Consider the following 57121-nt stretch of genomic DNA (forward strand, 5'->3'; position numbering starts at 1 on the left):
ACCCGCGGGCCGCGGCGTACCCTCCGCAGAAGTAGAACGTGTTTCAATCCCTGCTGCCGGAGGTGTCTCATGGTTCTCTCGATCAAGTCGAGGCGGGACGAGGTCGGCCTGACCGCCGGCGAGCTGCTCATCGGCGATGCGTGGCGTCCGGCCGCCGACGGTCGTACGTGGACCCATGTGCACCCGGCCACGGGGGAGCAGGTCGGCGAGTTCGCGGTGGCCGGGGCCGCCGACGTCGACGCCGCCGTGCGCAGCGCCCGCCGCGCCTTCGACGAGGGGCCGTGGCCGCGCTCGCGCGCCAAGGAGCGCATCCGGGTGCTGCGGGCGGTCGCCGGCCTGATCCGTACGCACGCCGCCGAGCTGGACACCCTGCTGGCGCTCGACAACAGCATGCCGCTCAGCTTCGGCCAGGCGTACGCGATGTCGGCGGAGTGCGTGGCCGACGTCTTCGACCACCACGCCGGGTGGATCGACAAGCTGGGCGGCGAGACGCTTCCGGCCTACCAGGGCGGCGACCACGCCGTGCTGACCCTGCGCGAACCGGTCGGCGTGGTGGCCGCCGTGGTCCCGTGGAACGCGCCGCTGCTGCTGGCCGCACAGAAGCTGGCACCGGCCCTGGCGGCCGGCTGCACGGTGGTGCTCAAGCCGTCGGAGTTCGCGACCTTCGCCCTGCTGCGGCTGACCCGGCTGATCCAGGAGGCCGGTCTGCCGCCCGGCGTGCTCAACGTCGTGACCGGACCGGGCGAGCCCACCGGCGACGCGCTGATCCACCACCCGATGGTCGACAAGATCACCTTCACCGGCAGCCGGGCCGTGGGCCGCCGGGTGATGGCCGCCGCGGCGGAGGGCATCACCCGGGTCGGCCTCGAGCTCGGCGGCAAGAGCCCGTCGATCGTCTTCCCCGACGCCGAGGTGTACGCGGCCGCGACGGTCACCATGGGCACGGTCACGCTCGGGCTCTCCGGTCAGGCGTGCGTGGCGCAGAGCCGGGCCCTGGTCCACCGCGACGTCTACGACGAGTTCCTGGCGATCGCCGAGGGGATGGCCGGCCTGGTCACCTACGGCGACCCGTTCGACCCCGGCACCACCGCGGCGCCGATGATCAGCGAGCGCCACCTGGAGCGCGTCCTCGGCTACGTCGAGCGTGGGCGGCAGGAGGGCGCCCGGCTGGTCTGCGGCGGGGACCGGCCCGACGGCGAGCTCGGCGCCGGCAACTTCGTGAACCCCGCGGTCTTCGCCGACGTCAGCAACGACGCCACCATCGCCCGGGAGGAGATCTTCGGCCCGGTGCTGGCCGTGGTGCCGTTCGCCGACGAGGAGGAGGCCGTCCGGTTGGCCAACGACACGTCCTACGGGCTGTCCGCGACGGTGTGGACCGCCGACGTCAAGCGGGCCTGGCGGATGACCCGCGCGGTCCGGGCCGGCACGGTCGGGATCAACGGATACCAGCTCGAGCCGCACGTGGCCTTCGGCGGGTTCGGCCGGTCCGGGCTCGGCCGGGAGGGCGGCCGGGGCTCCGTCGAGGCGTACACCGAGGTGAAGACCGTGCTGCTGCCCACCACCGACGAGCTCATGTGAGCAGCCGCCGGTGGTCCCAGCTGACCGTCCGGCGGGGTTCGACCAGATAGGCCACGCGTTTCCGGGCGGCCCGCTCCACGTACTCCTCGAGTGCGCCGGAGGGCGGGCCGCCGGGCATCCGTGCCGCGACCAGCCGGCCGATCTCCGTGATCCCGGCCAGGTCGCGGACGGTCCGCACCACGCCGGTCACCTGCACCCCGCGCAGCTCGAAGTAGCCGTCGCCGTCCTCGACCAGACAGCTCAGGCGGGGGTCGCGGGCCAGGTTGCGGGCCTTCTGCGAGGTGCGGTACGTCCAGAAGGCGATCCGGGCGTCGCGCAGCCCGTAGAACATGGTGACCAGGTGCGGCGTGCCGTCCGGATTGATGGTGGCCACCTGCAGCTTGTGCCCGGCGGCCAGCAGCGCCGCGACCTCGCCGGCCGGCATCCGCACCGCGGTGCGCTGGTTCACGGCTGCTCGCCGAAGGTGCCGGGCGCCAGCGGCAGCGTCTCCTCGCAGACGAACCCCGGCCGCGGCGGGTAGCCCGGGAACAGCGGCGCCAGCGCGGCGTCCAGCTCGGACGCCGTCCACTGCCCGTCGGCGGCGTGGAGCGCCGCCCGGACGGTGGGCGGCCCGAGCACCGCCACCACGTCGCTGTGCACCACGAAGACCTCGCCGGTGATCCGCGCTCCGGCCGGGCCGGCCAGCACGGTCACCAGCGGCGCGACCCGCTCCGGGGCCATCGGGTCCGGCCCCTGCGGCGCCGGGCCCATGAGCTCGCCGGTCATCGCGGTGCGGGCGCGGGGACAGATCGCGTTGGCGCGGACGCCGTACCGGGCGCAGCCGCGCGCGGTGGACACGGTCAGCGCGACGATGCCGCCCTTGGCCGCCGCGTAGTTGGGCTGACCGGCCGAGCCGAGCAGGAACGCCTCGGACGAGGTGTTGACGATCCGGGCGTACACCGGGCCGCCGGTCGCCTTGCTGCGGTCCCGCCAGTACGCCGTCGCGAAGCGGGTGGTGACGAAGTGCCCGCGCAGGTGCACCCGGACGACCGCGTCCCACTCCTGCTCGGACATCGAGAACACCATGCGGTCGCGCAGTACGCCGGCGTTGTTGACCAGGATGTCCAGGCCGCCGTACGACTCCACGGCCCGGCGCACCAGGGCCTGGCCGGTCGACCACTCCGCGACGTCGCCGGGGCAGACCACCGCCTCGCCGCCGGAGGCGCGGATCTTCTCGGCCACGGCGTCCAGGTCCGCGCCGCTCAGGTCGTTGAGCACCAGCCGGGCGCCGGCGGCGGCGAGCGCGGCGGCCTCGGCGGCACCGAGACCGTTGGCGGCGCCGGTGACCGCGGCGACGCGGCCGGACAGTGGCAGGGCGTCGGTCATGTCAGTACCCCGGTCCGCTCAGGAGGCCGCCGTCGGCGAGGAACTCGGCGCCCGTGCAGTAGGAGGACTCGTCGGAGGCGAGGAAGGCGACCAGGCGCGAGATCTCGATCGGCTCGGCGAAGCGGGCGATCGGCAGGGCCTTGAGGAATGCGCCCGGCTCCACCCCGGTCATGCTCTCGCCCGCGGCGACCGCCATCGCGGTCAGCACCCCGCCCGGATGCACCGAGTTGACCCGGATCCCGAGCGGACCCAGCTCCTGGGCGGCCGACCTGGTGATGCCGCGGACGCCGAACTTGCTGGCGCTGTAGGCCGACAGCCCGGCCGCCCCCGCGAGGCCCTCGATCGACGAGACGTTGACGATCGAGCCGCCGCCGCCCGCGGTCATCGGCCCCACGGCCTGGTGGACGCCGAGCCAGCAGCCCACCAGGTTGACCTCGATCACCCGGCGGAACTCGTCCGGCGCCATGTCGCCGATGAGCGCATGCCGGAAGATGCCGGCGTTGTTCACCAGCACGTCGAGGCGCCCGAAGGCGTCCAGGGCGGTGCCGACGGCGGTGGCCCAGTCGGCCTCGCTGGTCACGTCGTGGTGCACGAACCGGCACGCCTGTGCGCCGAGCCCGTCGGCGACGGCCCGTCCGCGGTCGTCGAGCACGTCGCCGATCACCACCCGCGCGCCCTCGGCGGCGAAGTGCCGGGCATGGGACTTGCCCATCCCTCGCGCGCCGCCGGTGATCAGTGCCACCTTGCCGTCCAGCCGCCCCATCGGGCCTCCCGGATACCGCAACCGGATACCGCAACCAAACGCTTGCTTGGGTAGGGTAACAGGACGCGCCGGGATCGGCTCCGGTCGATTCAGGGGCGGGTGGTGATCCCGTCGAAGAGCAGTCGCAGGAGGCCCTCGGCGATCTGCTCGCTGCTCCACCCCGTGCCCCGCCCCTGCCGCCAGAAGGTGGGGATCCAGAGGATGTCGCGCAGCAGCCGGTAGGTCAGCCGGGCGTCCAGGTCGGCGCGGAACTGCCCGGTCTCCTTGCCCCGTTCGAGCTGCTGCACCCAGGTCTTCTCGATCTCCTTCATCGCCTTGCGCAGGTACGCGAACCGCGGCTGGCCGCTGAAGTAGCTCCAGTCGTTCTCCAGCATGGCGAGGGCGGCCCGGTGCCGGTTCAGCGTCTCGGCGCTGGAGCGCACGATCCGCTCGATGGCGGCGCGCGGGTCCTCGGAGCCGGCCACCGCCGCGCGGTATCCGTCGAGCACGTCCTCGAGGAACGCGCTCAGGATCTCGTCGCCGATCGATTCCTTGGAGTCGAAGTGGTGGTAGAGGCTGCCGGAGAGGATGCCGGCCGCGTCGGCGATCTCGCGGACCGTGGTGGCTCGGAAGCCCTTCTCGGCGAAGAGGTCGCCGGCGAGCTGGATCAGATGGGCGCGGCGCTCCGAGGGCAGCGCGGCCTTCCTGGCGGTCGTCACCCGGCTCATTATGGCGACCGCCGGGCGCGGTTGCCCAATCGCTTGCTCGGCTGGTGTGTCGCCCGTTAGCGTAGAACGCGTTCTAGTTTCCGGGGAGGCGTGATGCGGGCGGCTGTGCTCCACGCGATCGGTGCCGAGAAGTTCGACATCCGCGACGACGTGACCGTGCTCGGGCCCGGCCCCGGCGAGGTGCGGATCCGGGTCCGCGCGGCCGGCGTGTGCCACTCCGACCTGTCGGCCCGCGGCGGGACGCTGCCCCAGCCGGTCCCGGCCGTGCTGGGTCACGAGGCGGCCGGCGAGGTGGTCGAGACCGGCCCGGGCGTCGACGACCTCGCCCCCGGCGACCGGGTGACCGTCAACTGGCTGCCCTCCTGCGGCACCTGCTCCTCCTGCAGGCGCGGCGAGCCCCACCTGTGCGTGACCCATGTGATGGCCGGCTACGCCACGCCGCGCTTCCTGGCCGGCGACACACCGGCGTTCGCGATGGCCGGCTGCGGCGCGTTCGCGAGCGAGATCGTGGTGCCCCGCTCGGGCGCCGTGCGGATCGCCCCGGACGTGCCGTACGAGGTGGCCGCCCTGGTCGGCTGCGGGGTGATGACCGGGGTGGGCGCGGTCGTCAACACCGCGGCCGTCCGGCCCGGAGACACCGTGGTGGTCATCGGCTGCGGCGGCGTGGGCATCGCCGCGATCCAGGGCGCCCGGCTCGCCGGTGCCGCACTGATCGTCGCGGCGGACACGGTCGCGGCCAAGCACGCCGTGGCGCTGCGCTTCGGCGCGACCCACGCGGTCCACCCGGACCAGCTCGGTGACCTCTCCGCCGAGCTCACCGGCGGCGAGGGCTTCGACTACGCGTTCGACGTCGTGGCCCTGCCGCAGACGCTGCGCAGCGCGTGGACCGCCGCCCGCCGCGGCGGCACGGTGGTCGTGGTCGGCGCCGGCAGCGCCGAGCACCGGGTCGAGTTCAGCCCGTTCGAGCTGCTCTTCGAGGGCAAGCGGATCATCCCTTCGCTGTACGGCTCCGCCGACCCGCCGCGCGACTTCGACCGCCTGCTCGCCCTCTGGCGCGCCGGCCGGCTGGACATCGAGGGCATGATCAGCCACCGGCTCCCGCTCGACCGGCTCGACGACGCCCTGGAGTCCCTCGGCCGCGGCGACGTGATCCGCCAGGTGATCGTCCACGACCCGGACCGCTGACCCGTGCGTCTCGGGATCCAGCTCGGATACAGCGGCGAGGGCTTCGCCGCCGCCGTCGAGGAGGTCGCCGAGCACGAGGCGGCCGGCGCGGAGATCGTCGTCGTGCCGGAGGCGTACAGTTTCGACGCGGTCAGCCAGCTCGGCTACCTCGCGGCGCGCACCCGGCGGATGACGCTCGCGTCCGGGGTCATGCAGCTCTACACCCGCACCCCGGCACTCACCGCGATGACCGCGGCGGGGCTCGACTACGTGTCCGGCGGCCGCTTCGCGTTGGGGCTGGGCGCCTCCGGCCCCCAGGTGGTCGAGGGCTTCCACGGGGTGGCCTACGACGCGCCGCTCGCCCGTACCCGGGAAGTGGTCGAGATCTGCCGGCGGGTCTGGCGCCGCGAGACGCTGGTCTTCGAGGGGGAGAAGTATCGGATCCCGCTGCCGCCGGAGCGGGGGACCGGCCTCGGCAAGCCGCTCAAGCTGATCAACCGGCCGGTCCGCGAGCGCATCCCGGTCCTGCTGGCCGCGATGGGACCGCGCAACGTCGCGCTGGCCGCCGAGATCGCCGAGGGCTGGCAGGCGCTGTTCCTGGCCCCCCGCGCCGCCTCCCGGGTCTTCGCCGGACCGCTCGCCGAGGGCCTGGCGCGGCGCAGCCCGGGCCTCGGCCCGCTGGACGTGATGGTGCCCGTCCCGTTCGCCGTGGCCGACCCCGACCCGGCGCTGCTCGCCCGTCATCGCGCGCAGCTCGCGCTCTACATCGGCGGCATGGGCGCCCGGGGCCGCAACTTCTCCAACGACCTGGTGCGCCGCTACGGCTACCCGCGCGAGGCCGAGCGCATCCAGGACCTGTTCCTCAGCGGCCGCCGCGCCGAGGCGGCCGCCGCGGTCCCCGGCGACCTGGTCCGCGACACCTCGCTGGTCGCCCCGGCGGGCGAGCTCCGCGACCGGCTGGCGGAGTTCGCCGCGGCGGGGGTGACCACGCTGCTGGTGTCCCCGCTGGCGGCCACCCGCGCCGAACGCGTCAAGGACGTCGCCGAGCTGCGCCGCCTCCTCGACGAGGCGGCGACGCCGTAGGACCTCTCTATCGGATACACGGGTTGACGAAACAGATGCGAGGATTCTAACGTCGACGGAAACCTCCGTTAGAAGCTCGCCGCGGGTCGTCGGCGCCGTTGTCCGAAGGAGCTCCAGTGACCAGCACCGCATGGATGGGTACGCGAGGGGCCGGCCCGGCCGGCGGCCCCGCGCACCTGCGCCTCCTCCCGGCCGTGGCACCCGTCGACGTCGAGGCCGCCGCCGACGCCGTCCGGGCACTGCTGGTGGCGCTCGGGCAGGACGTCACCTGCGAGCACCTGCTCGACACGCCGCGCCGCGTCGCCGCCGCCTATGCCGAGCTGTTGACCCCCGAGCCGCTCGTCCTCACGACGTTTCCCAACGACGACCGGTACGACGAGCTGGTGCTGGTCCGCGACGTGCCGTTCCGGTCGCTGTGCGAGCACCACCTGCTGCCCTTCCACGGGGTCGCGCACATCGGCTACCTGCCGGATCAGCGCATCGTCGGCCTGTCGAAGCTGGCCCGGGTCGTCGAGCACTTCGCCCGCGGTCTGCAGGTGCAGGAGCGGCTCACCCGGCAGGTCGCGAACTGCCTGCAGCACAACCTGCACGCCAAGGGCGTCGCCGTCGTGCTGGAGGCCGAGCACCTGTGCATGTCGCTGCGCGGCGTACGCGCCACCGGCACCACGACGACCACCTCCGCGCTGCTCGGGCTGCACCGCGACCACCCGGAGACCCGGGCCGAGTTCTTCGCCCTCGCCGGTCTGCGCCGCTGACCGCGCCGGCACACCTGCACGCCCGATCCGAGGAGAGCCACGAGCACCAGCCGGCCCACCTTCGCTGCCCCTGTGGAGCGGGTGCCCGGGCGAGAGGTCCGCGAACGTCCGGGACGTCGGCGAGCACCTGAAGCAACTCGTCCGGGACCGGGTGCGTGTCCCCGCCGGCCGCCTGGCCGACCCCGGCGTGCCCGTGGAGGCGCTGCTCCCGGGGTCCGGCGCCCGGCCGGGAAGCGAGCGCTTCGGGTACGGTTGCCACGCCGGCCCGCCCGCGCGATGTCCTGATTGGGCAGTGTGCCCGATCTGCCGGCCAAGCCGCTTTCCTCCCGTTTCTTGCGCCCCTCTTGAGTCGGAGCGACTCAACGCTGCCGGTGGGCGTTACACCAGAATCCGCGCCAGGCGAATGTCTGTCCGTTCGTCCGCGGACGCCGGGCGGTTCCTCCCCGCGGATCACCCGAACCACCGGTCGCCGCTCCGGCCGTGGTCTGGTCGGATCACCCCTCGGGACGCTCGCACGGGCACATAGGAGGGATCGCGCGATGGGGATGAAACTGCGGGGTAGGCTCGCCGCCGCGGCGGGGGCGGTGGTCCTGGCGGGGCTGGGCACCGCGTCGCCCGCCCTGGCCGGCACGACGGTCACCGTCAACCCCGGCAACGTGCCCACCACCGCGTCCGCGTACGGGACGCACGACTGCGACGACAACTTCGGCGGCGGCCCGCACCGGGGCGAGGACGTGTGGGTGTTCGTCCTTCCCGGCAACCACAAGAAGGTGGGCGACTTCGTCTCGGTCACGGCGACGTTCGGCGGGAACGGAACGCTGACCATCCCGGCCGACGGCGGCGCGGTCGTCACGGACAAGGGGGCGAGCAAGGCCTGGATCGCCACCCCGGCGGGCTGGACGCTGACCGGTGCGTCCGCGGTCGTCACGGGCGAGGCGGACAAGTTCAACCTCACCCACACCTGCCCGGCCGCCGGCGGCGGCGAGACGCCGAAGCCGACCCCGTCGGCCTCCGAGTCGCCGGCCCACCCCGGCCCGACCGGTGGCACGGACGGCGGCACCGACGGCGGCACGGACGGCGGCACCGACGGCGGCACGGACGGGGGTACGGACGGCGGATCCGACGGTGGTACCGCCTCCGGCTCGGGCAGTGCCATCGGTCGACCCGTCTCGGGCGGCGAGGCCACCGGCGGCGACTCCGGCAGCCTGCCCCTCACCGGCGCGGCGGTGACCGGCGTCGCGCTGACCGGCGTGGTCCTCGTGGCGGGTGGCGTCGTCCTCCTCGTCGTCCGCCGGCGCCGGGACGCGCTGGTCTTCTCCGCCGAGGCGACCGACAACAGCTGAGCCGCAGAGCGGCGGCATCGCACCCACGCCGATGCGGCGGTGGTCACGTCCGACGTGACCACCGCCGCATCGGCGCCTCGGGCGTCAGTGGAAGGAGGCCGCCAGCTTCGTCAGCCGGTCCGACATCGCGGCCAGTTCCTCGGCCGCCTGCCGGGTCGCCGCCGAGGCGCCGCGGGCCTCGCCCGCCACGCCCCGCACGGTCTCCAGCGCCGACACGATCACCTCGGCGCTCCCGGTGGCCACGCCGGCGCTGGCCGCCATCGTGGCCGTGGTCGCGGTCTGCTCCTCGACCGCCGAGGCGATGGTGTGCTGGTAGTCGGCGATCGCCTGGATCACGTCGGTGATGTCGCCGACCGCGTGCACCGCGCCGTCGGTCTCCTGCTGGATCGTCTCGATCCGGCGGGTGATCTCCTCGGTCGCCTCCGCGGTGGCCTGGGCCAGGTCCTTGACCTCGCCGGCCACGATGGCGAAGCCGCGGCCCGCCTCGCCGGCCCGGGCGGCCTCGATGGTGGCGTTGAGGGCCAGCAGGTTGGTCTGCGCCGCGATGGCCTGGACCGAGCGGATCACCTCGCCGATCTCCCGGCCTGAGTCACGCAGCCGCTCCACGTTGGCGACCGCGATGCCGGCCCGCTCGACCGCGCCGTGCGCGGCCTGGGTCACGGCCGAGGTGTTGGTGCTGATCTCGGTGATCGCCTCGCGCATCTGGCCGGTGCCGGCCGCGATCTCGGAGATGTCCTCGGTGGTCCGGCCGACCGAGCCGGCGACCGCGTCGAGCTGCTCGGCGGTGGCGTCCACGGTCGAGGTCATGGTGCCGCTGGCCCGGTTGAGCTCGGCGGCCGAGCGGTTCAGCTCCTCGGCGGTCTCCCGCATGCCGCGCACCGTCTCGGCGACCCGTTCCATCATGACGTTGTACGCGGCGGCCATCTGCGCCATCTCGTCCGCGCCCGGAACGTGGATGCGGGCGGTCAGGTCGCCCTTCTCGGCCTGGATGATGGCCTTGCTGGCCTTGCCCAGCGACATCATGATCGACTTCATGGACGCCAGGTGCACGTAGATCGCGGCCGGCAGCACGAGGACCCACACCCACCACAGGGCCGAGGCGGCCAGCTCGGCACTCTCGCGTGCCGGGGAGCCGGCCGGCAGGGCGGCGGCCGCCTCCGCCAGACCCGGACGGACCACGCCGACCAGGACGCCGTAGGCGATCAGGTACAGCGCGACACAGATGGCGCCCATCCGCTTGGCGGGCAGCTTCGACAATGGCATGGACATCAGGTACCTCCACCCGAACATCGGCCGGGGCGCCTCCGGAATTGAGCGTTGGGACGCAGCTCACCCGGTGCGATCGCACCTCCGCCGCCGCCCCGGACCCGCATCGCGCTCATGTCCGACATGCGTCATTCGTCTCGACAGCGCGCCGGCCCGGGTCCAGAGTCCCAGGCGAGGTTCGGCCCGGCCGCGGCCACCGTGACCGCTTCCCCCCGGCGCCCGGGTACGACATCGTCTGCCGAGGGGATCCGACCATGCGCACCGGAAAATCCACACCCACCGTCCTCGCCGCCATGGCGCGCGGAGCCCGCGCCGGTGCGGTCGCCAGCGTGCTGTCGGCGGTCGTTCTCGCCGGCACCGCCGGAGTGGCCCAGGCCTCCCTGTCGCAGGTCCAGGACGGCTTCGAGGTCAGTCCTCAGGGCGCCTGGGTACGGGCGACCGGAGGCCAGGCATCCGCCGGCTTCGACATCAACCAGGGAACCGCCCGCTCCGGCGCCAACAACGGATGGCTGTTCGCCACCAACGGATGGGCCTTCGAGGGGTTCTGGGCGCCGACGAACGCCGCGCCGTGGTATGCGCAGTGTGCCGCACAGATCTACGTGCAGTCGGCCGGCGCCGCCCAGGTGGGCATCGAGGTCTGGGACGGGCAGGCCCACCTGCTGGCGAGCAACTATCCCTTCGTCGGCGGCAACGGCTATCAGCCAGTCTCGACCAGGCGCTGGGCGCTCAACGGGGTCAACCCGGTGTTCGTGAAGGTGATCATCGGCAACAGCAGCGGCGCCAAGTTCGTCCGCGCCGACGACATGACGCTGCAGTGCTACTGGTGAGCCGCGCCGCCGATGGCGCGATCAGGGTGCTGCCGGAGCGAAGATCAGGGTGTGCGGAGGGGATTCACCGGAGTGACCGTCCAGTGCGGACGGGCAGAGTGCAGGCATGCGTAAACGTACTCGTATCCTCGCTGCCGCCGCCGCGACGGCGATCGTGGCCGGTGCTGCCGGCGTACCGTCGGCGGCGGTTGCCGGACCGCGGGAATGCCTTCTCGCACCCTCCGCACCCACGACGTTGCCCTTGTTGTCCGAGAGCCGGCTGGAGGCGGCGATCGGAGCCGCTTCCGCCGGGACGGGCCGCCTGCCGGATGCCGAGGCCAGCGGTGCGCTGGTGCAGATCCGCGGCAGCGCGGGCTGCTGGCAGGGCACGGCCGGCGTGGCAGACGTGCGTACCGGGGCCGGCGTGCCGCAGAACGGGCGGTTCCGGATCGGCTCGATGACCAAGGCCTTCACGGCGGTGGTCGCGCTCCAGCTCGTCGCCGAGGGCCGCCTCGACCTGGACCGTACGGTGCAGCACTACCGACCCGGGTTGCTGCCGGCCGACTATCCGCCGATCACCGTCCGGCAGGTGTTGACGTACACGAGCGGGCTCAACGGTGTGGGCGTGCCGCACAAGACCCCGCAATGGTTCTTCGCGCACCGCTACGACCACTGGGCGGACGGCAGCCAGCTCGATCTGACGCGCCCGCCCGCCTTCGATCCCGGGGAGCACCAGAGGTACGGCAATGCCGACTACTGGATGGCCGGCCTGCTGATCCAGCAGGTCACCGGGAACAGCTGGGAGAAGGAGATCCGCGACCGGATCATCCGGCCGCTGCGCCTGCACGGCACGACCACGCCGGTGGACGACCCCCGGATCACCGGCCCGCACGCCCACGGCTACGAAACCACGGACGAGGGCTGGGTGGACGTCACGGCGGCCAACCCGTCGCTGCAGTGGTCGGCCGCCGGTATCGTGTCGACCGCGGCGGACCTGGATCGTTTCATGGTGGCGCTGTTCAGCGGAAAGCTCCTGCCACCGGCACAGCTCGAGCTGATGTTCACCGTCCCGCCGGACACCACCGCCTTCGACGGCGACCAGGATCCGGACAACAACCCGCCCGCGTCGTACGGCATGGGAATCGGCAAGTTCCAGGTGGGCGCGCTGACTCTGTGGGGCAAGACGGGCGACCGGCCGGGGTACACGAGCGGCATGGGCGCCACCCGCGACCTGAGCCGCCGGCTCGTCTACTCGGTGAACACGTTGCGCATGGGCGGTGAGATGCCCGGCCGTGCCCAGCAGATCATCGGAGCCGCGTTCGGCTGAGCACGGCGGCACCGCCTTGTCCTGCGGCCGCGGCGGGTACGCAGCTCGACCTCGCCCTTGGCCGCGGCCGGCGTCGCGCCTCGGGCGTCTCAGCGGGAGAGGAGGTCGAGCAGGGCCTCGGCGACGGCGGCGGGCGCCTGCTCGGCCTGGTGGTGGCCGGAGTCGACGACGCGGTGTCGGAAGGGGCCGGCGAGCCAGGGGGCCCAGATCGCGGCCGGGTCGCCGTGGATGTCCAGGTCGTCGTCGGCGGATTCCAGGAGCAGGGCCGGGCACGTGACCTGCCGGCCGGCTCGCCGGTCGGCCTCGTCGTGGTCGCGGTCGATGCCCAGGCCGGCCCGGTAGTCCTCGCACATGCCGTGGCCGACCGCGGGGTCGCGCAGGGCCGCCCAGAGGTCGGCATGACTGCCCGGGCCCATCGCGGCGGGCCCGGGGGTGCGGTACCAGGCGTCCGGGTCGGCGCAGATCACGCGTTCCGCGGGCTTGTCGGTCTGGCCGAGGAACCACCAGTGCCACCAGGCGCGCGCGAAGGCGGCGTCGGTCCGCTCGAGGTGCTCGACGACCGGCAGGCCGTCCATGACCGCCAGGTGCGTCACCGCCTCGGGGTGATCCATCGCGGTGCGGAACGCGACCAGGGCTCCCCGGTCGTGTCCGGCCACGGCGAACCGGTCGTGGCCGAGGAGGGTGACCTCACCCACGTCCACCTGGTCGAGATGGAAGCCGGTGAACATCGGTCAGACGGTACCCGGCTCGTCGGCTCCGTCGCTTCCGGTGAGCTGCTCGGCCAGGGCGACGATGATGCCCTCGGGACCGCGGACGTAGCAGAGCCGGTAGACGTTCTCGTAGGTCACCGTCTCGCCGACGAGCTCGGCGCCGTGGCTGCCCAGCCGGGCGACCACGTCGTCGAGGTCGTCGACGGCGAACATGATGCTGCGCAGGCCGCGCAGGTTCGGCGTCGTGTTGCCCGGCTCGGGGCCGACCGCGGCCGGATGGTGGAACTTCGTCAGCTCGACCCGGCCGTGGCCGTCCGGAGTACGCATCATGGCGATCTCGACGCGGAGGCCGTCCATGCCGGCCACCCGGTCCACCCAGGTTCCCTCGATGGGCGCCCGGCCCTCGAGCTCCATGCCGAGCTCGGCGAAGAACGCCATGGCGGCCTCGAGGTCGTCGACGACGACGCTGACGTGGTCCATCCGCTGAATCGCCATGCCCCGAGCATAGGACGGCCGTGGGGGCTCAGCGGGACGACGCCGCGCCTGTCCCGGGCCGGGCCGCCGCGGCGGACAGCGCCGCGGCGAGCTGGGCCGACCAGGCGCGGACCACGCGGGCGCGGCGGCGGGAGTCGTCGGTCAGGACGTCGGCCAGGGCCAGGCCGCGGGCCAGGTCCAGGGTCGCCTGGATCAGGCCGCGCATCTCCGGGTCGGAGTCGTCCACCCGCAGCAGGCGTACGGCCCGGCGGTGCACTCCCCGGGCGAAGCGGCGCTCGAGGGGCACCACCGCCGCCCGCAGCTCGGGATCGGCGGCCGCCACCGTCCACACCTGCAGCGCGGCGCGGAAGAGCTCGCCGCCGATGGCGTCGACCAGGCCGGTCACCACGGTGTGGATGCGGTCCGGGCCGGAGTCCGGGTCGGGCAGCGCGTCGAGCAGGGCCGCCCGCTCCTCGAACATGTGCTCCAGGGCGGCGAGGATGAGGGCCTCGCGCGTACGGAAATGGTGCTGCACCGCCCCCCGGCTGATGCCGGCCTCGGCGGCGACGAACCCGACGGTCGAGAGCTCCCAGCCGTGCTCGGCCAGGCACCGGATGGTCGTCTCCAGCAGGCGCTGCCGGGTCGCCCGGGAGCGCTCCTGCTTGGGATCAGTCATCCGGGCCCGCCACCACGGCGAGGGTGGTGCCCTGGCCGACCTGCTGGCCGACGGTGACCGGCAGGTCCGTCACCGTGCCGTCCGCCGGGGCCCGCACCACGTGTTCCATCTTCATCGCCTCCAGCCAGAGCAGCGGCTGGTCAGCCACGACCGTGTCGCCCGCCTTCACCTCCACCCGGACCACGGTGCCGGGCATGGGTGCGGTCAGCGTACCCGCCGGAAGCTGTGCCGACGGGTCGGTGAAGCGGGGGAGGCGGCGCAGCTCGGCCGTGCCCTGCGGGCCGTCCACCACCACCCGGTCGTCGAAGCGGCCCACCGTCCAGGTCCGGCGGACGCCGTCGACGTCCAGGACGACCGTTGCGGCGCCGGCCTCGACCAGGGTGAGCCCGCTCATGCCGGCGACCTCCAGGCCGTCGCGGCCGAAGCGGTAGCGCACCTCGATCTCCCGGTCGCCGGCGGCGTACGTGCGGCTGCGGTAGCCGACCGGGATGTTGCGGAAGCCGCTGGTGACGCCGCGCAGCAGCGGGCCGCGCCCGGCGGCGGCGTCGGACAGGGCCGCGACCACGGCGCCGAGGGCCGGGTCGAGCCCGGTTCCGGCGGTGAGCGACGCCGGCGGGTGGGTGGCGTAGAAGCTCGTGTCGGCGGTGCCCGCCAGGAACGCCGGGTGCAGCAGGCTGGCGACCAGCAGGTCGCGGTTGGTGGTGACGCCGTGGACCCGGGTACGGCGCAGCGCGGCGGCGAGCCGGCGGGCGGCGGCCTCCCGGGTCGGCGCGTACGCGACCACCTTCGCGAGCATCGCGTCGTAGTGGGTGCCGACGACGCTGCCGTCCTCGACGCCGGAGTCGAGGCGGATGCCGTCCTCGGCGGGCCCGAAGCGCGCCGTGACGCCGGGGACGTCGAAGGTGACCACGGTGCCCGTCTGCGGGCGCCAGTCGTCCGCGGGACTCTCCGCGTACAGGCGGGCCTCGACGGCGTGCCCGGTCATCGCCGGCTCCGGACCGCGCAGCGCGACCCCCGCGGCGACGTCGAGCTGGAGGGCGACCAGGTCGGTGCCGGTGACGCACTCGGTGACCGGGTGTTCCACCTGCAGGCGGGTGTTCATCTCGAGGAACCAGAAGCCGCCGCGGGAGTCGGCGAGGAACTCGACGGTGCCGGCGCCGCGGTAGCCGACGGCGCCCGCGGCGTCACGGCCGGCGGCGAGCAGGCGCTCGCGCAGGTCGCCGCCGATGCGGTCGACGAGTGGGGAGGGCGCCTCCTCGATGACCTTCTGGTGGCGGCGTTGCAGGGAACACTCGCGTTCGCCGAGCGCCCAGACCGTGCCGTGCGCATCGGCCATGATCTGCACCTCGACGTGGTGGCCGGCCTCGAGGTACCGCTCGCAGAAGACGGTGGGGTCGCCGAACGCGGCGCCGGCCTCCCGGGCGGCGGAGGCCACGGCGCCGGGCAGGTCGGCGAGCGTACGCACGATCCGCATGCCCCGCCCGCCGCCGCCGGCCGATGCCTTGACGAGCACCGGCAGGTCCGCCTCGGTGATGGCGTCCGGGTCGAGCAGGCCGAGTACCGGCACGCCGGCCGCGGCCATGCGCTCCTTGGCGGCGACCTTCGAGCCCATCACCTCGATCGTCTCCGGGTCGGGGCCGATCCAGGTCAGGCCGGCCTCGATGACCGCCCGGGCGAACCCGGCGTTCTCGGCGAGGAAGCCGTATCCGGGGTGCACGGCGTCGGCGCCGGCGCGCCGGGCCGCCTCGACGAGCAGGTCGCCGCGCAGGTACGTCTCGGCCGGCGTGACCCCCGGCAGACGGACCGCGCTGTCGGCCTCCCGCACGTGCGGACTGCCGGCGTCGGCGTCGGAGAAGACGGCCACGGTGGCCAGGCCGCGCCGGCGGCAGGTGGCGAAGACCCGGCGGGCGATCTCGCCGCGGTTGGCGACCAGCACGCTCGTGATCGTCGTCGCGGGCCTCAGATCCGTCATCGTGGCCTCACATCCGGAAGACGCCGAAGGTGCCGGTGCCCTCGACCGGCGCGGTGTGGATCGCGGAGAGGGCGACGCCGAGGACGTCGCGGGTGTCCCGCGGGTCGATGATGCCGTCGTCGTAGACGAGGCCGGACAGCACGGCGGGCATCGCCTCCGCCGAGATCTGCTGCTCGATCATGTGGCGGACCACCTGCGCACCCTCCTCGTCGAAGGGCTTGCCCTGGGCCAGCGCGGACGCCCGGGACACCATGTAGGTGACGTCGGCGAGCTGCTGGGCGCCCATCACCGCGGAGCGGGCGCTCGGCCAGGCGAAGACGAACCGGGGGTCGTACGCGCGGCCGCACATGCCGTAGTGGCCGGCGCCGTACGAGTTGCCGATGAGCAGGGAGATGTGCGGGACGGCCGAGTTCGACACCGCGTTGATCATCATGGCGCCGTGCTTGATGATGCCGCCCTGCTCGTACTCCTTGCCGACCATGTAGCCGGTCGTGTTGTGCAGGAACAGCAGGGGAGTGCGCGACTGGTTGGCGAGCTGGATGAACTGGGCCGCCTTCTGTGCCTCGGCGCTGAACAGCACGCCGCGCGCGTTGGCCAGGATGCCGATCGGGAAGCCGTGCAGCTGCGCCCAGCCGGTCACCAGCGAGTCGCCGTAGCGGGGCTTGACCTCGTCGAAGTCGCTGTCGTCGACGATGCGGGCGATGACCTCGCGCGGGTCGAACGGGGACTTGGGGTCGGGCGGCACGATGGACAGCAGTTCCTCGGCGGCGTACCGGGGTGCTCTCGGCGTTGCGGTCGCCGGGCCGGAGGCCTTGCGCCAGTTCAGGCGGGCGACGATGCGCCGGCCGATCCGGATGGCGTCCTGCTCGTCGAGGGCGTAGTGGTCGGCGAGCCCGGACACCCGGGCGTGCATGTCGGCGCCGCCCAGCGACTCGTCGTCGGACTCCTCGCCGGTGGCGGCCTTGACCAGCGGCGGGCCGGCGAGGAACACCTTGGACCGCTTCTCGATCATGACCACGTGGTCGCTCATGCCGGGCAGGTAGGCACCGCCGGCCGTCGAGTTGCCGAAGACCAGCGAGATGGTCGGGATGCCCTGGGCGGAGAGGCGGGTGAGGTTGCGGAAGACCGCGCCGCCGGGGATGAAGACCTCCTTCTGGGTGGGCAGGTCCGCGCCCCCGGACTCCACCAGCGCGATGACCGGCAACCGGTTCTGCTCCGCGATCTCGTGCATCCGCAGCGTCTTGCGCAGCGACCACGGGTTGCTGGCGCCGCCCTTGACCGTGGGGTCGTTGGCGATCAGCAGGCACTCCACGCCGCTGACCACCCCGATGCCGGCCACGACGCTGCCGCCCACGGTGAACGGCGACCCGTAACCCGCCAGCGCGGCCAGTTCCAGGAACGGCGCGTCCTCGTCGAGCAGCAGCTCGATGCGCTCGCGGGCGGTGAGCTTGCCCCGGGCGTGGTGCCGGGCGACCGCCTTCTCGCCGCCGCCCGCCACCGCCTTGGCGGTCTCGGCGCCGATCTCCTCGAGCGAGGCGAGCATGGCCTTGCGGGCGGCCCGGGCCTCCTCGGTGCCGGTGTCCAGGGTGGAGCGCAGCACGGTCACCGGGCCTCCTCACCTTCGCGGAGCAGCGATTCGGGAATGTCCACGTACCGCGAGCGCAGCCATTCGCCGAGGCCCTTGGCCTGCGGGTCGAACCGCGCGTGATAGGCCACGCCCAGGCCGAGCAGCCCCTCGACGACGATGTTCACGGCCCGGACGGCCGGCAGCCGGGTGATGCGCACCGGCAGGCCGGCGGCTTCCGGCAGCAGCTGGCGCACGGTGTCCTCGGTGATCAGATTCGCCAGCCACGGGTACGCCGCGTCCTCGCGCACCCACAGGCCGATGTTGGCGTCGCCGCCCTTGTCGCCCGAGCGCGCCCCGGCCAGCGTGCCCAGCGGCAGCCGCCGGGCCGGCCCCGCCTCGGCGGCCCACGGCTCGGGACGGGGGCCGGCATGCGGTTCCAGGGCCTGCGTCCGGGCCGGCGGATCGATCGGCACGACGCCGCCGTCGGGCAGGACGACCTCGTGGAGCGGCACGTCCTGCGGCACGAACCCGGCGGTGAAGACGCCATAGGGGTGGGCGCGCCCCGGCGGGGCCGTGCTGAAGAAGCCCGGGTACGACCCCAGCGCCAGCTCGATGGCCGTACTGGTGAACGCCCGTCCCGCCACCTTCTCGTCGGGGTCACGGGCGACCACGGTGAGCAGGGCGGACGCCTGCTGCTGGGTCGGCGCGTCGGCGGCGTCCAGCCGGGCCAGGCTCCAGGTCAGCTCGGCCGGGGCGGCGCCGCGGGCGGCGGCCTCGAACTGGCGGCGGAACAGCGCGGCCTTGGCCTCGACGTCCAGCCCGGTCAGCACCACGGTCAGCTCGTTGCGGTAGCCGCCGATCGAGGTGCAGCAGACCTTGACGTCGGGCGGCGGGGGCTCACCCCGTACGCCGGTGATCTCGACCCGGTCGGGGCCGTCCTGCCGCAGCGAGACGCTGTCGAGGCGGGTGGTGACGTCGGGACCGGCGTAGCGCGCGTCGCCCACCTCGTAGACGAGCTGGGCGGTGACCGTGCCGACGGTGACCGCGCCGCCGGTGCCGGCATGCTTGGTGATCACGCTGGAGCCGTCGCGGCGGATCTCGGCGATCGGGAATCCCGGGCGGTCCGGGTCGGCGATCTCGGTGAAGAACGCATAGTTGCCGCCGGTGGCCTGGGTGCCGCACTCGATGACATGACCGGCCACCGTGGCCCCGGCGAGCGCGTCGAGGTCGGTGCGCTCCCAGCCGAAGTGGGCGATCGCCGGCCCGACGGTCAGCGAGGCGTCGGTGACCCGCCCGGTGACGACGACGTCGGCGCCCGCCGCGAGGGCCCGGGCGATGCCGAAGGCGCCCAGGTAGGCGTGCGCGCCGAGCGGCTTGCCGAGGCCGAGGTCGCGGGCGCGGGCGGTGAGGTCGTCGCCGCGCACCAGGGCGACCCGGGCGTCCAGGCCCAGGTCGCGGATCGCGGCCACCAGGCCCGGCGGGTTGACGCCACCGGCGTTGGCGACGATGCGGACACCCCGGTCGAGGGCCAGCTCCAGGCAGTCCTTCAGCTGGGCGAGGAAGGTCTTGGCGTAGCCGGCGGCCGGGTCGGCCATCCGGTCGCGGCCCAGGATGAGCATGGTGAGCTCGGCGAGGTAGTCCCCGGTGAGCACATCGAGCTCACCGCCCTCGAGCATCTCGCGCATCGCCGCGAGGCGGTCGCCGTAGAACCCGGAGCAGTTGCCGACGCGCAGCGTCTCGGCGGCTGTCATGCCGGTGAGATTGGCACAGCGAAGAAAAACAATCAAGCGTGCTTGTTTTCGGCGGGTCGGCTTCGCTAGCGTCGGCCCATGCGCCTGAACGAGGACCACCGCGCCTTCGCCGCCAGCGTCCGCCGCTTCGTCGACACCGAGATCAACCCGTACGTCGACGAGTGGGAGGCGGCCGGCCGGGTGCCCCTGCACGACGTGTTCCCCAAGGCCGCGAAGCTGGGCCTGCTCGGCCTGGAGTACGGCGCGGAGTACGGCGGGGAGGGCGCCGACCACAGCTTCCAGATGGTGGCCGCCGAGGAGTACGGGCGGATCCACGCCGGCGGCGTCGGCATGGCCCTCGGCGTGCAGGCGATGATGGCGACGCCGTCGCTGCACGACTACGGCTCCGAGGAGCTCAAACAGCGCTACCTCGCCCCCGCGGTCGCCGGCACCGCGGTCGTCTCGATCGCCGTCACCGAGCCCGACACCGGCTCCGACGTCGCCCGCCTGCGCACCCGCGCGGTCCGCGACGGCGACGACTGGGTCATCACCGGCCGCAAGTTCTACATCACCAACGGCGCCCAGGCCGACTGGCTCTGCCTGCTCGCCCGCACCTCGGACGAGGGCGGATACCAGGGCATGTCACAGATCGTCGTGCCCACCGACCTTCCCGGCTTCCACGTCGCCCGCACCTTCGACAAGCTCGGCCACCGCTGCTCCGACACCGCCGAGCTGGTGCTGGACGAGGTGCGCGTCCCGGTCGCCAACACCATCGGCCGGGAGGGCCGCGGCTTCCAGCAGCAGATGCAGCAGTTCGTCATCGAGCGGATGTTCGCCGCGTACACCGCCGTCGGCCAGTGCCAGTACGCCCTGGACCGCACCCGTCAGTTCGTCCACGACCGCACCGTCTTCGGCAGCCCGCTCGCCGACCGGCAGTACGTCGCCTTCCGCCTCACCGAGCTGCAGGCCGAAGTGGACCTGCTGCGCAGCCACAACCTGATCACCTGCGAGGCCCGGATGGCCGGCGAGGACATCACCCGCCTGGCGACGGTGGCCAAGCTCAAGGCGGGCCGGCTGCAGCGCGAGGTCGCCGACTGGTGCCTGCAGTTCCACGGTGGCATGGGCTACCTGGAGGAGACCTGGACGGCCCGCACCCTCCGCGACGCCCGGCTGACCTCGATCGGCGCGGGAGCGGACGAGGTGATGCTCCAGGTCCTCGCCCGCCTCGACGGCCTGCCCGCGTAGGCCGGCCCTTTGGCGGCCGGCCCGCGTGGGCCGCCCTCCTCGGCGGCCTGTCCGCGTAGGCCGCCCGGCCTCCTCGGCGCTCGGGCCCTAAGATCGCCGGCATGGCTACGCGGCTCGTGCAGATCACCATGAAGGCCCGGGACGACTCCGCGCTGGGCGGCTTCTGGGCGCAGGTGCTCGGCTGGGGGGTCTCCAGCGAGGGACCCGGCGTGACCAACCTCGAACCCGAGGGCTTCGTCTACCCGGACCCGGTCGCTGTCTGCGTCGACCTCGTCGTCTCCCCGGAACCCAAGACGGTGAAGAACCGCGTGCACGTCGACCTCGCCACCACCTCGGCGGCCCACCAGGCGGAGGTGGTCACGCGCCTGAGGGATCTCGGCGCGACACCCGCCGACGTGGGCCAGGGCGACGTCCCGTGGACGGTCCTGGCCGACCCGGAGGGCAACGAGTTCTGCGTGCTCGACCCCCGGCCGCTCCACCGCGACACCGGACCGATCGCCGCGGTGGTGGTCGACTGCGCGGATCCCCGGGCCCTGGTTCGCTTCTGGGGCGAGGCCATGGACTGGACCGTGCACGACGTGACCGATGACCACGCGGTCATGCGGTCCACCCAGGGCGTCGGCCCGTATCTGCGGTTCGTCCGCACACCCGACGTGAAGAGCGTGTGGAACCGCGTCCATCTCGACGTGCGCCCCTACCCGGGTGACGACGCGGAGACCGAGGCGGCCAGACTGCGGGCGCTCGGCGCCACCGCCGTCGACCTGGGCCCGACCGATGTCCCGTGGACGGTCCTGGCCGACCCGGAGGGCAACGAGTTCTGCCTCCTTGCCCCGGGCTGAACCGGAGCCCTGGTCAGCCGCTCACCTCGGCCGCCGGCGAGACGCCCCGGTTCCGCTGAGGGCTCGAACAAGGAGTCATCACGTCCTCCGCCTCGCTCGCCTCACAATGGCGACCACGGCCAGGAAGCCCAGCAAACTGAACCCAGCCCCCTCCAGCAAACGACGTCTTGTGCGGGATGCTCGAGTGGGTGTGCTGGCCGCAGGTTTGGTTGGACGTCGGGCCGCGGGTGCCGAGTTGCCAGGCGTGCTGCCGGTCGACTGCTCACCCGTTGTGGCATCGTGCAGAGCGTGGCGAGCGCGGCCGGTGCTCCTCTCCGGATCAGGGTGCCGATCATCGGAATCGGAAGGATTCCCGCGGCGTCGCTTACCGTTCCTTCGCAGGGAGGTCAGGGCGCTGACCACAAGTTCGGACAACCAGACGAATGCGCCGCCTGCGATACCGACCAGGCCGCCTGCGACGAATATCTGGCGCTCGCGGGCAGCCTGGCGGTCGGCGAGCTGGGCCGTGATCTTGAGGTTGCTCACCGGTCTTTCGGCCGACGCCAGATCGAATTCCCACTCCAGACGCCCGGCGTCGGCAAGCTGCGGGCTGGTGAATACATTCTCCATATCCGCGGGCGTGTCTTTCACCCGCATGTGCACCGAGGAGCCGGTGGGGAGCGGCGGGTAGCCGAAGCCGGCACTCTTCGGGAGAGCAGGCAGCTGAACGATGCCCGGAAAGCGGTAGGTCACTCTCGCTCCCGAGGTCTTGCTCGGGCCTGCCCCACTGGAGCCGATCATCAGCGCTTGGCGCAACCGGCCGGACTCGTCGGAGTCCTCGATCGACATGGACGTGTGGACGCAGTCTTGCATGCTGCCGAAGGCCTGCGAGAAGAGCGTGACACCGCCCGGCGTCCTGAACGGGGTCCACTCTATGGGGCGGAGCTTGTTGTCCATGAATTGGGGATCGTCGGCAAAAGCGCCGCAGAGAAGTATGACGACCTGAAGATCATGCACCGAAGGGTTGGTGGCGACCTGCGTCAGGGCAATGTCCAGGCTCGTCCGGCCGGGTCGGTCGTCGACATCGAAGATCGCGTCCACTGTGAGTGGAGCCCGCTGTGACGAGGGTGCCGCAGCGGCTATCCCGATCGTTCCGGGCGCGCCTATTCGCGGAGTCGAGACGAACTGGCTCGATATCATGACGTAGGAGGCCGTGGCCGCGGAAAGCATGAGAAGCAGTGCAGCGAGTATGAGGTAGACGCTGTGACTACGTGGTTGCTCCGACTCGCGGGACACCCGATCAGTGTATCGAGATGCCCCCGCGCCGATCGCAGTCCTCCACGAGTCGAGAACGCGGCGGATCAAGCGGACCAGCGATCGGGCCGGTCCATTCCGTCGCCAGGGCTGACATGACGATCGAGTCGACCCGCTCGCCGTCGAACACGAAGGCGTCGCGTCTCACGCCCTCGGGCTTGAACCCGGCCTTCTCGTAGACTCGCCGGGCTCGTGGATTGAAGGCGTAGACCTCGAGACTCACGCGATGCAGGGACAGCGTGGTGAACGCATAGTGGAGAACGAGGGTGGTCGCCTCCGTGCCGAGCCCGCGCCCGCGCCCGCTGGGGCCGATCAAGATGCGGAAGTTGCCGCTTTCGTTCGCCGGCTCCCAGTCGTTCAGCACGACCTCGCCCACGCACGCCGCGGAGTCGTTGTCGATGATCGCCAGGTCGAGCCGGTCGGCCTGACTGTTGCGGGATCCGTACCAACTCCGCAGCCGATCGTCGATGTCGGGTCTGCGACCGGCGGCTTCGGCGCTGGTGTGGACGCTGCCGGTCAGCCGCGCCACCTCGGGATCCGCGATCGCTGCCGCGATGGCCGGCAGGTCGTCGTCGTGGAACGGCCGCAGGGTCACCTTGCGGCCGTGAAGCACCGGCTTGACGGCAAATGCGGAGAGGACGGTCACCTCAGGCACCCTAGATTGCCGGCCTCTCGGGTCGCCTCTGGATTTCGCCTTGCACGGCGGGGCCCGCGGTGAGCGGCTTCGCGCCGAGGGCGGCGGATCTGCGGGCGCGCCGCGTGCGATGAGGACATCCGCCGAAGGCGGTGTCCGCCGCACGGTCGTCGCTCGGTGCGGGCCGCCGCGCACGAGGTCACTCGTTCAGGGCCGGACGATGCGGACTCTTGCGCCGCCGTGCACCATCGAGGGTGACGGGCTCGGCGGCGATGGAGGCTCGGGTTGTCTGATGGTGCACCGCCCGGACAAGATGCGGCTCTCGCGGAGTTCAATGCGCTGCGCGCCGAGCTCGTCGGCCGGCAGCACAGCCAGCAGGCGCTGCTGTCCATCCAGCTGACCGCCGCCGGGGCGCTCTTCAGCCTGGCGCTGTCGGGCGCGGGGCGCTCGGCCGTGCTGCTGATCCTTCCGCTGGTGACGTACATGCTGGCGGGCCGCCACGTCTCTCACAGCTATGCCTGTCTCAGCATCGCGACCTACATCCGCACCGAGCTGAGCGGCCGGACGGCGGGCGGGCTCGGCTGGGAGGACTGGCTGCGCGCCCATCGGTCCAGCCCCCGGCCCTACCGGACCTTGAACCCGCTGTTCATCACGTTTCCCGGGATCAGCATCCTGGCCGTCGCCGGCTCTCTGCCCTATCTGGCCGGTCTGGCGGCCTCGGCGACCGCGGCGATGCTGTGGGCGGCCTGGCTCGCGGGGGTCGCGCTCACCGGGTCGTCGGCGCGCCTCGTCTGGCAGGTTCGCAGCGACTCGTTCCTGTGGACGGGGCCGCTGCCCGAGGCCGGGCGATCGGGACCGTGACCTCGGGTGGGGGTTCGCCCGAGGTGACGGCGTAGCGAGGGCAGGAGCGGTGATGGCGGGCGACGTCGGCGCTTGCGTCAGACCTCGAGTGCCGGGTCCAGGAGTGCGAACGCGCGCTCGGTCAGGGCGAGCGGATCCACCGCGCCGTCGCTGAGGGCCCAGCGTTCCATCGCGGTGTCGAAGGCCGCAAGGGCCATCCGCGTGGCGAGGTCGGGGAACAGGTCGCCGGCGTCCAGCCCGAGCCGCCGTGCCAGCACCGCCGCGAGGCCGGCCTGCCAGCGGGCCTGGAGTTCCAGGGAGCGGGCGCGCAGCGCCGGGGTCCGCTGGATCAGCCGGACCACCGCCAGGGTCTTCACCGGGTCGTGGTGGTCCGCGCAGAAGTCGAGCGCCACCGTGACGGCGTGCCGCAGGGCCACCGCCGGGGACTCGGCGGCCGGTCGGGCGGCCAGCTCGTCGCGCATCTGGTCGCCCAGGTCGGCCAGCAGCTGGATGACCACCTCCTCCTTGGACGCGTAGTAGCGGTGGAAGGTGCGCCGGGACATCCCCGCGGCGGCCACGATGTCGTCCACCGTCGTCTCGTCGTACCCGCGGGCGGCGAGCAGTTGCAGGGCCACCTCCCGCAGCTCCTCGCTGATCAGCTGCCGCTTGCGTTCGGCCAGCGTGGGGATCCGGTCCTGCGCCATGCCGGTAGGGTACGCCATGACGTGGTTGACACACTGTGTCACCAAGGGCACGATGAGCCGCATGATGACGACAGGTCGCGTTTTCGTGGTCACCGGGGCGAGCGGCGGGCTCGGTCTGGCCACCGCCCGGGCGCTCACCGACAGGGGCGCCCACGTGATTCTGGCCGTACGGGACGAGCGGAAGGGCCGGGCGGCGCAGGCCGGGCTGACCGGCGGCTCCTGCGAGGTGCGCCGGCTCGACCTGGCCGATCTCGACTCGGTGCGTGCCTTCGCCGCCGGGCTCGACCGGGTCGACGTACTGATCAACAACGCCGGGGTGATGGCGCCGCCGCGGACCCTCACCCGGCAGGGCCACGAGCTGCAGTTCGGGGTGAACCACCTGGCGCACTTCGCCCTCACCGGGCTCCTTCTCGACCGGCTGAGCGCCGGCGACGACCCGCGCGTGGTCACGGTGAGCTCGGTGCTGCACAAGAGCGGCCGGCTCGACTTCGCGGACCTGAACGGGGAGCGCCGCTACCGCGCCACCGCCGCCTACAACCACTCCAAGCTGGCCAACGCCGTCTTCGGCCTGGAACTGCACCGCCGCCTGACCGCCGCCGGCTCCCCGGTGCGCAGCCTGCTCGCCCATCCCGGGTACGCGGCGACGGGCCTGCAGGCCGCCGTCCGGCCCGGCCTCTACCGCACCCTGCTCACGAGGATCGGCAACCCTCTGCTGGCGGTCGGCGCCGACCAGGGGGCGCGGCCGACGGTCCATGCCGCGACCAGCCCGCAGGTGCGCGGCGGAGAGTTCATCGGCCCGGGCGGCTTCGCCGGGATGCGTGGCGCGCCGGGCGTCGTGCGGCCCGCCAGGGTCGCCAGCGATCCCTCGACCGGTCGCCGCCTGTGGGAGGTGTCGGAGGAGCTGACCGGTGTCCGGTTTCCGCTGCCTCGGCCCGCGGCCTGACGCGGCGATGTGGCGGTGGCCGGTCCCTAGGACGCCTGGCGGATCGGCATGTCGGCCAGCCAGGCGTCGGCCAGGTCGCCGAGGGGGACGTCGAGGGCCTGGCTGAGGCAGACCACGGTGCCGAACGCCGGGGCGGGCAGACGGCCCGCCTCGATCTTGCGCAGCGTCTCGGGGGAGATGCCGGCCGCCAGGGCCACCTCGGCGAGGCTGCGGGCGGCCCGCGCGGCCCGGAGGGCGGCGCCCAGGCGCCGGCCCGCGGCGATCTGTTCGGCGGTGAGAGGCTGGCGCACCATGCCGGCAGGATATCCCGCCGGGGAGTGCTCGATCGCGTGGTATAAAAATACCGGTATAAAAATACCGTGCCGGAGGGGGAGGCCGCCATGATCGAGCTCAAGTCCGCCGAGGAGATCGGCCGGATGGCGGTGGCCGGGCAGTTCGTCGGCGAGCTGCTCGCCGAGCTGAGCGGTGCGGCCGCGGTCGGTGTCAACCTGATGGAGCTCGAGGAGCACGCCCGCCGCCGGATCAAGGAGCGCGGCGCCGAGTCCTGCTACTGGGACTACGCCCCGTCGTTCGGTCGCGGCCCGTTCCGCAACGTACTGTGCCTGTCGGTCAACGACGCGGTGCTGCACGGCCTGCCGCACGACTACGTCCTGCGCGACGGTGACCTGCTCAGCATCGACATGGCGGCCGGCGTCGACGGCTGGGTCGCCGACTCCGCGCTCTCCGTCGTCGTCGGCACGCCCGACCCGGCCGACCTGACGCTGATCGAGGCCACCGAGGTCGCGCTGGAGGCCGGCATCGCCGCCGCCCGGCCCGGCGGCCGCCTCGGTGACATCTCCGCCGCGATCGGCGAGGTCGCCCGCTCCTACGGGTACGGCGTCAACGCCGAGTTCGGCGGGCACGGCATCGGCCGGACCATGCACGAGGCCCCGCACGTGCCCAACACCGGCCGGCCGCGCCGGGGCATGCGGCTCGACCCCGGCCTCACCATCGCCATCGAGCCCTGGTTCTGCCGCTCGACGGACCGGATCAGGTTCGACGACGACGGCTGGACGATCCGGTCCGCCGACGGCTCCCGCACCGCCCACTCCGAGCACACCGTCGCGGTCACGGACTCCGGCCCCCAGGTCCTGACCCGCCGCCCCACCCGGTGACGCTCTCCAGGGAGGGATGCTCAGGACGCCGCCGGTCCGGGCCGCCCGGCGTAGCGGCCCGGCGCGATCGGCGGCCGCGCCGGGCGCCCAGGCCGGCTAGATCGGACTGGTCCTGGCGGGCCCGGCCGTCGCCGCCCTCGTCGCGGCCCACCGGTAGGGCGTCGGCTCCGACGGCCGGGGACTTCGCGCGCTGCAACCGAATGGCGACCCGTTCTGCTCCCGAACGGCACCCGGGACGGTCCACGCTGAGGCACTCAGCACCTGCCCTGGCGAGAAGGCGGCCGCATGACAGCTCAGCAGCGAGTCCGGGACCCGTTCCCGGCTGCGCTGGCCGGCGCCCGGGCCTGGTGGTGGTTCCTGCTCGGCGGCCTGCCGGTCCTGCTCGTTGGCGTCTGGCTGCGGCCGGCCGGCCAGCAGGCCGCGTACGTGCTGCTCGACACCGCCTCCGTCGCCGCCGTCGTCCTCGGGATCCGGGCCCACCGCCCGGCCCGCCGGGTGCCGTGGTGGCTGCTGGCGGCGGGCCTGGCCTGCGGGGCCGTGAGCGACCTGGCGTGGGGCATCGCCTTCGTCGTGGACATGCCGCCGAGCGGCGTCACCGTCATCGACGCGGTCTACTACGCGATGTACGTCCTGCTCGCCGCCGCGCTCGCCGCGCTGGTCAGCCGGGGCCGGGGCTCCGCGCTGGTCGGCATGGCCGAGGCCGGCATCGTCGGGTGCACCGCCGCGGTGCTCGCCTGGGTGTTCCTGGTGGACCCGGTCGTCGAGGGGTGGACCGGCGGCACCGCCGGCTACGGCACGCTGGCGTACCCGATGCTCGACCTGGTCCTGCTGACCATGGCCGTCCGCCTGGCCGTCACCGGCGGAGCCATCAGCCACGCCCACCGCCTGCTTCTGATCGCCGTCGGCACGCTCATGGTCGCCGACGTCGGCTACTTCGTGTGGTACGCCTCCGGCGGCTCCTGGTCCGGCTCGCCCCTCAGCGTCGCCTGCTGGATGCTGTTCCACCTGCTCTGCGGCGCGGCCGCGCTGCACCCCTCGATGGCGTCCGGCAACGGCGCGACGGCGATCGGCCGGTACTGGCGGTCCCCGCGGCGGATGACCGCCCTGTACGCCGTCGTGGTGCTGATCGGGCCGGCGGTCACCGCGTACGCGATCTGGCAGGACCACGGCCGTGGCGCGTTCGGCGTCGCCGACGTCATCCTGCCGCTGGGCGCCACCGCCGTCACCGCGGTCCTGCTGGTGGTCCGGCTCTCGCACACCAGCACCCTGGTCAACCGGCGGGCCGCGGACCTGCAGACCGCGCTGACCGACCAGGCGGCGATGCAGGAGCAGATGACCCACCTGGCGATGCACGACGCCCTGACCGGCCTGCCGAACCGCCTGTACCTGGACCGCCTGATCCAGGCGGCGGTCGACGAGGGCCGGCCGGGGTGCCTGCTCATCGTGGACCTGGACGGCTTCCAGCACGTCAACGACAGCTTCGGCCACCCCATCGGCGACGCCCTGCTCTACGAGGTCGCCGGGCGGCTGCGGGAGGAGGTCGCCGGCGCGGCCAAGCTGGCCCGCCTGGGCGGCGACGAGTTCGCGCTGCTGCTGCACGACGGCGACGAGCTGATCGCCGAGGGGCAGGCGCAGGCCGTTCTGACGACGCTGCGGCACCCGGTCGAGGTGCGGGGCCACCGCCTGCACGTCACGGCGAGCATCGGGCTGCGGCAGCTCGCCGGCGCCGCGGACAGCACCGAGGTCCTCAGCGACGCCGACCTCGCCCTCTACGCCGCGAAGGCGGCCGGCAAGGACCGGGTGGTCAGGTACGACGCCACGCTGCGCGAGCGCCAGCTCCAGCGGATCGACGTGGTGGACCGGCTGCGCACCGCCATCGGCACCGAGGCCATCGTGGTGCACTACCAGCCGATCGTCTCGCTGAGCACGGGCCAGTTCACCGCGGTGGAGGCGCTGGTGCGCTGGGTGCCGCCGGGCCAGGACCCGATCGGCCCGGACGACTTCGTCCCCGCCGCCGAGGACAGCGGGCTCATCGTGCCGCTCGGCGAGCAGGTCCTGCGGCAGGCGTGCCGCGACGCCGCGGCCTGGTACCACGAGTACGGCACCAAGCTGACCGTCAACGTCTCGCCCCGCCAGCTCGCCGAGCCCGACTTCGCCTCCCGGGTACGCCGTGCGCTCCGCGACGCCGGCCTGCCCGCCGCCGCGCTGATCCTGGAGATCACCGAGGGCGTGCTCGTGGCGGCCGGCGCGCAGGCGGAACAGTGCATCGCGCACCTGGGCGAGTTGCGCCGCGCCGGGGTGCAGGTCGCCGTGGACGACTTCGGCACCGGCTACTCGTCCCTGGCCTACCTGCGCGACCTGCCCATCGACATCCTGAAGATCGACCGCTCGTTCATGCCGGACGCCGCGACGGGGGATGCGGCCCAGCAGGTGGCGCTCGTCCGGACGATCGTCGACCTGGCGCACACGCTGCGGCTGACCGCCGTCGCCGAGGGCGTCGAGACGGACGAGCAGACCGCGGTCCTGCGGACCCTCGGCTGCGACAAGGGCCAGGGCTTCCACTACGGCCGGCCGGCCTCCGCCGACCGCACCTCCGCCGTCCTCGCGGGCGCGCTCACCGCCCCCGCCCAGTCCTGACGGCGGGTCCTACCGGCGAGCGGCCGGAGCCGCGAGGTGGTCGCCGAACCATCGTCCGGCCTCCTCGGCGACCTGCTCCAGGGTGCCGGGCTCCTCGAACAGGTGGGTCGCCGTCGGGATGATCCGTAGTTCCGCGGTCGCCCGCAGGGAGTTGCGGGCCTGCTGGTTGAGCTCGAGCACCCGCGGGTCGCGTTCGCCGACGATCAGCAGCGTCGGCGCGGCGACCTGGACCAGCGCCGGTCCCGCCAGGTCGGGGCGCCCGCCGCGGGACACCACCGCCTGTACCGGGCCGGGCCGTGCGGCGGCGGCCACCAGCGCGGCCGCGGCTCCCGTGCTCGCGCCGAACAGGCCGACCGGCAGCCCCGCCGTCGCCGGTTGCTCCCGGAGCCAGTCGATGATCCCGACCAGCCGGTCGGCGAGCAGGCCGACGTCGAAGCGCAGATCGGCGGTGTGCAGGTCGACCCGCTCCTCGTCGGCGGTCAGCAGGTCGACCAGCAAGGTCGCCAGCCGGCGCCGGTTCAGCGCCTCGCCCACCGCGCGGTTGCGGGGGCTCTGCCGGGAGCTGCCGCTGCCGTGCGCGAACAGCACCAGCCCGGCGGCGTGCTCGGGCAGGTTGAGGTCCCCGTCGAGATGGACGCCCGCCGTACCGATCCGGTGGGCCGTCGTCCAGGTGGTCATGTCCGTCCCCTTCTCGTCGTTCGGTCGGACTTCCGCGGGGATAGGTCTGAGGGTCACCTCCGACGTTCCGCGGCCCGTCGCGTACCCGCGTACCGTGGGCTCATTCCCGCCGGCCACCGGGCCGCGGGGGCGAATCGGGTGCAGCCACGCCGGGCCGCTCACGCCCGGCGCCGGCCTGCCGATCGGCGGGATGTAGAGATCGTCGGATCAGAGAGGTGGTGCCGGCCATGTGGCGGCAGGCTCTGGTCCTTCTCTTCGCCGTGTCCGCCCTGGTCGCGGCCGCGGTGACGGTCAAGAGCTGGCGCCGGCGGGACGCGACGGCGGCCATCCGCTCGCTGGTGCTCATCGGCGCCGGCACCGTGGTGTGGGCGGTGGCCGACCTGTGCGGGGTGCTGACCGCCGACCCGGCCCGGGTGGTGCTCGCCAAGGCGGCGGTCTTCCCCGCCGTGTGCGCGGTGATCGCCGGCGTCTTCTGTCTCTGCCTGGCGGTGGTCGACCGCGGCTGGCGGCTGTCGCGCCGCACCCTGGGGCTGCTCGCCGTCGAGCCGGTGCTGGTCTCGATCGCCATCGCGACCAACCCCTGGCATCATCTGTTCGTCCTGGCCGACGTGCGCACCATGCCGGTGGGAGGCCTGGCGGTTCCCGTCTTCGGGCCGCTGTTCTACGCGCACGCGCTCTACTCGAACGTCCTGCTCGCGATCTCGCTCGGGCGCCTGGTCATGGCCCGGCGGCAGGCGCCGCCGGCACACCGGCGGGTCATGGAGCTGGTGCTGGTGGTCGTGGTGCCGCCGGTGCTGGTGAACACCGTGGTCAACCTGTCGCCCGTTCCGGTCGTCGACGTGACGGTGGTCGTCTTCACCTTCTCCGCGGCCCTGCTGGTGTGGGGGCTGCAGCGCCGGATCTTCGCCGACCTGGTGCCGGTCGCCCATCAGCGGATCCTCGCCACCATCGACGACGCCGTCACCGTCATCGACCTCTCCGGCCGGGTCCTGGACCACAATCCGGCCGCGGAGCGGCTGGCCCGGCGGCTCGTGCCGGAGCTGCCCGCGACGCTGATCGGCGTGCCGGTGGCCGACCTGCTGGGCCACCTCACCCTCACCGGTTCCGCCACCGAGCACGACATCGTCGACGCCCACCACCGCGGCATCGACCTCAACGTCCGCGTCAACGTCCTCGACGACGGTCGGGGCGGGCACCTCGGCTGGACCCTGGTGGTGCGGGACACGACCGAGACCAACCGGCAGCGCCTGGCGCTCGAAGACGCCAACCGGCAGCTGCGCGACCAGCTGCACACCATCGAGCTGCTCCGCGCCGACCTCGCCGAGCAGGCGGTCCGCGACACCCTCACCGGGCTGCACAACCGCCGTCACCTGATGGCGGCCCTGCACCGGGAGGTGTCGCTCAGCAACCGGGCCTTCACGCTCGTCCTCATCGACATCGACCACTTCAAGCAGGTCAACGACACGTACGGGCACGCCGTCGGCGACGAGGTGCTCACCCACGTCGCCGGCATCCTCGCCGACGAGATGCGCCACGACGACATCGTGTCCCGCCACGGCGGCGAGGAGTTCGTGCTGCTGCTCTTCGGCGCGGACCCGGCGCGGGCGCGGGCCCGCATCGAGAACCTGCGGACCCGGCTCGCCGCCACACCGGTCGACGCCGGCGGCACCCCGGTGAGCGTGACCTTCAGCGCCGGACTGACCGGGTTCACCGGCACCGGAACACCGGCGACGCTGCTCGCGGAGGCCGACGAGGCCCTCTACCGGGCGAAGCGCAACGGCCGCAACCGCGTGGAGCTGGCCGGCACCATGGCGGCGCTGTCGTCCGCCGGCTCGGGCTGACACCGGCTCATCCGCGGGAAGCCTGGGCGGCCGCCTCCCTGACCCGGCGTACGGCCTCCCGGACGCCCCCGTCCCACGGCGCACCGTGGCCCGGCAGCACCCACTTCGCCTCCAGCCCCGCGAGAACGTCGAGCGACGCCAGCGCCTGCGCCGCATCGTCGGTGAAGGGTGCCGGCTGCGGTCCCCGCCGGCCGGTCAGGACGTGCCTCGTGGTGAGGGCGTCCCCCACGAAGACGGCGTTCGCCCCGGGCACGTGCACGGCGACGCTGCCCGGCGAGTGACCCGGCAGAGCGATGATCCGCGGCGCGCCCGGCAGGTCGAGGACGTCGCCGTCGGCCACTTCGGACACCGCGGTGAGATATCTGGTCCGCAGTCCTCCCTTGCGGCTCGCGTACCAGAGGAAGCGTGCCGTGGCGCCGACCTTGGCGTGCCCCCAGCCGGTGTGGGGCTTGCCCTCGCCGCGGGCCCGCGCGGCGTCCGCCGCATGGACGTGGACCGCGACGCCGTGCTCGCGCCGTAGCCGCTCCGCGAAGCCGAGATGGTCGCTGTCGCCGTGGGTCAGGACCACGCCGCGGATGTCGGCGGGGGAGCGCCCCAGCCCGGCGAGCTCGGCGAGCAGCTCCCGCCAGTGCCCGGGCAGCCCGGCGTCGACGACGGTCACTCCGTCGCTGGTCACGACCAGGTACGCCGCGACGATGTCGTTGCCGATGCGATGCAGGTGATGATCGAGCCTCATGATTCCGCCCCTCCGGTCGCCATTCGATGGCTACGATACATAGCCATCATGGCTACGGTCCATAGCTATGATGAAGGCCGACCGGAAGGAGCACGCATGCCGACGCCCGAACGGACGTCCCTGGAGGAGATCGTCGAGGCCGCCCGCGAGATCCTCGAGCGGGACGGCCTCACGCGCCTGACCATGCAGGCGGTGGCGCAGCGCGTGGGCGTCCGCGCGCCGTCGCTGTACAAGCGGGTGCGCGACCGGGACGACCTGATCCGCCTGGTCACCGAGGCCACCGTCCGCGACCTGGGCGACCGGCTCCACGCCGTCGCCGCCGGCGGCGACCCCCGCACGCGCCTGGCCGAGCTCGTCCACGCCCTGCGGGCCTTCGCCCGCGCCCGTCCCGCGGGCTACCACCTGGTCTTCGCGAACGCGCCCGCGCCGGCCCGGCCCGAGGTGCGCGCGCTGGCCGACGCGGCGGCCCCGGTGCTGCAGGTCGCGGCGGAGCTGGCCGGCCCGGCTCACGCGCGGGAGGCCGCCCGTACGCTCACCGCCTGGGCGCACGGCTTCATCAGCATGGAACTCGCCGGCGCCTTCAACCTCGGCGGGGACGTCGACCGCGCCTACGAGTACGGCATCGCCCTGCTGGCGGGGGCCTTCACGAAACCGTCGTGAAGGCCCCGCCGGGCGGCCTCGTCACTTCGGCAGGCTGGCGTTCAGCAGTGGCGTCAGCGCCGCGGAGTACGCCGTGCTGATGTGGCTGCCGTCCTTCCACACCAGCAGGTTGCCCACCACCGGCGGGCAGACGGCGGCGGTGCAGAACCAGCCCTGGGAGTCGATCACCTTGGCGCCCAGGGAGGCGGCCTTCGCCGCGACCGCCTTGCGGCGGGCCGGCTCGTAGAACGCCTCGGCGACCCTGGCGCCGCACTTGTCCGTCGACTTCGGGTTGGTCACCATGCAGTCCGGCGTCGAGTTGGGCGGCCAGGGCGTGTCCAGCAGCAGGACCGGCACGGAGCCGGCCTTCTTGATCCGGTCCAGGGTCTTGGTCCAGGCGGCCACCCAGAACTCGTCCCGGACCGTCCGCTTGTCCAGCAACTTGCCGTCCGGCGCGACCAGGCCGTCGCCGTTGCCGCCGTTCGAGGAGAGCACCACGAACTTCGGGCGCTTCTGCGCGATCTCGTCGAGGACCTTCTCCCGCCAGTCCGAGCATTCCTTGTAGGCGCGCTTCAGCACGCTGTTGTAGACCTGCACCGACGGGGCGGGGCAGGCGCTCTTGGTGCGGGAGTAGAGCTGGAGGCCCCGCTTCTTGGCCACCGCGTCGACCGCCGGGAACCAGTGGCCGGCGTGCGAGTCGCCGAGCAGGAAAATGCTGTCCTTGCCCTTCGGGTTGCCGTACAGGCACGGGCCGTCCGCGGTGACGATCTCGTATTCGAGGTGGCACTTGTCCTGGTAGATCACCGGCTGGTCGGTCGCCGCGGACTGCGGCGCGGGCCGCACGTTCGACGGCAGCCGCGTCCGCCGGGCGGACTCGGCGAGCAGCGTCTGCAGGGCCGCCCGGGGGTCGGGCGCCTTGGCGAGCATGCTGGTGGGATCCGGGACCGCTTCGCCGGTCTCCACGGGCGGCGTGAACCGGCCGGCGCCGAAAGCGATTCCGGCGGTCACGCTGGACAGCACGAGGCCGACCGCGATACCGCGCCCGGCGCTCGCCTTGATCGACGGACGGTTGCGGGCGGGATTCTCCACCAGGTGGTACGACAGGACGGCGACGACGAGCGAGGCGGCCGAGAGCGCCAGGCCGAGCTCCAGCGACGGCTCGCGGCCCAGCGCGGCCGGGCCGATCATCAGCGCCGGCCAGTGCCACAGGTACCAGCTGTAGGAGTACCGCCCGATCAGCTGGAACGGCTTCACCTTGAGCAGCCCGGCGACGCTGCCCCGCGGCGCCGCGCAGCCGCCCGCGATGATCGCCGCAGAGCCCAGTACCGGCACCAGCGCGGCCGTGCCGGGGAACGCGGTGTGCTCGTCGTAGACGAACGCCGAAGTGATCACGGCGGCCACGCCGGCCCAGGTGAGCAGGGCGGCGAACGGGCCGGGCAGCCGGGAGAGCCGGGACGCGGCGACGGCCACGAGCGCGCCCACCGCCAGCTCCCAGACCCGCGTGTGCGCGCCGAAGTACGCCCACGGCGCCGCCGACTCGGTCTGCGTCACGGAGGCGCCCAGCGACACCGCGGCGACCACGATCAACGCCAGGGTGAGCGGGACCCGGGTCGCGGGCTTCTTCTCCGGGGTCTTGTCGACGACCGGAGCCACGATCTCCTTGCGCGGCTCGCCCGTCGGGTATCGGGACGCCGCGAGGCTCCGCGGATGCTGTGCCGGAGCCGGGCTGCCGGGTCGGGGTCCGTAGCCCCGGGAGTGCGGCGCCGGGGCCGCTGCGCCCGGCCGCACGGGTGCGGAGGCCGCGGCCCGATGTACCGGTGCCGGGCTGCCGGGCCGGGGTCCGTGGCCCCAGCCCTGCGGTGCCGGGGCCACGCCGGCCGGCCGGACGGCTGCCGAGCCCCCATTGCGCTGAGCCGGAGCCGGGCTGCCCGGCCAGACGGGTACCGAGGCCGCGGCCCGCGGTGCCGGCGCCGGGCCGGCCGGGCGCGGCCCGTTGCCCCAGCCCTGCGGTGCCGGGACCGAGCCGGCCGGCCGGACGGCTGCCGAGCCCCCATTGCGCTGAGCCGGAGCCGGACCGCCTGACCGGACGGCTGCGGAACCCCCGGTCCGTGGTGCCGGGGCCTCCTCCGGGGACTCCTTCGCGCGGCGGCGGGCCCAGATCGCGGCGTAGATCAGCATGAGCAGCGGCCAGACGAGGTAGAACTGCTCCTCGACGGCCAGGGACCAGAAGTGCTGCAGCGGCGACGGCGCGGCGTCGGCGTTGAGGTAGTCGACGCCCTCGTCGGCGAGGCGCCAGTTGATGCCGTAGAAGGTCGCGAAGAGCCCGTCCAGGCTGATCGAGTGGAACCGGGTGGACGGCAGCCAGAACCAGGCGCCCGCCAGCGTGGCGACCAGGACCAGCGCCGACGCGGGCAGCAGCCGGACCGCCCGGCGCGCGTAGAAGCCGCTCAGCGAGATGGTGCCGGTGCGGTCCAGCTCCTTCAGCAGCAGCGTCGTGATCAGGAAGCCGGAGATCACGAAGAAGACGTCGACACCCACGTAGCCGCCGGCCAGGGTCGCCATGCCGGCGTGCGACAGGACCACGAGGGTCACCGCGATGGCGCGCATGCCCTCGATGTCCGGCCGGAAACCGGAGTGGGCGCGCGCTTGCCGAGCTGCGGCCGGCGCCTCGGAAGCGCGCGGGGTAACGACGGGGTCGTGGATAACCGACATGTCCTGCCTTCGCGATGATCCCCGCAGCGCTGGCCCGCTCCGCGGAGGGAGGGAGATCGTACCGATGAGTAGGGCCGGTCAGCAGCCCGGAAAGCCGGATCCCGGCCGTGGCCTGGGTCTCATCGTCGCGAGGACCGCCGGAGGTCACGGACCAGAGTGGTCATTTCGGACCGGCGTGGCGGGCGGCGCGGAAATGGGTCGCGGCCTTCCCGGCGTACGGGCACGATACGGCGATGGCCGGCACACCTGAGGGATTCGCGTTCCGCCTCCGCGGCAGCGGGGAGGTGGAAGTGCTGCACCACGGCCGCGTCGCCACCGTGCTGCGCGGCTCGGCCGCGGCCCGGTTCCTGGCCGACGTGGACCGGGGGGATCCGCAGGAGCTGATGGCCCGCGTGACCGGCAACTACCGGCGCGGCAACGAGCGGACGGCGCGCAACCATCCCCGCAACCGGGGCCGGTGACCGTCAGGCCCGGCTGTGCGGCTCCTCGGTCAGCACCTCGTGCAGGTTGGTCAGCTCGAGCACCATGCGGACCATCGGTCCGGGGTGGCGCAGCGTGAGGGTGATCGCCCGGGCGCTCGCCGCCTTCTGGGCGGCGACCAGCATGCCGAGGCCCGTGGAGTCGAGGAACGTCACCGCGCTCATGTCCACGTCGAGGCGCGTGCAGTCGCCGCGGTCGACGACCTGATGCAGCACCTGGCGCAGGACTGCCGCGTTGTCCGCGTCCACGTCGCCCTCGGGCACCACGACGATCGTGTCGCCATCCCGCTCGATGGTGCAGTCGAATGGCATGATCGTCTTCCTCCCGGGGTCCGGTTCACGGCTACCCCCTGGGCACCCCGGTCAAACACCGGAAACGTCAGAGCGTTGGCCCCGCGGCCAGACGGGCTATTTCAGACCGATTTCGCGTAGCCCCTGCAAAAATATGGCGATACACGCCATGGGTCCGATAGCCCGTGCAGACACCTCGGCCGGAGGGGCGGCGATGGTTTCTTGGACGTGGTGGGCGCGGCGCTGGCTTCGCGGCACCGACACGATGCTGGGACAGGTACGCACGCTGTTCCTCGGCATCCTGGTGGTCTGGCCGCTCTTCGGCCTGTGGGGCCTGTACGGCGCCGACCCGGGGATCGCCCTGCCCGCCGCGGCGGCCGCCGTCCTCGTCCTGGTCTGGCTCTACCTCGGTTACCGGCGGCAGCGCTTCCCGGCGTGGAGCTGGATCCCCGAGGGAGCGGCCGTAGGCCTGGTCGCCGTGGCGTCCGGCTTCGGCGTCTCCCTCGGCCTGTGCTTCGTCTGGCTCAACTTCCGGGCCCTGTACGGCAGCGGACGCGAGAAGTTCCTCGCCGCCGCCGTGCTGTGCGGCATCATGATCGCCGGCATGACGGTCGTCGGCGTCCCGGCCGGCAAGGCCCTGCCGTTGCTCCTGCTGGCGTTGTTGTCGCTGGCCGTCAACCACGTGCTCGCCCGGGGCAGCAGCGCCCGCGACCGGACGGCGGAGCGGGAGGGCACGCTGGCCTCCGCCGGAGGCGGCCTGGTCGCCTCGACCACCCGGGCCGAGGCGATGGACGTGACCCTGGGTGCCGCGCTCAGCATGGACCGCGCCGCCAGCGCCGCGCTCATCATCACCGTCGCCGGCCCGGCGCTGCACGTCATCGCCGCCGCCGGGGTGGTCGGTCCGGAGGCCGCCGGCTGGGTGACCGAGAAGAACCGGCTGCCCGAGGAGGTCGCCGCCGCGCTGCGCCCCGGCGGGTTCACGATCGTCGACGGCGAGCCCGCCGCCGCGATGATCGAGGTGCTGCGGCTGCCGCCGCATCCCGTGGTGGTCGTCGCCCCGATGGCCGCGCACGGAACGGTCTTCGGGATGCTGGTGCTGGCCCTCGAACGCAAGCCGGAGGACGACCTGTCCGCGGCGGTGACCACCCTGGCCGACGAGGCGGCGCTCACCCTCGACCAGCTGTTGAGCCGGTCGCGGCTGAGCATCGTGGTGGAGCACTCCGGCGACGCGCTGGTGCTGTCCGGCGAGGCCGGCTTCATCCGCTTCGTCAACCCGGCCGCCGCCAAGATGCTCGGCTGCTCGAGCGACGAGCTGCTCGGCCGCGGCCTGTGGTCGCTGGTGCACGAGGACGACGCGGACGCGCTGCGCGACGCCGCGAACTCGCACCTGCCCTCGGCACCGGTCCCGGCGCGGATCCGGGGGCGCGAGGACGCCGAGTGGACGGATGTGGAGGCGCTGGTCGAGTACGTCAACGAGCACGACGGCTCGCGCAGCATCGTCTTCACCGCACGTGACGTCTCGGAGCGGCACCGCCTGGAGCTCGAGCTGCGGCACGCGCAGAAGCTGGAGTCGGTCGGGCGCCTCGCCGCCGGCATCGCGCACGAGATCAACACGCCGATCCAGTTCGTCGGGGACAACGTCCGGTTCCTGGACACCGCCTTCACCGACCTGGAACGGCTGTGCGGCGCGTACCGCGAGCTGGTCTCGGCCGTGCAGGAGCAGGGCGACGTCGAGGCCGCCCTGCGCAACGTCGAGGAGGTGGCCACCGACATCGACGTCGAGTTCGTGATGGAGGAGGTGCCCACCGCCGTCTCCCAGACCCTGGAGGGCGTCAACCGGGTGGCGCACATCGTGCGCGCCATGAAGGCCTTCGGTCATCCCGGGTCGGAGGAGAAGAGCCGCGCGGACCTCAACGAGGCGATCCAGAACACCATCGTGGTGGCGAACAACGAGATCAAGTACGTCGCCGACGTGGAGACCGACTTCGGCGAGCTGCCCCTGGTCCACTGCCACCTGGGCGACATCGGCCAGGTGGTGCTGAACCTGGTCATCAACGCCGCCCACGCGATCGGCGCGGCGGACCGCGGCCGGGGCACGATCACCGTGCGGACCCGCCAGGACGGCGACTTCGCCGTCATCGAGGTGGTCGACACCGGCACCGGCGTGCCACCGGAGATCGCCGACAAGCTGTTCGACCCGTTCTTCACGACCAAGGAGGTCGGCACGGGGACCGGTCAGGGGCTCGCACTGGTACGCACCCTGGTCACCGACCGGCACGGCGGCACCATCGACTTCACCAGCACGGTCGGGGTCGGCACGACCTTCACCGTACGGTTGCCGGTCGCCGGCATCGAATCCGCCCGGGGGGACCGGCTCATGGAGGCTGCGCAGTGAGCCGCCGGCCGCACGTGCTGTTCGTCGACGACGAGCCCCGCATCCTCGGCGGCCTACGCCGCATGCTCCGGACGCACCGCGACCGCTGGGACATGTCCTTCGCGGAGGGCGGCGAGGCGGCCCTGGCCGCCCTGCGCGAGCGGCCGTGCGACGTCATCGTGTCCGACTACCGGATGCCCGGCATGAACGGCGCGCAGCTGCTGGAGCGCGTCCGCACCGAGTATCCCGGCACCGCCCGGGTCATCCTGTCCGGGCAGACCAACGAGGACAACCTGCTCAGCATCATGGTGCTGGCGCACGAGTTCCTCACCAAGCCGAGCTCGCCGGAGCAGCTGGTCGCCACGGTCGAGCGGCTCATCGACGTGCGTACGGGCGGGCCGGGCGCCGACCGGGCCGTGCTGCAGTCGCTGCCGAGCCCGCCGGACACGCTGGTGCGGCTGATCGAGGCCCTGGACGGCGACGAGGCGTCGGCGCAGGCGGTCGGCTCGGTGATCGAGGAGGACCCGGCCGCCACGGCGAAGGTGCTGCAGCTGGTGAACTCGTCGGCGTACACGGTGGGGCGCAAGGTCAGCAACGTCGGTCAGGCCGTGTCGCTGCTCGGGCTGCCGACCGTCCGCGGGCTGATCTGCATGCACGACCTGATCCGGACCTTCGACGTCTCCGGCGAGATCCCGGTCGAGTGGATAGAGGCCCTCACCCTGCACTCGGTCGAGACGTCACGGCTGTGCCGCTTGCTCGCCGAGGGTACGGAGTGGGAGAACAACGCCTTCACCGCCGGCCTGCTGCACGAGGTGGGCCAGCTGGTCCTCGCCTCCCTGCAGCCGGAGGCGTTCGCCCGGGCGTTGTGGCAATGGCGCGACCCGGACCCGGAGCCGGAACCCACCTTCCTGTGTGCCGTGGAGTCGGCGGTGCTCGGCTCCACCCACGTCGACGCGGGAGCGGGCCTGCTGCGCTTCTGGGGTCTTCCCGACGCGGTGATCGAGGCGGTCGCCGGGCACGCCACGACGGCGCAGCCCGAGGCGGCCACCGACGCGTGCCGCACCGTCGTACTGGCTCACCTGGTGGTGGAGGCGGATCTCGCGCCGGTGTGCGGGCTCGCCGGGCCGGTCGCGCTCGACGAGTCGCGGCTCGACCCGCACAGCCGCGAGGCGATCACCCGGTGGCGGCGCCAGCATTCCCGGCAGGGCTGACGGCGGTCTCGTCCGCCGGTCGTCACCGGACCATGTCCGGGCCGAGCTCCTCGTCGACGACCATCAGGGGCTCCGCGACGCCTTCCTCGAGCGCGGCGAAGTTCTTCAGCCGGGTGATCAGGCTGATGGTGATCTCCTGGCCGGCGTTGACCAGCAGCATGCCCGACTTGTTGCGGACGGGGGCGGCGAGCGCCATGCCGACCTGGAGGTCGTTCAGCGCGATGGCGCGGACCTTCTCCGTCTCGGAGATCGAGGTGGCCTCGAACGCCTCCAGCACCTCCGGGTCGTACTCGTCCTCGCTGGCGCGCAGGGTCGCGAGCGTCGCCGCGGGCGACAGCCCGTGCATGATCAGGCTGTCGTGGTCCTGGACGAACCGGAGTAGCCGGCCGGCGAACGGGATCTGGTGCCCGGAGACGCCGTCCTTCGGGGTGCCCGAGCCGTCGTAACCCTTGCGGCAGTAGCGGATGGCGTCGGCCACCGGCGCCATGCGCGGGATTCCGGAGATCAGCTGCTCGGCGACGTGCGGAAGCTGGTCCACCATGACCTGCTCGGCGGGGGTGAGATCGGCGGGGTTGTCGAGCTTCTCCGCGACGCTGGGCGGCAGCGCCACCACGCCCAGCTGGGACATGTCGACGGCCAGTTCCACCGCCCACCGGTCCTGGACCTCCATCTGGTCCAGGATGGCGGTGGCCACCCGGCGCATCCGGGCCGCCCGCCCGAAAGCGAGCGGGCTGGACAGCGACAGCACGTCGGTCAGCGCCTTGACGCTGCCGCGCAGTGTCTGTTCGAGCAGTTCCCGTTCGGCCACGACCAACCGGTGCTGGGCCACGCAGTCGCGCAGGGCCTCGATCATGGTCTCGGTGTCGACCGGCTTGAGCACCATCCGGAAGACGTGGCCCTTGTTGACCGTCGCGGCGGCGTCGGCGAGGCTCGTGTGACCGGTGAGCAGCATGCGGGTGCTGGTGGGCGAGGCCTTCGCGGCGGCGGCCAGGAACTCGGCGCCGTTGATACCGGGCATCAGGAAGTCGGAGACGATCACCTCGAAGGGATCGACCGCCTTCATGGCGAAGAGCCCCTTGGCGGCGCCGACCGCGGTCTCCACCGTGAAGTCCTTGCGCAGCTGCCGCCGGAGCCCGTCGAGCAGGTTGGGCTCGTCGTCGACCAGCAGGATCCGGGGACGATCGACGGGGGTCGTCATGCCAGCTCCTCGTGCTCGTCCGGATTAGGACGAATATATCCCTAATGGGGCGGTCAAGAGTCTGTTTCAGGCGTTGCGCGGGGCAGTGCCAGGGTGGCGACCGACCCGCGGGTGAAGACCGACTCCACCGTGACGTCGCCGTCCATCGCGCGGGCCAGCTGGCGGGCGATGAACAGGCCGAGACCGGTGCCGCCGGTGCTCATCGTCATGGGGTCCTCGACGCGGTGGAACTTCTCGAAGATCTTCTCGAGCTGGTCCGCCGGAATACCCCGGCCCCGGTCGCGGACGTCGACGTACGCGCACGTCTCCTCGAGCCGCATCTGCACCACCACCTCGGTGTCCTCCGGCGAGTACTTGAGCCCGTTGCCGATGAGGTTCGCGAGCACCTGCAGCGTGCGGCCGTCGTCGCAGCGCACCGGGACGGGTCCCGGCGGCAGGTCCACGACGATGCGCTCGGAGCCGAGGTCGCGGGCGGCCTGCTCGACCAGGGCGTGCAGGTCGTGCTCGGCCACGGAGACGTGCAGGGACATCTCCTCCGGGTTGTCGCCGAAGCGTGAGGCGAGCAGCAGGTCCTCCACCAGCCGGGACAGGTGCCCGGCGCGGTCGCCGATGAGGTTGAGCGCGTCCAGCCGCTTCTGCGGGGTCATCCGCTCGCCCCGGCTGCGCAGCAGGTCGACATAGCCGATGATCGGCGTCAGCGGGGTGCGCAGCTCGTGCGAGACCATGGCGATGAAGTCGGACTTGAGCCGCTCGGTGCGGTACTCCCGGGTCAGGTCGCTGATGACCACCACGTCGCGGCCCACGGTACCGGCGGTGAAGATCGCGGAGTGCGCCAGCCGCAGCCGGCGCTGCTCGCCGTCGTGGCGCCGCACGCTCAGCTCGACGACGGTACGCGGCTGCTCGGCCGTGACCGGCATCAGCAGGGGGCGTTCGTCCTCGGCGGGCACGTCGAGGACGTCGGCGAGCAGCCGCCCGGTGGCCTCGTCGGCGCCGACGCCGGTGATCTCGGCCAGCGCCCGGCTCCACATCCGGATCGACCCGTCGCCGTCGACCACCATGATGCCCTCGGTGGACTGCTCGACCACGGCCTGCAGCTTGCTCGTCTCGTCCACGAGCCGGTCGAGGTGCTCGGCGCCCAGCATGGCCACGGCCAGGGCGCTGGCCAGCGAGGCGAGCAGGGTGACGTCGCCGGTGGTCATCCACCCGCGGTCGCGTTCGCGGATGGCGAAGGCGGCGGTGCCCAGCCGGCGCCCGCCGCTCTGCACCGGCACGACGATCATCCGGCGCAGGCCCTCCGGCAGCTCGTCGGCGAGCTGCACGGGAGCGTCGACCGCGCCCAGCGCGGCCAGGTACGGCGGCACGGCCCCCCGCCGCAGCGTCCCCGGATCGGCGGCCTCCACCGACAGGGCCTCGTCGTCGTTCTCCAGCACCGCGACGGCGAGGTCGGCGCCGAACGCCTCGCGCACCAGCAGGAGGAACTGCGGTACCACGTCGCCGCGCTCGGCCAGGGCGTGGGAGAGCTGGAGCAGGCACGCCGACCGGGCGCGCTCGTCGGCCTCCCGCGCCGCCGCCCGGTAGGCGAACGTGACGGCGAGGGCGGGCATCGCCATGAAGGGCAGCAGCAGCGGGGCATGCAGCGCGATCTCCGCGGTCGTCAGCCCGGTCGCCATGGTGCCGACGGCCATGTAGGCGGACAGTCGCGCCTCGGAGCGCACGATCCGCCACGGCGGCGTCTTGGTGATCACGCCGAGGATCTGCGCCAGGCAGCACAGGTTGACCCCGGTGAAGGCGACGGTTCCCACCACGACGCCGGCCAGCACGCCGGCCGTCATCACGCCCGGCGAGCCGCCGACCAGGTGCACGATGGCGATCAGCACGGCCGCGGCGGCGGTGTAGGTGCCGAGGTTGAAGACGGCCTTCATGACCGGGCGGCGCTGCAGCACGCCGGCGACCAGCAGCCCCACGGCGGCCGCCACGAGGGCGTCCTCGGGCGGCAGGAGCAGCACGTCGATGACGAGCGCCGCCTCGTAGAGCGTCAGCTCCTCGACGGCGTCGCCGTGGCGCAGCCGGACGACGGTGAGCTCGGCGAGGCAACTGAGCACGGTCAGGCCGGGCAGCAGCCACGCGGTCGGCACGCCGAGTCCCCGCAGCACGCTGGGGTGCCCGGCGAATCCCAGCACGACGGCGGCGGCGAGCCCGCTTCCCAGCAGGGTCACCGCCACCACCCGGCGCAGGATCGGATCCTGCAGGTGTTCCCGCACGGCGCCGGCCACCCGGGTGTTTCCCGGGCGGCCGGCGTGTGACGGGGCTGAGCTCACGACGGGGGCATCCACGCCCAGGACCGGGCGCTCCACCGCTCCGCCGCCCAGGCCCGGGCGGCCCAGTCGTCGCCGGCCCAGGCGCGGGCCGTCCAGTCCGCGTCCGCCCAGGCCCGCGCGGCCCAGTCGTCGGACGCCCAGGCCCGTGCGGCCCAGGCCCGCGCCGCCCACGCCCGGGCGGCCCAGTCCTCGCCCGCCCAGGCCCGTGCGGCCCAGGCGCGCGCGGCCCAGGCGCGGGCGGCCGGGTCCAGCTGGGCCCAGGCCCGCGCCGCCCAGTCGCGCGAGCCCGCGCTCAGCTTGTTCCACGCCTGCTCGGCGGCCTCCTGGTCGTCGTCCGCCACCGCCTTGGCGAAGGCCGCCCAGCGCTTGGCGTCGCGGCCCACCGTGGCGGTGTCCGCGTCGTACTGGCGCTGGACCTTGCCGGCCTTCCAGCCGGCCGCCGCGGCGAGCACCGCGGGGGCGTCGAGCCCGCCCACGCCGCCGCCGAGCTCCCGGCTCAGCCCGGGGCTGGCGTACGCGGTGCTGGTGACGAGGTTCTTCACCGCGTCCGGCCGCAGCTTCGGCTGCACCGCGAGGGCGCCGGCGATGACGCCGGAGGTGACCGCGGCGGCCATCGAGGTGCCGGAGCCGCGGAAGTACCCGTCGCCGACGCGCGCCTGCGGGTAGGCCTGGTCGACCACGCTGCCCGGCGAGCGCAGGCTCACCACGTGACCGCCGGCGGCCACCAGGTCGGGCTTGGCGTCGCCCTGCCAGGTCGGTCCGCGCCCGGACCAGGCGCCGACCACGTCGTCGCCGCGGTCGCTGGTGCCGGAGACGTCCAGGCCACCCGTGGTGAGCAGCAGCGGGTCGTTGCCCGGCGAGGTGACCGTGCCCTCGCCCGGGCCGTCGTTGCCGGAGGGCACGACGACCGTGATGCCCTGGTGCCACAGCGACTCCAGCGCCTGGGTCAGCGGGTCGATCTGGTACGGCAGCGGGCTCTGCGAGGACAGGGAGAGGTTGACGACCTGCACGTCCTTGCGGTGGTCGCTGATCCACTGCAGTCCGCTGAGCACGGTGGTGAGGTCGGTGCGGCCCTGCTCGTCGGCGACCTTGACGTCGATGAGCTTCGCGCCCGGCGCCACCCCCCGGTGCGCGCCGTCCGAGGCCTCGCCGGTGGCGGCGATCAGGCCGGCCATGAAGGTGCCGTGGCCGTAGCCGTCGCCGTCGCCCGTGCCGCTGAGGTCGACCCGGCGCTCGACCTGCCCGGCGAGGTCGGGCACGTCGGCGATGCCGGTGTCGACCACGGCCACCGTCACGCCCCGGCCCTCGGTGCCCTGCGCGGGCATGCCGACCATCTGGCGGATCGTCTCGGCGGCTCCGGACTCGGCCGGTACCGCCGCGGCGGCGACCTTGATCTCGCGCTGCGGCGCGACGAGCCAGCGGGGATCGAGGTGACTGCCCGTGGGCAGTTGCGCCGCGACGCCGCGGACCACGGGCAGCAGGGTCACGACCCGTCCGCCCGCCGCGCGCACCGCCTCGGCGGCCCCGTCGGCATCCGTACCGGTCACGACGACGTCGCGCCATGCCACCGGGGTGGGGTGCGCACTCGCGGGAGCCGGGAGCCCGGCGACCACGAGAGCCGTCACGGCCGCGGCCCCCAGGCTCCTGCGGTAGGGGTTCTTCACGTCCTGCCACCTTCCATTCACTCAGAGTAGTTGAGCGAGTCCGTAAGATCCCTCCGGCCGCGAATGCCGGTGTTCTCTCGTGGGGGCACTATCGGCAGTGCGGACGCCGTCTTGAGGCAGACTTGAGGCAGAACCCCCGGTCACCCTCCGGCGAGGTCGATCCGGTTGCTCAGCACCCCGTCGATCAGGTCCAGGACGGCGTCCGCGGTGAACGGTTTGGCCAGGTAGTAGTCCACGCCGCCGGCCCACGCCCGGCTGTTGGTGTCCGGCTCGGCGGCCGCGGTGAGCATGAGGATCGGCACCGGCTCCCCGGGGAGCTCGCGGACCGCGCGCAGCACGCCGAAGCCGTCCATGCCCGGCATCATCACGTCGAGGATCACGAAGTCCGGGGCGGCCGCCTCCACCGCACGGACCCCGGCGGGCCCGTCCACGGCGGTGTCCACCTCGTAGCCGTCCAGCTCCAGGACGTCGGTCAGCAGCTGCCGGATCGCCGGGTCGTCGTCGACCACCAGGATGCGCGCCATGAGTTCCCCCTCCGCCCGGTTCCGGACCGCCGGATCACCGCTCTGACGGCCGGTCCCAGGACGCGGCCTGCTTCGATGCTTGCTCGGCCGCCCGGGCCCAGTCGACGTCCTTCGCCCGCAGCTGCGGGTGCGCCAGCAGCTGCGCCAGCTCGCCCTCGTGCGTGCCGCCGTCCGGGCAGGCCGAATCCGTACGCTGGATGAGCAGGTGCGCGGTCCGTACGGCGGCCGTGACCCCGAGCCCCGACGGGTCGGGCGACTGCGGGGTGTCCCGCTGGGCGACGGCGCTGACGATCGGCGCCGGCAGGCCCCACAGGTGCAGCAGCTCGACGCCGACGTCCCGGAAGGGGACGCCGTCGCGGGTCTGGGCGGCGAGGTCGACGGCGCATTCCGCGCCGTCCGGCACCCCGGCCAGGCAGACCAGCCGTCCGACGTCCTGCAGCAGGGCCGCGGCCTGGGCGTGCGGGCGGTTCGCCGGCGACGCCACGAGATCGACCAGGCAGGCCGTCGCGACCGTGTGCCGCCAGACCGCCCGCAGGTGCGCCTCGACGGCCGGGCTCCACTCGGAGGCGGGGCGCAGCGCGTGCCCGGCGCCGGCCACGGCCTGCACCATCGGTACGCCCATCGCGTTGACGATCGACTCGACCGAGGAGTTGCGGGGCTGGGCACCGAAGAACCGGGAGTTCGACAGCTGCAGCAGCTTGGCGGTCAGCCCCACGTCGTGCATCGCGGTCCACACCGCGTCCGAGAGGCTGGCGTCGGGCGCCAGCAGCGCCACGATCCGGTCGGCGTGCTCGGGCAGGGTGGGAATGGCGCGCACCGCGCCGGCGATGCGCCGGGCCTGCTCCTGATGGTGCGCGGAGGTGTGCACCAGCAGCTGGTCGATCACTCCGGTCAGGGTCTCGGCGTCGGACGGCTTGGTGAGGAAGCGGTGGCCGGCGACGGCCACCTGCACCGTCGCCTCGGGCTCGATGTGCCCGGACAGCACCACCCGGGCGACCTCGGGATGCCGCTGGCTGACCTGGGTGAGCAGTTCGGCGCCGTCCATGCCGGGCATCCGCATGTCGGACACCACCACGTCGTAGTGGGCATCCGCCATCAGCTTGAGGGCCTCGGCGCCCTCGGACACGAAGTCCATGTCCCACTCGCCGCGCTTGCCGCGCAGCGAGCGGCGCAGCCCGTCCAGGATGCGCGGCTCGTCGTCGACGAACAGGGCACGCGGCTTGCTCATGCGGCGGTGCCCGGCTCGCCGTCGATCGGCAGGCGCAGGACGAACTCGGTGCCCGTGCCGACCGTGGAGTGGACCTCGATCGATCCGTTGTGCTGCTCCAGCACCGCCCGGGCCAGCGCGAGTCCCTGGCCGGTGCCCTTGCCGACCTCCTTGGTGGTGAAGAACGGCTCGAAGATGGACTGCTGGATCTCCTCCGGGATGCCCGGGCCGTTGTCCGCGAACCCGATCACCACCGTGGAGCCCTGCACGGCGGAGCGGATCCGGATCTCGCCCCGGCCGTCCTTGTCCCGCAGGGCGTCGGCGGCGTTGACCAGCAGGTTGAGGAACACCTGGTTGAGGTCGCCGCGGTGGCACAGCACGTCGGGCAGGTCGCCGAGCTCCAGCCGTACGTCGGCGACGTACTTCACCTCGTTGCGGGCGACCGTCAGGGTGGTGCGGATCGCCTCGTTCAGGTCGGCGTACGACTTCTCGGTGGAGTCCTTGTAGCTGAACGACTTCATCGCCCGTACCAGCGACGCCACCCGCTCGACGCCCTCGAGGCTCTGGCTGACCGCGGTGGGGATCTCGGCGGCGAGGTATTCGATGTCCGCCTTGTCCTCGGCCTCCTGCGCCCGCCGGGTGCGCTCGCTCCACTGCACCTCGCCCAGCTTGGGCTCCATGCAGGCCCGGTACACCAGCAGCAGCTCCAGCATGTCGCGGTAGGCGTCGGCGAGGAACCGGGTGTTGTCCCCGACGAACTGGATCGGGGTGTTGATCTCGTGCGCCAGGCCGGCGGAGAGCCGTCCCAGGGACTCCAGCTTCTGGTCGTGGCGCGCCTCGAGCTCCGCGCGCCGGGCCTCCGTCACGTCGCGGAAGGTGATCACGGCTCCGGAGCTGCCGTCGCCGCGGCTCAGCGGCGCGATCGAGCAGACCACCTCGAACGTCGAGCCGTCCCGGCGGGTGAAGGTCTCCTCGACCATCTGCACCGACAGGCCGGACATGCCGATGCGCCGCAGCTCGCACTCGCGGTCCGGCCGCGCGGTGCCGGAACGGGCCGGGGCGTGCACGGCGGCGTGCGCCGACAGGCCGAGAAGCTCCTTCTCCTCCCAGCCCAGCATCTCCCGCGCGGCCCGGTTCATCGACGTGATGTTGCCGTCGCCGTCGACCGTGAACAGGCCCTCCGCCAGGTCTTCCATGATCACCGAGCGGAACGCCTCGGCCTGCGCGCGCTCGGCGACCAGCGTCTCCAGCAGCGCGTGCGTCTCGTCGCGGTCGCTGATGTCGGTCGCCGTCGCGATCCACCGGACGGGCCGGTCGTCGCCGGCGGGCGCCAGGTGCACCGCGTGCCGGCGGAAGCTGCCGTCGCTCACCCGGAGCCGGCAGGTGAGCTCGTACGGTTCCAGGCGCGACTGCGCCGCGGCCACCTCGCGCCGGACCGCCTCCGCGTCCTGCGGGTGCACGGCCGACAGCCAGGACTGCCCGGCGCCGCACTGCTGGGCCCGCGGGTTCGCGTACACGACCTCACCGGACGCCGACATCACCCAGATGCCGTGCGGCACCGCGGCGAGCAGGTGGGCGTCGACGGACACGGTTCGCCTCTCCTCGGTGACCGGGACGCCAGTCGTCCCGTGTTGCCCATCGGCCGTTCGGGGCCGTATCTGAGGTTCCGGGCGATTTCCCGCCCGGTCTCAGCCGCGGCCGTGCGCGCCGTGCAGGTCTGCGTGCAGGGCCTGGGTGAGCTCGGCGCCGGTGAACGGCTTCTCCAGCAGGTGGACGTCCGCGGCCAGGGTGCCGTGGGTGGTGAGCACGGGCTGCGCGTACCCCGACATGAACACCACCCGGGTGCCGGGCCGGGCCGCCGTGACCGCCTCGGCGATGTCCTTGCCGAGCATGCCCGGCATGATGACGTCGGTGAGCAGCACGTCGATCGGGCCGTCGTGGGCCGCGCAGATCTGCAGCGCCTCGCGGCCGTCGGCGGCGGTCAGCACGGTGTAGCCGGCGCGGTGCAGGATGCGCTCGGTGACGTCGCGCAGCGCGGTCTCGTCCTCCACCACCAGGACGGTGACGCCGTGCCCGCTCAGGTCGGCCGGCGCCGGCGCGGGCCGGTTCTCCGGTACGGCCGCGTCGGTGACCGGCAGCAGGATGGTGATGGTGGTGCCGAAGCCCGGCTCCGAGTAGATCTGCACGGTGCCGCCGGCCTGGGTGATGATGCCGTACACGGTGGCCAGGCCCAGGCCGGTTCCCTGCCCGCTGGGCTTGGTGGTGAAGAACGGGTCGAAGGCCTTGGCGATGACGTCGCGGGGCATGCCGGTGCCGGTGTCGGAGACCCGGGTCCGCACGTAGGGCCCGGGCGGGAGGCCCGCGAGCACGGCGGGATGGTCCTGGTCGGCGTCGATCACGGCGGTGTCGATGGTGAGGTGCCCGCCCGACGGCATGGCGTCGCGGGCGTTGACGGCCAGGTTCACCAGGACCTGTTCCAGCTGACCGGGGTCGGCCATGACCGGTGGAAGCGGCGCCGTCGTCGCCGTCAGGGCGATGTGCTCGCCGAGCGAGCGCCCCAGCATCTGCGTCACGTCGGTGACGACCGTGCTGAGGTCGAGCGGCCGTGGCCGGATCACCTCCCGGCGGGCGAAGGCGAGCAGCTGGTGGGTGAGGTCGCTGCCGCGCCGCGCGGCCCGCGCGATCTGCTCGGCGTCGCCGGCCATCGGCGTGCCCGCGGCGTCCTCGACGATGAAGGAGGCGTAGTTGAGGATGACGGCGAGCAGGTTGTTGAAGTCGTGGGCGACGCCTCCGGCGAGCTGGCCGAGGCTCTCCAGCCGCTCGACGCGCTGCAGCCGGGCCTCGATCCTGCGCTGTTCGGCCTCCTCGCGCAGCGCCTGCTGCTCGGCCTCGGCGGCGAGGCGGTCGGTGATGTCGCGGACCGCGGCCACCACGATGATCCCCTCGCCGGTGTCCAGCGCGCTGCACGAGATCTCGACCGGGAGCCGGGCGCCGTCGCTGCGGTGTGCGGTCCGGGTCGCCCAGCGCGGCGCCGGTTGCCCGGGTCCGGGGTCGCCGATCCGTTCGGTGTCCAGCGGCGTCGAGTCGCCGCCGACGCGCAGCATGGTGGCGGCCGGGGGCAGCCCGTCGGGCAGCAGGCGGCGGACGGCCATCGTGGTCAGGTCGTAGCGCGGATGGCCGAACAGCCGTTCCGCCTCGGCGTTGACCAGCACGACGTTGCCGGCGTCGTCCACGCCGAGCAGCGCGTCCGGGGCGGCGTCGAGGACCGCCTGCACCCGGGCCTCGGCGTGCTCCCGCTCGCTGATGTCGCGGGCGGTGTTCGTCATGCCGACGATCGTGCCGGTGCCGTCGCGCAGCGGCGAGACCAGGACGGACACGGTGATCGTGGTGCCGTCGGCGTGCAGGCGCGAGGTGCGGTAGCGGTCCATCCGGCCGCCTATGCGGACCAGGGCGCGGATCTCCGCCTCGTCGTGGCGCCGGTCCTCCGGGATGATCCGGTCGATCGGCTGGCCGACCATCTTGTCGGCCGGGTGGCCGTAGAGCAGCTCGGCGCCGGGATTCCAGCTCAGCACCACGCCGTCGAGGTCCGTGGTGACGATGGAGTCGTGCGACGACTGCACGATCGAGGCGAGCAGCGTCCGGGCCTGCTCGGCCTCGCGGCGGGCCGTGTCGTCGCGCAGCACCGAGGTCACGAACGTCTCGCCGTCCGGCGCCGTGACCGCGGCGAGCGACACCTCGACCGGGAAGACCTGGCCGTCGCGGCGCCGCCCGCGCAGCGGCAGCCGCCGCAGCGGGGGATGGGCGCTGGCGAGATACTCCGCGCGCTGCGCCGGATGTCCCGGGCGCACCTCGTCGGGCACGAGCGCGTCGACGGGCTCGCCGAGCATGGTCTCCGCGGGATAGCCGAACATCTCGTGGGCGCGCCGGTTCGCCAGCACGATCGTCCCGTCCTGGCGGCTGACGATCACCGCGTCGGGTGCCTCGTCCACCAGCTGGCCGGTCAGCGATCCGAGCGTCCGCACCATCCCTCGATCCCGGTGCTCCCGCCGGAACGTGCGTCGCCGTCCGGCCGCCGTCTGCGGGGCCCGTCCTTCTCAACGTAGAGTCAGGGACACCCCCGGTGCTCCCGGTTCGCCGAAACCGCCGGAAGGGGCACCATGGCCAACGACGCGTACCCGGTCGGGATCGATCCGAACCGGCCCAGCGCGGCCCGCATCTACGACGCCTTCCTCGGCGGCACCCACCACTTCGCCGCGGACCGGGCGGTCGCGGAGCGGGCCGTGCAGATCATGCCCGCACTGCCCCGGGTGATGCGGGCCAACCGGGCCTTCCTGCACCGCGCCGTGCGCTTCGCGGTGTCCCGGGGCGTCCGGCAGTTCCTCGACCTGGGTTCCGGGATCCCGACCGAGGGCAACGTCCACGAGGTGCTGCGCGAGCTGGTGCCGGACGGCCGGGTCGCGTACGTGGACCTGGATCCCACCGCGGTCCTGCACGCCCGGGCGATCATCGGCGACGACCGGGCCACCGTCATGGTCCAGGGCGACCTGCAGGACCCGGAGGCGATCTTCGCCGATCCGCTGGTGCACGGGATGATCGACCTCGCCCGGCCCGTCTGCGTCCTGATGGTCGCCGTGCTGCACTTCGTGCCGGACAGCGCGGAGCTGACCGCGGCGATGCGCCGCTACCGCGACGCGGTCGTGCCCGGCAGCCTGCTGGCGGTGACCCATGCCACCGCCGGGCCGCGGCCCGAGGAGGTCGAGCGGATCTCGGACCTCTACAACCGTACGGGCACGCCGATGGTGCTGCGGGACCCGCAGCGGCTGCGCGCGCTGCTGGAGGGCTGGGAGCCGGTCGAGCCGGGCCTCGTCCACGGGCCCGAGTGGCGCCCGGAGCTCGGCGACGAGTGGCCGGGCGACCCGGCCGAGTCGATGATGCTGGCGGCGGTCGCGGTCAAGCCGTGACCGCCGCCGTCCGCCGTCCTACGGCTGCATCTCGTACGCCCCGCAGAGTGCCACGACCCGCTCCCACACCGCGGCGTCGCGCCGGGCGTCGGTGACCGGGCGGCGCACGTGGGCCAGGGCCCAGTCGGCCTGCTCCGCGGTGGTGGCCGCCTTGCTGTGCAGCTCCGTCGCGTACGCGGAGAAGTCGCGGACGAGGATCGCGAAGATCTCGTCGAGGACCTCGGCGTCGAGCCCGGTCGCCTCGGCCTGCTCGCAGATCAGCTGGCCGTAGACGATCAGCGCGAAGAGCTGGCCCAGCGCGAGCAGGAAGTCCAGGTCGCGCTGTTGGGCCTCGTCGGGGGCGTGGGTGGCCAGCAGGGCGCAGAATCCGTCGGCCTGCTCACGGAAGACGGCGACGTTGGGCAGCTGCGCGTATTTGTCGTAGGCGGCCCGCCAGTCGTGGAACTGGATCTTGCCCAGGCCCCGGGCCGGTCCCTGCCGGAAGAGGAACTCGTCGTCGGCCGCGTCGTGGCGGGTCGGCACGGGCGCGAACTCGGCCGGCCGGAACAGGTAGTTCGGCATGAACTTGAGGATCAGCGCCAGGTTGACGTGCACGGTGCCCTCGAGCTTGGGCAGGCCCCGGATGTCCTTGGCGGCCTTGTCGAAGTAGGTGTCGGCCTCGAAGCCCTTGGCCGCGATGACGTCCCAGAGCAGGTCGATGACCTTCTCGCCCTCGGTGGTGACCTTCATCTTGGTCATCGGGTTGAAGAGCAGGTACCGGCGGTCGTCGGGCGTGGCGGACCGGAAGTAGTCGACCGCCCGGTCGCTGAACAGCTTCATCGCCACGAGGCGGGCGTACGCGTCCATCAGCTCGCGGCGCACGTGCAGGAAGTTCGTGACCGGCTTGCCGTAGAGCACCCGGCGATGGGCATGGGTGACGGCCTCGTACATGGCGTGCTCGCAGATGCCGACGGCGGCCGTGCAGAGGTTGAACTTGCCGACGTTGACGGTGTTCAGCGCGGCGTCGAACGCGGCCTGCCCGGTGTGCAGCACGTCCTGCGGGCGGACCGGGTAGTCCTCCAGACGGAACTCGCTCACGTACATCTGCGCGTTCACGACGTTCTTGACCAGGTGGTAGTTGTCGTGGCGGCTGTCGGCGGCGAAGAAGACGTAGCCGTCGGGGCCCTCGACGTCGGCGCGCCGGCCGAAGACCGACACGAGCCCGGCGACGTTGCCGTTACCGATGTAGTACTTGGGGCCGGTGGCCCGGAAGCCGCCCTCGCCGTCCGGGGTGAGGATCATGTCGGTGGCGTAGATGTCGGCGCCGTGGGTGCGCTCGGAGAGCCCGAACGCCATGACGTGCCCGTCGTCGAGCAGCCGTGCCGCGTGCGCGCGGGCCTCGGCGTTGGCGCTCTGCCAGACCGGGCCGAGGCCGAGGACGGTGACCTGCCAGACGTACCAGTAGCCGAGGCCGTAGAACCCGAGGATCTCGCTGAGGGCCGCGTTGCGGGCGGTGTCCCAGCGCTTGTCGGCGTCGCCGCCGCCGTCGGCCGCCGGGGTGAGGAACGTGGCGAAGAGGCCTTCCTTGGCGGCGAACTCCAGGAAGTCGGCGTACCACTCGCGGTCGATGTACGAGTCGATCAGCGCCTTCTTGCCGCGGCTCTCGAAGAAGTCGACGGTGGCGCGCAGCAGCCGGCGCGACTCGGCGTCGAGGTGCGCCGGGTCGTAGGTGTGCGGGTTGAGCAGCAGTGGATCGGCCATGTCGGCACCTTCCTCATGGGCGGCCGAGGCCGCGCAGCGTGTCGAGAACGTCGTCGAGCCAGGCGAGGACCATCCGCTCGTACGCGATGCCGCCGCGCAGCACGACGTGTTGCAGGCGGTGCTGGTCGTCGAGCGCCGCGGAAGCGGGGAAGTCGCGGACCTCGCCGGCCAGGTAGCGGGCGAGGGTCGCCTCGTGGGTGGCGCGGTAGCGCTCGACCTCGGCGACGAGCGCGGTGCGCCCGGCGGCGTCGGTGAACGCGGCACCGCGGATCTTCACGGCCAGTTCGTGGCGGACCGCCTCCGGCTGCACCGGGTCGCGCAGCCAGGCGGCGAGCACGTTACGGCCCGCACCGACCACGGAGTAGGACCGCTTGTCGGGGCGCCCGCCCTGGTCGACCTCCTCCGCGGTGATCCAGCCGTCGGCCTCCATCCGCCGCAGGACGCGGTAGATCTGCTGGTGCGTCGCGGTCCAGAACCGGCCGATGGACCGCTCGAAGCGCCGGGCCAGCTCGTATCCGGACCCGGGCTGCTCCAGCAGGGAGACCAGGATCGCGTGCTCCAGCGCCACACGGGCATTCTGCTATGCAACTCGTTGCATAGCAAGCGCGGGTGCTGCGCTTCTCCAGAATCCTGCTTGAGCCGGGGCTGAGGTGGGGGCGGAATCCTCGACAGGTCGGTTCCGGCTCGTGGAGGGAGGGTGCGAACGTGGGCGATACCCGCCTGCGGGCCCGGCGCCTGCTCCGCGCCTGCCGTGTGCCGCTCGTGGCCGCCCTGTTGCTCGTCCCGCTGACCCTGGTCGGCACGACCCACGCCGCGTTCACCGCCACCACCCTCGCCGGCGGCAGCACCTTCGCGGCGGCCGCCGCCTTCCCCAGCTTCACGCAGTCGGTCACCGGCGACGCGCCGGCGCTGTTCCACCGGCAGGAGGAGGCGGTGAACGCCAACGTCTACGGCACCGTGGCGGACAGCTCCGGCAACGCCCGGACCGGCACGAACACCGGCGCCACCAACGGCCCGAGCACCGTGTGGTCGTTCGAGGAGGGCTCCGGCAGCGTCGCCACCGACGGTTCCGGTGTGGTGAACCAGGGCACGCTGCACGGTGGCTCGTGGCAGAAGCCCGGCCGGATGGGCACCGCGGCGGTCGCCCTGGACGGGGCCGGCGACTACGTCGAGTCCGCCGGCCCGGCGCTCACCACCACGGGCAGCTACACCGCCATGGCCTGGGTCTACCTGACCGACGCCGGGCAGAACCGGTACGCCCTCGGCCAGGAGGGCGACCGGCAGAGCGTCTTCGGCATCCACGCCTTCGTCAGCGGCACCGGCGCCTGCGGCTGCTGGTCCGTGCGCTACGTCGCCGACACCGACAACCCCACCGGCGTCCGGGTCAACTCCACCACCCCGGTCGCGCTGCACACCTGGGTCCACCTGGCCACGGTCCGCGACGCCGCCGCCGGCAAGGTCCACCTGTACGTCAACGGCAAGGCGGAGGCCACCGTCGCGTACACCGCCACCGTGAACGCCACCGGGCCGCTCACCGTCGGCCGGGTCAAGGCCAACGGCGCCTGGTCCAACCACTGGAAGGGCGCCGTCGACGAGGTCCGCACCTACAACCGGGTGGTGACCCCTGCCGACATCAAGGGCCTGTACGAGGACGCCGCCACCGGGCACTGGGGCATGAACGAGGCGCCCGGCGCCACCACCGCGGCCGACGTGGCCGGTCGGACGGCGGCCCTGGCCGGCGACGCGACGTTCGGGCCCGGCCACGCCGGCAACGCGCTGCAACTCGACGGGATCGGCGACTACGCGCTGACGTCCGGCGTGCCGATCGACACCGACCAGACCTACACCGTCGCCGCCTGGCTCTACCTGACCGACACCTCGATCGACCGCAACGCGGTCGCCGCGGAGGGCAGCCTGCAGAGCGCCTTCGCCATCCAGGCCAACGCCGGCGCGCGGACCTGGCGGGTGCGGTTCGCCGCCGACGACGTCGCCGACGCTCCCAGCGCGCGGCTGGAGAGCACCTCCGTGCCGCAGACGGGCCAGTGGACGCACGTGGCCGTGGTCCGCACCCCGACCAGCGGCCAGCTCTACATCAACACGGTGAAGGAGGACGAGCAGACGCTGCCGGCCTCATGGAAGGCCACCGGCGGGCTGAGCTTCGGCCGTCAGCTGAACAACGGCGGCCCCCTGGGTCTCTGGCGCGGCGCCGTCGACGAGGTGCGCGTCTACCCGCGGGCGCTCAGCGCGGTCCAGATCAGCCGGCTGTACAAGAACCGGGACGTGCAGACCGGACCCGGCATGACCGGCGCCGTCCCCGGTGCCCTGCGCGGGCAGGCCGCCGGTTCCGCCCTCGCCTTCGGCGGCTGGCTCAGCGCCTACAACAACACGGCGTTCGCCGACGCGGGGAACTGCACGGTCGAGGTGTGGTTCCGCGCGGGCGCCGGCGCCGGGGGACAGCTCGTCGGATTCAGCTCCAACCCGACCTCGCCGAACGCGAGCTCCAACGACCGGATGCTCTACCTCGACTCCGGCGGGCGGCTCAGCTTCGGCGTCGGCGCCGGCAACGTCCGCAGCCCCGCCGCCTACGACGACACCCAGTGGCACCACGCCGCCGCCAGCGTGGGCCCGGCCGGGCTGAAGTTGTACGTGGACGGCGTCCGCGTCGCCATGGACTCCGCGGTGACCACCGGACCGGCGTTCACCGGATACTGGCGATGGGGTGGCGCGCAGCTGTGGGGCCGGCCAAACCGTCCCGCCAACGACTACTTCGTCGGCACCCTCGACGAGGTGGTGGTCTACCCCGGCCAGCTCAGCGATCAGCAGGTCGCCTGGCACCACGCGGCCGGCCGCTGAGCGACCAGCGGGGCGCACCGTCCTCGCCTAGCATGATCACATGCCCTCCGCGCTGAGTTCCGCGAAGACCCGGTCCGCCCTGCGCACGTCGGCGCGCATCTCGGCGCAGATGCTGCTCGT

Annotated in this window: 50 protein-coding genes (2 of these 50 running past the window's edge); 22 read left to right on the forward strand and 28 right to left on the reverse strand. The window is 73.0% G+C overall.

The features are described from left to right. Nucleotides 1–35, forward strand: partial view of an SDR family oxidoreductase gene (locus IEY99_RS24145; RefSeq protein ID WP_189206343.1) — the 3' end only. 742 nt of this gene lie to the left of the window's left edge; the window shows 35 of its 777 coding nt (coding positions 743–777); the start codon falls outside the window, past its left edge; its stop codon occupies nt 33–35. 34 nt (nt 36–69) lie between these two features. Beyond that, entirely contained in the window at nt 70–1578 is a 1509-nt protein-coding gene (locus tag IEY99_RS24150) for an aldehyde dehydrogenase family protein (protein ID WP_189206344.1), read from the forward strand. Here IEY99_RS24150 and IEY99_RS24155 read toward each other — a convergent pair. The 4 genes from IEY99_RS24155 to IEY99_RS24170 all read right to left on the reverse strand — a co-directional run bounded on the left by IEY99_RS24155 (nt 1571) and on the right by IEY99_RS24170 (nt 4404). After that, nucleotides 1571–2026 (reverse strand): pyridoxamine 5'-phosphate oxidase family protein, encoded by a 456-nt coding sequence (locus tag IEY99_RS24155; RefSeq protein ID WP_189206345.1) that lies wholly within the window; start codon nt 2024–2026, stop codon nt 1571–1573. The two genes, IEY99_RS24150 and IEY99_RS24155, sit on opposite strands and share 8 nt — an antisense overlap. Further along, nucleotides 2023–2943 (reverse strand): SDR family NAD(P)-dependent oxidoreductase, encoded by a 921-nt coding sequence (locus IEY99_RS24160; protein ID WP_189206346.1) that lies wholly within the window; start codon nt 2941–2943, stop codon nt 2023–2025. Before IEY99_RS24160 ends, IEY99_RS24155 begins: the two co-directional genes overlap by 4 nt. Before the next feature lies 1 nt (nt 2944). Beyond that, complete coding sequence (locus tag IEY99_RS24165; RefSeq protein WP_189206347.1) at nt 2945–3706, reverse strand: glucose 1-dehydrogenase; 762 nt, start codon at nt 3704–3706, stop codon at nt 2945–2947. Between the two features lie 89 nt (nt 3707–3795). Continuing rightward, complete coding sequence (locus IEY99_RS24170; protein ID WP_189206348.1) at nt 3796–4404, reverse strand: TetR/AcrR family transcriptional regulator; 609 nt, start codon at nt 4402–4404, stop codon at nt 3796–3798. A gap of 102 nt (nt 4405–4506) precedes the next feature. Here IEY99_RS24170 and IEY99_RS24175 point away from each other — a divergent pair, with 102 nt between their 5' ends. From IEY99_RS24175 to IEY99_RS24190, 4 genes are all read left to right on the forward strand, one after another. Next, complete coding sequence (locus IEY99_RS24175; RefSeq protein ID WP_189206349.1) at nt 4507–5598, forward strand: Zn-dependent alcohol dehydrogenase; 1092 nt, start codon at nt 4507–4509, stop codon at nt 5596–5598. A 3-nt stretch (nt 5599–5601) separates the two neighbouring features. Further along, nucleotides 5602–6660: an LLM class F420-dependent oxidoreductase gene (locus IEY99_RS24180; protein WP_189206350.1), complete on the forward strand. Its 1059-nt coding sequence runs from the start codon at nt 5602–5604 to the stop codon at nt 6658–6660. 116 nt (nt 6661–6776) lie between these two features. Continuing rightward, nucleotides 6777–7415 (forward strand): GTP cyclohydrolase I FolE, encoded by a 639-nt coding sequence (folE, locus tag IEY99_RS24185; RefSeq protein ID WP_229799195.1) that lies wholly within the window; start codon nt 6777–6779, stop codon nt 7413–7415. 539 nt (nt 7416–7954) lie between these two features. Continuing rightward, a complete protein-coding gene (locus IEY99_RS24190; protein WP_189206351.1) occupies nt 7955–8758 on the forward strand; it encodes an LPXTG cell wall anchor domain-containing protein in 804 nt (267 codons plus the stop codon). Between the two features lie 84 nt (nt 8759–8842). On the opposite strand, the gene IEY99_RS24195 is transcribed toward IEY99_RS24190, so the two are convergent. Continuing rightward, nucleotides 8843–10027 carry a methyl-accepting chemotaxis protein gene (locus IEY99_RS24195; protein WP_189206352.1) on the reverse strand — a complete coding sequence of 395 codons (1185 nt, stop codon included), beginning with the start codon at nt 10025–10027 and terminating at the stop codon, nt 8843–8845. A gap of 251 nt (nt 10028–10278) precedes the next feature. On the opposite strand from IEY99_RS24195, the gene IEY99_RS24200 reads away from it, so the two are divergent. Together IEY99_RS24200 and IEY99_RS24205 are read left to right on the forward strand one after the other, a co-directional pair. Beyond that, nucleotides 10279–10851 carry a hypothetical protein gene (locus IEY99_RS24200; RefSeq protein ID WP_229799196.1) on the forward strand — a complete coding sequence of 191 codons (573 nt, stop codon included), beginning with the start codon at nt 10279–10281 and terminating at the stop codon, nt 10849–10851. A 106-nt stretch (nt 10852–10957) separates the two neighbouring features. Further along, a complete protein-coding gene (locus IEY99_RS24205) occupies nt 10958–12157 on the forward strand; it encodes a serine hydrolase domain-containing protein (RefSeq protein WP_189206353.1) in 1200 nt (399 codons plus the stop codon). An 89-nt stretch (nt 12158–12246) separates the two neighbouring features. On the opposite strand, the gene IEY99_RS24210 is transcribed toward IEY99_RS24205, so the two are convergent. From IEY99_RS24210 to IEY99_RS24235, 6 genes are read right to left on the reverse strand one after another with little or no spacing between them, the layout of a single operon-like run. Beyond that, the gene (locus tag IEY99_RS24210) at nt 12247–12885 is read right to left on the reverse strand and encodes an alpha/beta fold hydrolase (protein ID WP_229799197.1); all 639 of its coding nucleotides are present in this window, start codon (nt 12883–12885) and stop codon (nt 12247–12249) included. 3 nt (nt 12886–12888) lie between these two features. Further along, nucleotides 12889–13362, reverse strand: coding sequence for a VOC family protein (locus IEY99_RS24215; RefSeq protein ID WP_189206354.1), 474 nt, complete (start codon nt 13360–13362; stop codon nt 12889–12891). Nucleotides 13363–13390: 28 nt separating this feature from the next. Continuing rightward, nucleotides 13391–14017, reverse strand: coding sequence for a TetR/AcrR family transcriptional regulator (locus tag IEY99_RS24220; RefSeq protein WP_189206355.1), 627 nt, complete (start codon nt 14015–14017; stop codon nt 13391–13393). After that, entirely contained in the window at nt 14010–15989 is a 1980-nt protein-coding gene (locus tag IEY99_RS24225; RefSeq protein ID WP_189206356.1) for an acetyl/propionyl/methylcrotonyl-CoA carboxylase subunit alpha, read from the reverse strand. Before IEY99_RS24225 ends, IEY99_RS24220 begins: the two co-directional genes overlap by 8 nt. Before the next feature lie 7 nt (nt 15990–15996). After that, the gene (locus IEY99_RS24230) at nt 15997–17595 is read right to left on the reverse strand and encodes an acyl-CoA carboxylase subunit beta (protein ID WP_189206357.1); all 1599 of its coding nucleotides are present in this window, start codon (nt 17593–17595) and stop codon (nt 15997–15999) included. After that, on the reverse strand, nt 17592–19307 hold the full coding sequence (locus tag IEY99_RS24235; protein ID WP_189206358.1) for an acyclic terpene utilization AtuA family protein: 1716 nt from the start codon (nt 19305–19307) through the stop codon (nt 17592–17594). The genes IEY99_RS24230 and IEY99_RS24235 overlap by 4 nt, the downstream gene beginning before the upstream one ends. A gap of 78 nt (nt 19308–19385) precedes the next feature. On the opposite strand from IEY99_RS24235, the gene IEY99_RS24240 reads away from it, so the two are divergent. Together IEY99_RS24240 and IEY99_RS24245 are read left to right on the forward strand one after the other, a co-directional pair. Next, the gene (locus tag IEY99_RS24240) at nt 19386–20531 is read left to right on the forward strand and encodes an acyl-CoA dehydrogenase family protein (protein ID WP_189206359.1); all 1146 of its coding nucleotides are present in this window, start codon (nt 19386–19388) and stop codon (nt 20529–20531) included. Between the two features lie 101 nt (nt 20532–20632). Then, on the forward strand, nt 20633–21370 hold the full coding sequence (locus tag IEY99_RS24245; protein ID WP_189206360.1) for a VOC family protein: 738 nt from the start codon (nt 20633–20635) through the stop codon (nt 21368–21370). A gap of 78 nt (nt 21371–21448) precedes the next feature. On the opposite strand, the gene IEY99_RS24250 is transcribed toward IEY99_RS24245, so the two are convergent. After that, nucleotides 21449–22450, reverse strand: coding sequence for a hypothetical protein (locus IEY99_RS24250; protein WP_189206361.1), 1002 nt, complete (start codon nt 22448–22450; stop codon nt 21449–21451). Between the two features lie 199 nt (nt 22451–22649). Next, the gene (locus tag IEY99_RS24255) at nt 22650–23309 is read right to left on the reverse strand and encodes a GNAT family N-acetyltransferase (RefSeq protein WP_189206362.1); all 660 of its coding nucleotides are present in this window, start codon (nt 23307–23309) and stop codon (nt 22650–22652) included. 273 nt (nt 23310–23582) lie between these two features. Between IEY99_RS24255 and IEY99_RS24260 the strand changes: the two genes are divergently transcribed. Continuing rightward, nucleotides 23583–24158, forward strand: coding sequence for a hypothetical protein (locus IEY99_RS24260; protein WP_189206363.1), 576 nt, complete (start codon nt 23583–23585; stop codon nt 24156–24158). A 77-nt stretch (nt 24159–24235) separates the two neighbouring features. Here the strand turns inward: IEY99_RS24260 and IEY99_RS24265 are convergent, their stop codons facing one another. After that, a complete protein-coding gene (locus tag IEY99_RS24265; protein ID WP_229799198.1) occupies nt 24236–24841 on the reverse strand; it encodes an acyl-CoA-like ligand-binding transcription factor in 606 nt (201 codons plus the stop codon). Nucleotides 24842–24902: 61 nt separating this feature from the next. On the opposite strand from IEY99_RS24265, the gene IEY99_RS24270 reads away from it, so the two are divergent. Beyond that, nucleotides 24903–25784 (forward strand): oxidoreductase, encoded by an 882-nt coding sequence (locus tag IEY99_RS24270; protein ID WP_229799199.1) that lies wholly within the window; start codon nt 24903–24905, stop codon nt 25782–25784. 26 nt (nt 25785–25810) lie between these two features. Here IEY99_RS24270 and IEY99_RS24275 read toward each other — a convergent pair whose 3' ends face one another. Further along, on the reverse strand, nt 25811–26077 hold the full coding sequence (locus IEY99_RS24275) for a helix-turn-helix domain-containing protein (RefSeq protein ID WP_189206365.1): 267 nt from the start codon (nt 26075–26077) through the stop codon (nt 25811–25813). An 87-nt stretch (nt 26078–26164) separates the two neighbouring features. On the opposite strand from IEY99_RS24275, the gene map reads away from it, so the two are divergent. Both map and IEY99_RS24285 read left to right on the forward strand, forming a co-directional pair. After that, nucleotides 26165–26938, forward strand: coding sequence for a type I methionyl aminopeptidase (map, locus tag IEY99_RS24280; protein ID WP_189206366.1), 774 nt, complete (start codon nt 26165–26167; stop codon nt 26936–26938). A 285-nt stretch (nt 26939–27223) separates the two neighbouring features. Beyond that, nucleotides 27224–29575: a putative bifunctional diguanylate cyclase/phosphodiesterase gene (locus tag IEY99_RS24285; RefSeq protein ID WP_189206367.1), complete on the forward strand. Its 2352-nt coding sequence runs from the start codon at nt 27224–27226 to the stop codon at nt 29573–29575. Between the two features lie 9 nt (nt 29576–29584). Here the strand turns inward: IEY99_RS24285 and IEY99_RS24290 are convergent, their stop codons facing one another. Further along, on the reverse strand, nt 29585–30253 hold the full coding sequence (locus tag IEY99_RS24290) for a dienelactone hydrolase family protein (protein ID WP_189206368.1): 669 nt from the start codon (nt 30251–30253) through the stop codon (nt 29585–29587). Nucleotides 30254–30480: 227 nt separating this feature from the next. Here IEY99_RS24290 and IEY99_RS24295 point away from each other — a divergent pair, with 227 nt between their 5' ends. Beyond that, nucleotides 30481–32094, forward strand: coding sequence for a histidine kinase N-terminal 7TM domain-containing diguanylate cyclase (locus tag IEY99_RS24295; RefSeq protein WP_189206369.1), 1614 nt, complete (start codon nt 30481–30483; stop codon nt 32092–32094). Nucleotides 32095–32101: 7 nt separating this feature from the next. Here the strand turns inward: IEY99_RS24295 and IEY99_RS24300 are convergent, their stop codons facing one another. Beyond that, nucleotides 32102–32830: an MBL fold metallo-hydrolase gene (locus IEY99_RS24300; protein ID WP_189206370.1), complete on the reverse strand. Its 729-nt coding sequence runs from the start codon at nt 32828–32830 to the stop codon at nt 32102–32104. 96 nt (nt 32831–32926) lie between these two features. Between IEY99_RS24300 and IEY99_RS24305 the strand changes: the two genes are divergently transcribed. Next, nucleotides 32927–33490 carry a TetR/AcrR family transcriptional regulator gene (locus tag IEY99_RS24305; RefSeq protein ID WP_189206371.1) on the forward strand — a complete coding sequence of 188 codons (564 nt, stop codon included), beginning with the start codon at nt 32927–32929 and terminating at the stop codon, nt 33488–33490. Between the two features lie 21 nt (nt 33491–33511). On the opposite strand, the gene IEY99_RS34475 is transcribed toward IEY99_RS24305, so the two are convergent. Continuing rightward, complete coding sequence (locus IEY99_RS34475; protein ID WP_229799200.1) at nt 33512–36076, reverse strand: SGNH hydrolase domain-containing protein; 2565 nt, start codon at nt 36074–36076, stop codon at nt 33512–33514. 338 nt (nt 36077–36414) lie between these two features. On the opposite strand from IEY99_RS34475, the gene IEY99_RS24315 reads away from it, so the two are divergent. Next, on the forward strand, nt 36415–36642 hold the full coding sequence (locus tag IEY99_RS24315) for a hypothetical protein (protein WP_189206372.1): 228 nt from the start codon (nt 36415–36417) through the stop codon (nt 36640–36642). Nucleotides 36643–36645: 3 nt separating this feature from the next. Here the strand turns inward: IEY99_RS24315 and IEY99_RS24320 are convergent, their stop codons facing one another. Further along, nucleotides 36646–36972, reverse strand: coding sequence for an STAS domain-containing protein (locus tag IEY99_RS24320; protein ID WP_189206373.1), 327 nt, complete (start codon nt 36970–36972; stop codon nt 36646–36648). 193 nt (nt 36973–37165) lie between these two features. Between IEY99_RS24320 and IEY99_RS24325 the strand changes: the two genes are divergently transcribed. Both IEY99_RS24325 and IEY99_RS24330 read left to right on the forward strand, forming a co-directional pair. Continuing rightward, the gene (locus IEY99_RS24325; RefSeq protein WP_189206374.1) at nt 37166–39346 is read left to right on the forward strand and encodes a two-component system sensor histidine kinase NtrB; all 2181 of its coding nucleotides are present in this window, start codon (nt 37166–37168) and stop codon (nt 39344–39346) included. Next, nucleotides 39343–40536 carry an HDOD domain-containing protein gene (locus tag IEY99_RS24330; RefSeq protein WP_189206375.1) on the forward strand — a complete coding sequence of 398 codons (1194 nt, stop codon included), beginning with the start codon at nt 39343–39345 and terminating at the stop codon, nt 40534–40536. Before IEY99_RS24325 ends, IEY99_RS24330 begins: the two co-directional genes overlap by 4 nt. Nucleotides 40537–40558: 22 nt before the next feature. Here the strand turns inward: IEY99_RS24330 and IEY99_RS24335 are convergent, their stop codons facing one another. From IEY99_RS24335 to IEY99_RS24365, 7 genes are all read right to left on the reverse strand, one after another. Continuing rightward, nucleotides 40559–41734, reverse strand: a complete 1176-nt coding sequence (locus tag IEY99_RS24335; RefSeq protein WP_189206376.1) for an HD domain-containing phosphohydrolase — start codon at nt 41732–41734, stop codon at nt 40559–40561. 53 nt (nt 41735–41787) lie between these two features. Beyond that, nucleotides 41788–44052 (reverse strand): PAS domain-containing sensor histidine kinase, encoded by a 2265-nt coding sequence (locus tag IEY99_RS24340; RefSeq protein ID WP_189206377.1) that lies wholly within the window; start codon nt 44050–44052, stop codon nt 41788–41790. Next, on the reverse strand, nt 44049–45716 hold the full coding sequence (locus tag IEY99_RS24345) for a S8 family peptidase (RefSeq protein WP_189206378.1): 1668 nt from the start codon (nt 45714–45716) through the stop codon (nt 44049–44051). Before IEY99_RS24345 ends, IEY99_RS24340 begins: the two co-directional genes overlap by 4 nt. Before the next feature lie 140 nt (nt 45717–45856). Next, on the reverse strand, nt 45857–46240 hold the full coding sequence (locus tag IEY99_RS24350) for a response regulator transcription factor (RefSeq protein WP_189206379.1): 384 nt from the start codon (nt 46238–46240) through the stop codon (nt 45857–45859). A 34-nt stretch (nt 46241–46274) separates the two neighbouring features. Beyond that, complete coding sequence (locus IEY99_RS24355; RefSeq protein ID WP_189206380.1) at nt 46275–47468, reverse strand: HDOD domain-containing protein; 1194 nt, start codon at nt 47466–47468, stop codon at nt 46275–46277. Further along, a complete protein-coding gene (locus IEY99_RS24360; protein WP_189206381.1) occupies nt 47465–49036 on the reverse strand; it encodes a PAS domain S-box protein in 1572 nt (523 codons plus the stop codon). The genes IEY99_RS24355 and IEY99_RS24360 overlap by 4 nt, the downstream gene beginning before the upstream one ends. 99 nt (nt 49037–49135) lie before the next feature. After that, on the reverse strand, nt 49136–51472 hold the full coding sequence (locus tag IEY99_RS24365; protein ID WP_189206382.1) for a hybrid sensor histidine kinase/response regulator: 2337 nt from the start codon (nt 51470–51472) through the stop codon (nt 49136–49138). 132 nt (nt 51473–51604) lie between these two features. Here IEY99_RS24365 and IEY99_RS24370 point away from each other — a divergent pair, with 132 nt between their 5' ends. Then, nucleotides 51605–52408 (forward strand): SAM-dependent methyltransferase, encoded by an 804-nt coding sequence (locus IEY99_RS24370; protein ID WP_189206383.1) that lies wholly within the window; start codon nt 51605–51607, stop codon nt 52406–52408. Between the two features lie 18 nt (nt 52409–52426). Here the strand turns inward: IEY99_RS24370 and IEY99_RS24375 are convergent, their stop codons facing one another. After that, nucleotides 52427–54148 (reverse strand): acyl-CoA dehydrogenase family protein, encoded by a 1722-nt coding sequence (locus IEY99_RS24375; RefSeq protein WP_189206384.1) that lies wholly within the window; start codon nt 54146–54148, stop codon nt 52427–52429. A gap of 13 nt (nt 54149–54161) precedes the next feature. Beyond that, the gene (locus IEY99_RS24380; RefSeq protein ID WP_189206385.1) at nt 54162–54716 is read right to left on the reverse strand and encodes a PadR family transcriptional regulator; all 555 of its coding nucleotides are present in this window, start codon (nt 54714–54716) and stop codon (nt 54162–54164) included. Between the two features lie 137 nt (nt 54717–54853). Between IEY99_RS24380 and IEY99_RS24385 the strand changes: the two genes are divergently transcribed. Both IEY99_RS24385 and IEY99_RS24390 read left to right on the forward strand, forming a co-directional pair. Next, the gene (locus IEY99_RS24385; RefSeq protein WP_189206386.1) at nt 54854–57001 is read left to right on the forward strand and encodes a LamG domain-containing protein; all 2148 of its coding nucleotides are present in this window, start codon (nt 54854–54856) and stop codon (nt 56999–57001) included. A 40-nt stretch (nt 57002–57041) separates the two neighbouring features. Then, nucleotides 57042–57121, forward strand: the 5' end (the start) of a protein-coding gene (locus tag IEY99_RS24390; protein ID WP_189206387.1) for an AI-2E family transporter. The gene runs 1042 nt beyond the window's last position; only the first 80 of its 1122 coding nucleotides appear in the window; it begins with the start codon at nt 57042–57044; its stop codon lies beyond the right edge, outside the window.

It is taken from the genome of Couchioplanes azureus (assembly GCF_014648355.1).
Taxonomy (GTDB): domain Bacteria; phylum Actinomycetota; class Actinomycetes; order Mycobacteriales; family Micromonosporaceae; genus Actinoplanes; species Actinoplanes azureus.

Coding starts and splice junctions, on each gene's coding strand:
- IEY99_RS24150 (WP_189206344.1), top strand. CDS start 70: ATGGTTCTCTCGATCAAGTCGAGGCGGGACGAGGTCGGCCTGACCGCC.
- IEY99_RS24160 (WP_189206346.1), bottom strand. CDS start 2,943: ATGACCGACGCCCTGCCACTGTCCGGCCGCGTCGCCGCGGTCACCGGC.
- IEY99_RS24165 (WP_189206347.1), bottom strand. CDS start 3,706: ATGGGGCGGCTGGACGGCAAGGTGGCACTGATCACCGGCGGCGCGCGA.
- IEY99_RS24175 (WP_189206349.1), top strand. CDS start 4,507: ATGCGGGCGGCTGTGCTCCACGCGATCGGTGCCGAGAAGTTCGACATC.
- IEY99_RS24190 (WP_189206351.1), top strand. CDS start 7,955: ATGGGGATGAAACTGCGGGGTAGGCTCGCCGCCGCGGCGGGGGCGGTG.
- IEY99_RS24195 (WP_189206352.1), bottom strand. CDS start 10,027: ATGTCCATGCCATTGTCGAAGCTGCCCGCCAAGCGGATGGGCGCCATC.
- IEY99_RS24200 (WP_229799196.1), top strand. CDS start 10,279: ATGCGCACCGGAAAATCCACACCCACCGTCCTCGCCGCCATGGCGCGC.
- IEY99_RS24205 (WP_189206353.1), top strand. CDS start 10,958: ATGCGTAAACGTACTCGTATCCTCGCTGCCGCCGCCGCGACGGCGATC.
- IEY99_RS24210 (WP_229799197.1), bottom strand. CDS start 12,885: ATGTTCACCGGCTTCCATCTCGACCAGGTGGACGTGGGTGAGGTCACC.
- IEY99_RS24215 (WP_189206354.1), bottom strand. CDS start 13,362: ATGGCGATTCAGCGGATGGACCACGTCAGCGTCGTCGTCGACGACCTC.
- IEY99_RS24220 (WP_189206355.1), bottom strand. CDS start 14,017: ATGACTGATCCCAAGCAGGAGCGCTCCCGGGCGACCCGGCAGCGCCTG.
- IEY99_RS24225 (WP_189206356.1), bottom strand. CDS start 15,989: ATGACGGATCTGAGGCCCGCGACGACGATCACGAGCGTGCTGGTCGCC.
- IEY99_RS24235 (WP_189206358.1), bottom strand. CDS start 19,307: ATGACAGCCGCCGAGACGCTGCGCGTCGGCAACTGCTCCGGGTTCTAC.
- IEY99_RS24240 (WP_189206359.1), top strand. CDS start 19,386: ATGCGCCTGAACGAGGACCACCGCGCCTTCGCCGCCAGCGTCCGCCGC.
- IEY99_RS24245 (WP_189206360.1), top strand. CDS start 20,633: ATGGCTACGCGGCTCGTGCAGATCACCATGAAGGCCCGGGACGACTCC.
- IEY99_RS24265 (WP_229799198.1), bottom strand. CDS start 24,841: ATGGCGCAGGACCGGATCCCCACGCTGGCCGAACGCAAGCGGCAGCTG.
- IEY99_RS24270 (WP_229799199.1), top strand. CDS start 24,903: ATGATGACGACAGGTCGCGTTTTCGTGGTCACCGGGGCGAGCGGCGGG.
- IEY99_RS24275 (WP_189206365.1), bottom strand. CDS start 26,077: ATGGTGCGCCAGCCTCTCACCGCCGAACAGATCGCCGCGGGCCGGCGC.
- map (WP_189206366.1), top strand. CDS start 26,165: ATGATCGAGCTCAAGTCCGCCGAGGAGATCGGCCGGATGGCGGTGGCC.
- IEY99_RS24285 (WP_189206367.1), top strand. CDS start 27,224: ATGACAGCTCAGCAGCGAGTCCGGGACCCGTTCCCGGCTGCGCTGGCC.
- IEY99_RS24290 (WP_189206368.1), bottom strand. CDS start 30,253: ATGACCACCTGGACGACGGCCCACCGGATCGGTACGGCGGGCGTCCAT.
- IEY99_RS24295 (WP_189206369.1), top strand. CDS start 30,481: ATGTGGCGGCAGGCTCTGGTCCTTCTCTTCGCCGTGTCCGCCCTGGTC.
- IEY99_RS24300 (WP_189206370.1), bottom strand. CDS start 32,830: ATGAGGCTCGATCATCACCTGCATCGCATCGGCAACGACATCGTCGCG.
- IEY99_RS24305 (WP_189206371.1), top strand. CDS start 32,927: ATGCCGACGCCCGAACGGACGTCCCTGGAGGAGATCGTCGAGGCCGCC.
- IEY99_RS34475 (WP_229799200.1), bottom strand. CDS start 36,076: ATGCGCGCCATCGCGGTGACCCTCGTGGTCCTGTCGCACGCCGGCATG.
- IEY99_RS24315 (WP_189206372.1), top strand. CDS start 36,415: ATGGCCGGCACACCTGAGGGATTCGCGTTCCGCCTCCGCGGCAGCGGG.
- IEY99_RS24320 (WP_189206373.1), bottom strand. CDS start 36,972: ATGCCATTCGACTGCACCATCGAGCGGGATGGCGACACGATCGTCGTG.
- IEY99_RS24325 (WP_189206374.1), top strand. CDS start 37,166: ATGGTTTCTTGGACGTGGTGGGCGCGGCGCTGGCTTCGCGGCACCGAC.
- IEY99_RS24335 (WP_189206376.1), bottom strand. CDS start 41,734: ATGACGACCCCCGTCGATCGTCCCCGGATCCTGCTGGTCGACGACGAG.
- IEY99_RS24350 (WP_189206379.1), bottom strand. CDS start 46,240: ATGGCGCGCATCCTGGTGGTCGACGACGACCCGGCGATCCGGCAGCTG.
- IEY99_RS24355 (WP_189206380.1), bottom strand. CDS start 47,468: ATGAGCAAGCCGCGTGCCCTGTTCGTCGACGACGAGCCGCGCATCCTG.
- IEY99_RS24365 (WP_189206382.1), bottom strand. CDS start 51,472: ATGGTGCGGACGCTCGGATCGCTGACCGGCCAGCTGGTGGACGAGGCA.
- IEY99_RS24370 (WP_189206383.1), top strand. CDS start 51,605: ATGGCCAACGACGCGTACCCGGTCGGGATCGATCCGAACCGGCCCAGC.
- IEY99_RS24375 (WP_189206384.1), bottom strand. CDS start 54,148: ATGGCCGATCCACTGCTGCTCAACCCGCACACCTACGACCCGGCGCAC.